A 56,941-nucleotide genomic window follows, 5' to 3' on the forward strand; every position below is an offset into this window, starting at 1 on the left:
CTGCAGCACATGGCCGTCTCGTACATTGGCGCCATCGCCGTGCCGTTGATTGTCGCCAGTGCCCTGAAGATGTCCCACGCCGACACGGTGATACTGATCAGCACCACGCTGTTCTGCTCGGGCATCGCCACGCTGTTGCAGACCGTCGGTTTCTGGAAGTTCGGCGTGCGCCTGCCGATCCTGCAAGGCGTGGCGTTCAGCAGCGTCGGCCCGGTAATCGCCATCGGCAGCAACCCGGAGGTGGGATTTGCCGGGGTCTGCGGGGCGGTGATCGGTGCGGGGATTTTCACCCTGCTGATGGCGCCGTTCGTGGGTCGCTTGCGACGCTTCTTTCCGCCGGTGGTGACTGGATGCATCGTCACGGTGATCGGCTTGCAACTGTTCCCGATTGCCTATGAATGGGTCGGCGGCGGGCGCAACGCGAGCAATTTCGGCGCGCCGGCGTTTCTCGCCGTGGCCGTGGTGGTGCTGCTGACCATCCTGCTGGTCAACCGTTATGGCAGCCCGTTGCTGCGCAACATGGCGGTGCTGGTGGGGATGTTGGTGGGCGCCGGTCTGGCTTACGGTCTGGGCATGGGCAACTTTCACAGCGTCGAAGACGCACCGTGGCTGACCGTGCCCTACCCGTTCTATTTCGGCCTGCCGACCTTCAGCCTGATACCCATCGCCACCATGGTCGTCGTGATGATCGTGCAGATGGTCGAGTCCATGGGGCTGTTTGTAGCCATCGGCGACATCGTCGACAAACCGGTAGACGACAGACAAGTAATCAACGGCCTGCGCGCCAATGGCCTGGCCAGCACCATCGCCGGGATGTTCGCCGCGTTCCCGTTCATCGCCTTCATGGAAAACGTCGGGCTGGTGATCCTGACCGGTGTACGCAGCCGCTGGGTGGTGGCGATCAGCGGTTTGCTGATGTGCTCGATTGCACTGGTGCCGAAAGCCGGGGCGATTATCGCCTCGATGCCGACCGCTGCGCTGGGCGGTGCCGGCATCGCCATGTTCGGCGTGGTCGCGGCGGCCGGCATCCAGACCCTGGCCAAAGTCGACTACGAGCGCAATCGCTACAACGTGCTGATCGTCGGTTTCACCATCGCCGCCGCTCTGGTGCCAGTGCTCGCCCCGACCCTGTTCAAACAACTGCCCGAGTGGTCACAGCCGTTCCTGCACAGCAGCGTGGTCATCGCCTGCCTGGTGTCGGTGCTGCTCAACGCGGCGCTCAACGGCGTCAGCGTGCCAGAAACCACACCCGGCAAATCCGCCTCGCATATCCTCTGACTGGAGCTGCCCATGACTCAACTTCAAAACATCCTGATCAAGCAACCGGTCGCGGTGATGAGCGGCCTGCGCGGCCCCCGTGCCCGGGCCGGCGCAGTGGACATCCGCGTGGTCAACGGCCGCATCGCGCAAATGGCTGCCAACCTTGAGCCGCAACCCGGTGAACGGGTGATCGACGCGCGCAACTCAGTGGTCTATCCGGGCTGGATCAACACCCACCATCACCTGTTCCAGAACCTGCTCAAAGCCGTGCCCGAAGGCTTGAATCAGGACCTGCAAGGCTGGCTGGCGAGCGTGCCCTACCCGCGTCTGAACCGTTTTACCCCGCAACTGGCGCGGATCGCCGCGCGGCTGGGGATGGTCGAACTGCTGCTGTCCGGCGTCACCACCTGCGCCGATCACCACTACCTCTACCACGCCCACGGCAGCACCGAGACCGGCGACTTGCTGTTCGACCTCGCCGAAGAGTTCGGCCTGCGTTTCGTGCTCTGCCGTGGCGGCGCACTGCAGTCCGCCAGCGCGCATCCGGGTTTCTCGAAAACCGCGCTGCAACCGGAATCCCTGGAGCAAATGGTCGGTGATATCGAACGGCTGAAATCACGCTACCACCAGGACACCCCGGATGCTCTGCGCCGGGTGGTCGTGGCGCCAACCACGCCGACCTTCTCGCTGCCGCCAACCCTGCTGCGCGAACTGGCGCATACCGCGCGAGGCATGGGACTGCGTCTGCACACGCACCTGTCGGAAACCCAGAACTACGTGAATTTCTGCCGCGACAAGTACAACTGCCTGCCGGTGGAATTCGTCGCCGAACACGAATGGCTCGGCCCGGACGTCTGGTTCGCCCACGCTGTACACCTGCAACCGGGGGAAATCCGCATGCTTGCCCAGACCGGCACCAGTGTCTCCCACTGCCCGGTGAGCAACGCACGGCTGGGCAGCGGCGTTGCGCCGATTCCGCAAATGTACGAGGCCGGCGTGCCGATCTCCCTCGGAGTCGATGGCGTCGCCTCCAACGAATCCGGAAGCATGGTCGGCGAAGCCAACACCGCATGGCTGATCCACCGCGCCGAGCAAGGCGCCTCGGCCACCACCGCCGAAGACGTGATCCACTGGGGTACGGCCGGCGGCGCACAAGTGCTCGGCCTCGGCGCGGTCGGTTCGCTGGAGGTTGGTCAAGCGGCTGATCTCGTGATCTACAGCCTCGACCATCCGCGCTTCTACGGTTTCCACGACAGCGCCGTCGCACCAGTCGTCGCGGGTGAGCCAATCGCTGTGAAATACAGCCTGGTGGGTGGGCGGATCGTGGTCGATAACGGCGTGATTCCGGGGCTGGATATCGAACGGATGCGGGCCGAGGCCTGGGAGGGTGTGCAGGCGATGATGAAGGCCGACGATTGATGCATGACCGATGGGAGCGGCGGTGCGACGATTCGCCTCGTCAGCTCCCACCGGCGGCATTAGCGCCCTGCGATTTTGTCGACTAAAGTCAGTACCTCATCGGATTGAGCCCCTGCCAGCGACACCGGGCTCTTGATCAAGGAGAGACTGATGACATCCAACCGCCTCATCGAACAGACCTATCGCACCTGGTCCAGCCCCATCCTGCTGGAGCTGAAAAAGCGCGAACACGAGATGGCGCCGGCCGAACGTCAGGCGCTTGAGAATGTGCTGGTGGAAAGACGATTGCTGGACGTTGGCAATCCGAATGGCAGTAACCGTCGCAGAGGTTCGGCAAACAACAACCAAAGGCCCGGGTAATCGTGTACCGAATCTGTGGGAGCAAAATCGCTCCCACAGGTAAAACCTTGCCTGGCTATTGAATGTTGTGCCGATTCATCCAGCGCACTGTGTTTACGCCGCCCGTTGTCCTTTTGCCACCGCCGCCGAAGCCGCCAGCATCGCCCGCAACAACACCGCACAACCGGCTGCCAGATCATCCGGCGCGGCGTTTTCGATTTCGTTGTGGCTGATGCCGCCTTCGCACGGCACGAAGATCATCCCGGCCGGACCGAGTTCGGCGAGGAAAATCGCGTCGTGGCCGGCGCCGCTGACGATGTCCATGTGCGACAGGCCCAGCCCCTTGGCTGCGCCGCGCACGGCTTCGACGCAACCTTTTTCGAAATACAGCGGCGGGAAGTCGGCGGTCGGGGTCAGTTCATAGGTCAGGCCGTGTTCTTCGCAGGTGGTTTCGATGACTTGCTTGACCTCGGCGATCATCGAGTCGAGGCGCGCCGGTTCAAGATGCCGGAAGTCGAGGGTCATGCGCACTTCGCCGGGAATCACGTTGCGTGAGCCGGGATAGGCTTGCAGGCAACCGACCGTTCCGCAGGCGTGGGGTTGATGGCCGAGGGCCGCGCGATTGACCGCGCCGACGATGACCGAGGCGCCGACCAGAGCATCCTTGCGCAGGTGCATCGGGGTCGGACCGGCGTGGGCTTCGACGCCGCGCAGTTTCAGGTCGAACCACTTCTGCCCCAGTGCGCCGAGCACTACGCCGATGGTTTTTTGTTCATCCTCAAGGATCGGACCTTGCTCGATGTGCGCCTCGAAATAGGCACCGACCTTGTGTCCGCTGACCTTGCGTGACCCGGCGTAGCCAATGGCGTTCAGCGCTTCGCCGACCGTAACGCCGTCGGCATCGACTTTGGCCAGGGTTTCTTCGAGGGTGAATTTTTCCGCGAACACCCCGGAGCCCATCATGCACGGGGCGAAACGCGAGCCTTCTTCGTTGGTCCAGACCACCACTTCCAGCGGCGCCTCGGTTTCCACGCCAAGGTCGTTGAGGGTGCGCAACACTTCGACCCCCGCCAGCACGCCGAAGCAACCGTCGAACTTGCCGCCGGTGGGCTGGGTGTCGATGTGACTGCCGGTCATCACCGGCGGCAGGTTCGGATTGCGACCGGGCCGACGGGCGAAGATGTTGCCGACTTCATCGATCGTGACGCTGCAACCGGCGTCCTTGCACCACTGCACGAACAGGTCGCGGGCCTGACGGTCGAGGTCGGTCAGGGCCAGGCGACAGACCCCGCCCTTGACCGTGGCGCCGAGCTTCGCCAGCTCCATGAGCGACGCCCACAGGCGATCGCGGTTGATGTGCTGATGGGTCGATTGCAGAACGTCTACGGCTGCGTTCATGGGGATCTCCTCAGGCAGTTTTCTTATCGATAGTTCCCACGTCCAGGCGTCGAACCGTTTGCGTGGGAATTCATCCATGGACGCTCTGCGTCCGCTTTGGGGACGCAGAGCGTCCCGGGCTGCATTCCCACGCAGAGCGTGGGAACGATCATCTGCTATACCGGTGATTTCACTACCGAAGGCGTCGTACGCATCGCGCACAACCCGTAATAGATCAACCCGCCCAGCGCCGAGCCGGTGAACCAGCCGTAGCTGTAGAACCAGCTGAATGCGCTGCTGCCCAGCGACAGCAGGGTCAGCGCCACCGGCACGCCGAACGCGATGAACCCGGACCAGTTCCACGCCGGGTACACGTCGTCGCGATACAGGCCGGCCAGGTCCAGTTGCTGTTTCTTGATCAGGAAATAGTCGACCACCATGATCCCGGCAATCGGCCCGAGCAGGCTGGAATAGCCCAGCAGCCAGTTCGAATACACGGTTTCCAGGCTGACATCGGAGACGATCCAGCCGAGCTTTTTCAACAGTTCATGCCCCATCAAGGCCAAGCCGACGAACCCGGTGAGGATCACCGCTTTTGTGCGGTTGATCACCTTGGGCGCAATGTTCTGGAAGTCGTTGGTCGGCGAAACGATATTGGCGGCGGTGTTGGTCGACAGCGTGGCGATGATGATCAGCGCCATGGCTACCGCGACCCACACCGGGCTCTGGATATGGCCGATCAGAGTCACCGGATCGGAAACGCTGACGCCCACCAGTTTCACCGATGCCGCAGTCATCACCACGCCCAGCGCGGCGAACAGGAACATGGTCAGCGGCAGGCCGAAAATCTGCCCGAGGATCTGATCCTTCTGGCTGCGGGCATAGCGGCTGAAATCGGGAATATTCAACGACAATGTGGCCCAGAAACCGACCATCGCCGTCAGTCCCGCAGCGAAGTAACTGACCACGCTCGCGCCTTCGGGACGCTTCGGCGGAATTGCCAGCAGTTCAGTCATCGACACATTCGGCATGGCCCACACCAGCAACCCGATACCGACTGCCACCAGCAGCGGCGCCGACAGGGTTTCCAGCCACTTGATCGACTCAGCGCCACGGATCACCACCCACAGGTTCAGCGTCCAGAAGATCATGAAACCGATCACCTCCCCGGTCCCGCCGAGGGATTTCCAGCCCTCGAACACCGAGCCGAGAAACAGATGAATCGCCAGCCCGCCGAACATGGTCTGGATGCCGAACCAGCCGCAGGCCACCAGCGCGCGGATCAGGCACGGCACGTTGGAACCGAGGATCCCGAACGACGAGCGCAGCAGCACCGGAAACGGAATGCCGTATTTGGTGCCGGGAAACGCATTCAGCGTCAGCGGGATGAGAACGATGATGTTGGCGAACAGAATCGCCAGCAGCGCCTCGCCGACGGTCAAACCGAAATAGGCGGTGAGCACGCCGCCCAAAGTGTAGGTCGGCACGCAGATCGACATGCCGACCCACAGCGCGGTGATGTGCCATTTGTTCCAGGTTCGCTCGCGCACCCTGGTCGGTGCCATGTCGTGGTTGTAACGGGGACTGTCGAGGACGTCGCTGCCGGCTTCGAGTTCGAACAAGCCGTCGCGCTCGGTCACTTGCGATCTGTTCTGTTGCATGGCCGCTCCACTGTTCTTCTGATTATTTTTTGCTCATCAGGCGGCTGCACACGCGGGTGCGAGCCGGACGATGGCCGGAGGAACTGACAACTTTCATGCACCGGCCATGGTGTCAGCGGCGGCATCAATAAACGTGCCGGGGGAACCGCCTGGCGCCAGGGCCGTGCTTTCTATTTCCTGCAACTTACTGATGTTTAACAGTTTTAATTATTCACCGGGTGAGGCCGCGAAAACTTGACTGAACACTCAGGCCAAATGCCAGGCAAGTTGTCCGAACTGTCAGGACTCAATCTGGTGCACTGCAATATTTTTCTTCAGAACGCATCACCCGCAGCTCAACTTCAAGCGGCTGATTTCACATAGGAAATCTTGCTCATATTTCCAACCTGTCAAGTGCGTCAAAATGGTGAAGCGCCTCACCATTTTGGTGATTTTTCATTTTTATCGTTATTTTTCAGCAAGTTAAAACATACATAAGCTTATAAAAAATAATCTTGATCAATTGCAGAACTGCGACTAGCGTCTATTCCTGACAGCGCTGACAAGATTACGCATTTGGCGCTGCAAACAATAAAACACTAGAACCGGCACAAGTCGGTCATGCCTGCGAGGAACTCGGAATGTCTCTGTTGATCCGTGGCGCCACCGTTGTTACCCATGATGAAAGTTACCGCGCCGATGTCTATTGCGCTGACGGCGTGATCAAAGCCATTGGTGAAAACCTGGATATTCCCGCCGGCGCCGAAGTGCTCGATGGCAGCGGTCAATTCCTGATGCCCGGCGGCATCGATCCGCACACCCACATGCAACTCCCGTTCATGGGCACCGTGGCCAGCGAAGACTTCTACAGCGGCACTGCCGCAGGACTGGCCGGTGGCACCACCTCAATCATCGATTTCGTGATTCCCAATCCGCAGCAGTCGCTGCTCGAAGCGTTTCACCAGTGGCGCGGCTGGGCGGAAAAGTCCGCGTCCGACTACGGCTTCCACGTCGCGATCACTTGGTGGAGCGAGCAGGTCCGCGAGGAAATGGCCGAGCTGGTCAGCCATCACGGGATCAACAGCTTCAAGCATTTCATGGCTTACAAGAACGCGATCATGGCCGCCGACGACACGCTGGTGGCGAGCTTCGAGCGTTGTCTGGAACTCGGCGCGGTGCCGACCGTGCATGCGGAAAACGGCGAGCTGGTCTATCACCTGCAACGCAAGTTGATGGCCCAGGGCATCACCGGGCCGGAAGCGCACCCACTGTCACGTCCGTCGCAGGTTGAAGGCGAAGCCGCGAGCCGCGCGATCCGAATTGCTGAAACCATCGGCACGCCGCTGTACCTGGTGCACGTCTCGACCAAAGAAGCCCTCGACGAAATCACCTATGCCCGCAGCAAGGGTCAACCGGTCTACGGTGAGGTGCTGGCCGGGCACCTGCTGCTGGACGACAGCGTCTACCAGCACCCGGACTGGCAGACCGCCGCCGGTTACGTGATGAGCCCGCCGTTCCGTCCGCGCGGGCATCAAGAGGCACTGTGGCATGGGCTGCAGAGCGGCAATCTGCACACCACCGCCACCGACCATTGCTGTTTCTGCGCCGAGCAGAAAGCCGCCGGCCGCGACGATTTCAGCAAGATCCCCAACGGTACCGCCGGCATCGAAGACCGCATGGCGGTGTTGTGGGATGAAGGGGTGAACACCGGGCGGTTGTCGATGCAGGACTTCGTCGCCCTCACCTCCACCCACACCGCCAAGATCTTCAACCTCTACCCGCGCAAAGGCGCGATCCGCGTCGGCGCCGATGCCGACCTGGTGCTGTGGGATCCGCAAGGCACCCGCACCATCTCCGCCAAGACCCACCATCAGCAGGTGGACTTCAACATCTTCGAAGGCAAGACCGTAACAGGCGTGCCGAGCCATACCGTCAGCCAGGGGAAAGTGGTCTGGGCCGATGGCGACCTGCGCGCCGAGCGCGGGGCGGGCCGGTATATCGAGCGGCCGGCGTATCCGGCGGTGTTTGATTTGCTGAGCAAGCGGGCTGAGTTGCATAGGCCTGTGGCCGTCAAGCGCTGATTCCCTGATTGCCGATGATCGTTCCCACGCTCTGCGTGGGAATGCCTCAAGGGACGCTCTGCGTCCAGTGACGCGGAGCGTCACGGGCTGCATTCCCACGCGGAGCGTGGGAACGATCAAACACAACACAAAAAACCACTGCCCGACAGAGGCAGAAAACCTCAAATAACCGTGAGGCAAAAACCGTGATCGAGACCCTGAACCATCTCCCGCATCCGCACGAAAGTGCGGCCGCCCTCGCCGGCCATTTCAGCGATCTGGCGCCGCCGCTCAACGACCGTCAGGCGCATCTGGAAGCCTCGCGCTGCCTGTATTGCTACGACGCACCGTGCGTGAATGCATGCCCGAGCGAGATCGACATCCCGTCGTTCATCCGCAATATCCATCAGGACAACGTGCAGGGTGCGGCGCAGAAAATCCTCTCGGCAAACATCCTCGGCGGCAGTTGCGCCCGGGTCTGCCCGACCGAAATCCTCTGCCAGCAAGCCTGCGTGCGCAACAACGCCCACGAATGCGCGCCGGTGCTGATCGGCCTGCTGCAACGCTATGCCGTGGACAACGCGCACTTCACCGAGCACCCGTTCCAGCGCGCCGCTACCACCGGCAAACGCATCGCGGTGGTCGGTGCCGGCCCGGCGGGTTTGTCCTGCGCGCATCGCAGCGCCATGCACGGGCATGACGTGGTGATTTTCGAAGCCAGGGAGAAGGCCGGCGGCCTCAACGAATACGGGATCGCCAAGTACAAACTGGTCGACGACTACGCGCAGAAGGAGCTGGATTTCCTCCTGCAAATCGGCGGCATCGAAATCCGCCATAGCCAGAAACTCGGTGAAAACCTGACCTTGAGCGAACTGCATCAGCAATTCGACGCGGTGTTCCTCGGTCTCGGCCTCAATGCGAGCAAACAACTCGGCCTGGCCCACGAAGACGCCCCCGGCCTGCTCGCCGCCACCGACTACATCCGCGAGCTGCGTCAGGCCGATGACCTGTCGCAACTGCCGCTGGCCGAACATTGCATTGTCCTCGGCGCCGGCAACACCGCCATCGACATGGCCGTGCAAATGGCCCGTCTCGGTGCGCGCGACGTCAATCTGGTCTATCGCCGTGGCGCGGCGGACATGGGCGCCACCGGCCATGAGCAGGACATCGCCAAGGCCAATCAGGTGCGGTTGCTGACCTGGGCGCAACCGGACGAAGTGCTGCTCGATGCTCAAGGCAAGGTGCGCGGCATGCGCTTCGCCCGCACGCATCTGGTGGAAGGTCGCCTGCAAACCACCGGCGAGACTTTCGAACTGGCCGCCGATGCCATCTTCAAAGCCATCGGTCAGGCCTTCGACGGCAGCGCCCTCGCCGACCCGCTGGCCCGCGAACTCAAGCGTCAGGGCGAACGCATCCAGGTCGATGAAAACCTGCGCACCAGCATTCCCGGCGTGTACGCCGGCGGCGACTGCACCAGCCTCGATCAGGACCTGACCGTGCAAGCGGTGCAACACGGCAAGCGCGCCGCCGAGGCGATCAACGCTCAACTGATGCTCAACGTGGAGGCTGCGTAAATGGCCGATCTTTCGATTGTCTTCGCCGGAATCAAAGCCCCCAACCCGTTCTGGCTGGCCTCCGCACCGCCGACCGACAAGGCCTACAACGTGGTGCGCGCCTTCGAGGCGGGCTGGGGCGGCGTGGTCTGGAAAACCCTGGGTGAAGACCCGGCGGCGGTCAACGTGTCCTCGCGCTACTCGGCGCATTACGGCAACAACCGCGAAGTGCTGGGCATCAACAACATCGAACTGATCACCGACCGCTCGCTGGAGATCAACCTGCGGGAAATCACTCAGGTGAAAAAGGACTGGCCGGATCGCGCGCTGATCGTGTCGCTGATGGTGCCCTGCGTCGAAGAGTCGTGGAAACACATCCTGCCACTGGTGGAGGCCACCGGCGCCGACGGCATCGAGCTGAACTTCGGTTGCCCCCACGGCATGCCCGAACGCGGGATGGGCGCGGCGGTCGGTCAGGTGCCGGAGTACGTCGAGCAAGTCACGCGCTGGTGCAAGACCTATTGCTCGCTGCCGGTGATCGTCAAACTCACACCGAACATCACCGACATCCGCGTCGCCGCCCGCGCTGCGCACCGGGGCGGCGCCGATGCGGTGTCGTTGATCAACACCATCAACTCGATTACCAGCGTCGATCTGGAACACATGGTCGCCCTGCCCACCGTCGGCAGCAAAAGCACCCACGGCGGTTATTGCGGCTCGGCGGTCAAACCGATCGCGCTGAATATGGTCGCGGAAATCGCCCGTGATCCTCAGACCCAGGGCTTGCCGATCTGCGGCATCGGCGGCATTGGCAGCTGGCGTGATGCAGCGGAGTTCATCGCCTTGGGCAGCGGCGCGGTGCAGGTGTGCACGGCGGCGATGCTGCATGGTTTCCGGATTGTCGATGAAATGAAGGATGGCTTGTCGCGGTGGATGGACAGTCAGGGTTACGCCAGCATCGCCGAGTTCTCCGGGCGTGCGGTGGGCAACACGACTGATTGGAAGTACCTGGACATCAACTATCAGGTCATCGCGAAGATCGACCAGGAGGCGTGCATCGGTTGCGGGCGTTGCCACATTGCCTGCGAAGACACGTCACATCAGGCGATCAGCAGCCTGAAACAGGCCGATGGCACGCATAAATATGAAGTCATCGATGATGAGTGTGTGGGGTGCAATCTGTGCCAGATCACCTGCCCGGTGGCGAACTGCATCGAGATGGTGCCGATGGAGACGGGCAAACCGTTTCTGGACTGGAATCATGATCCGAGGAACCCGTATCACGTCAGCCCTTGAATGATCGTTCCCACGCTGGAAGATCGTTCCCACGCTCCGCGTGGGAATGCAGCCCGGGACGCTCTGCGTCCCACTGGAACGCGGAGCGTCCCTTGAGGCATTCCCACGCAGAGCGTGGGAACGATCAGTTACGGCTCCAATCCAATCCCCCGCAAAATCACGCTGGTCACCGTCTGTACCGCCCGCTCGAACTGCATGTCCGACAACGGCTGATGCTCATTCAGGATATTCACCTGATGATCAAAGTCGGCATAGTGCTGGGTCGACGCCCAGATCATGTACAGCAGGCTCGACGGTTCCACCGGTAGAATCCGCTTGTCCTCGACCCACTGCCGGATCTTCGCCTCTTTCATCTTTGCCCAGTCATACAGGCTTACATCCAGCGCCTCGCCCAGGGTCGGCGCGCCGTGAATGATTTCGTTGGCCCAGACTTTCGAGCCGTAGGGCCGGCTGCGCGAGTGGTTCATCTTGGCGCGGATGTAGCTGCTGAGCACCACGCGCGGATCGTCGAACATCTCGAAGCACAGCGCGTCCTGCTTCCACACTTCCAGCAGGTCGAACAGCACGGCGCTGTACAACTCGCTCTTGGTTGAAAAGTAGTAATGCAGGTTGGATCGCGGCAGCTGTACTTCAGCAGCGATGTCCGCCATGGCGGTGCCACCGAAACCTTTTTCGGCGAAGACTTTTTCCGCCGCCAGCAGAATCTTGTCGACGTTGGTGCGGCGGATTTCGATCTTGTGATTGCCCATGAGGGCTCCCTGAAGACAACGTTGTTGAAGACTAGCATCCGCTCTGGGCAAGGGGCGACAGCCGAGAACGATTCTTCACACACTTGGGCTTTTTTCTGGTTTAGGATCGCCCTCCTTCTTCCCGTCAGACACTGAAGGATCCTGTCCATGACCATTCGAAAGCGCATCGCTGCGGATGATCCGCAACTCGCCGCGCTATGGGAGCGCTCGGTCCGCGCCACCCACGATTTCCTCCCGGAAGACGACATCCACCGGCTGTTCCCGCTGGTGCGTGACACCTACCTGCCAGCCCTGGACGTGCAGGTTTTCGAGAACCCCGACCACTCCCCGGCAGGCTTCATCGCCACCGACGACGACACCGTGCAGATGCTGTTCATCGACCCGGCTCAGCGTGGTCAGGGGATCGGCCGGCGCTTGCTCGACCATGTCCGCCGCCCGCTGCTGAAGGTCGATGTCAACGAACAGAACCCGCAGGCCCACGGCTTCTACCAGCACTACGGATTCGAAGACATCGGCCGCTCGGCACTCGACGGCGAAGGCCGGCCGTTTCCGGTCATTCACATGCGCCTGAAAGCCCTGTGATCCACGTCCTATACTCAGCCCGCCATTTCACTGAAGGGAATCTTTCCATGTCGATGAAAAACCTGTTCACCGCTGGCGCGCTGCTGGCTTCGCTGGTTGTCACTTCCCAGGCCTTCGCCCACGCCCATCTGAAAAGCCAGACCCCGGCCGCCGACAGCACCGTCGCGGCACCGGCGGATCTGCGTCTGGTGTTTTCCGAAGGCGTCGAAGCCAGCTTCACCAAAGTCACCGTGACCCACGACGGCAAGCCGGTGGCGGTCAAACCGCTGACCACCGAAGGCGACAAGAAAACCCTGATCGTCACCCCCGAAGCACCGCTGACCGCGGGCGAATACAAGGTCGAATGGCACGCGGTGTCGGTCGACACGCACAAGAGCGAAGGCGCCTATCAGTTCAAGGTTGGCCAGTAATTCATGAGTGAAGCGCTGGTGCTGTGCCGGTTCCTGCATTTCATCGTGGTGTTGATGCTGTTCGGGGCTTGGCTGTTCAGGCCGCTGCTGCTCAAGGGTGAAGCGCCGGCACTGGACCGGCATCTGGCGCGGCTGGCTCGTTGGCTGGTGGCGATCGCGCTGGTTAGCGGCGTTGTCTGGGCGTTGCTGATTACCGCCAGCATGGCCGGTTCGGCGGCTGCGGCGTTTGATCCGGCCACTGTCGAGCTGGTCCTCGGTCATACATTTTTCGGCCAGGTCTGGCGCTGGCATCTGTTGGTCAATGCCTTGCTGCTGGCGGTGCTGTTTACGCCGTGGCGTTCGAACCGGCCGTTGCCGCTGGGCCTGAGTGCGCTGCTGCTGATTACGCTGGCACCGGTCGGACACGGGGCGATGCTCGACGGTTTCAGCGGCCAGATGTTGATCCTCAATCAAGTGATCCATCTGACCTGCGTCGGTGCCTGGCTCGGCGGGCTGTTGATGCTGGTGATGATCCTGCGCCAGCCCGGCGAAACGGTGCGCTACGTCTTGCAGCGCTTCAGCGGGGTCGGCTACGTGTTGGTTGCCGGTCTGCTGATCACCGGTTTGATCAACGTGCGCGTCCTCACCGGCCAGTGGTGGCCGACGCCGCTGTTCTCGGGATTTGCCCTGATCCTGCTGATCAAAGCCTTGCTGGTGCTCGGGATGCTGGGGCTGGCGCTGTTCAATCGCTTGCGCATCCGTGACTGCGAACAGCGGATCGACACCCTCAAGCGCAGTGTCATGCTCGAATGGCTGCTGGGGATCGGCGCCGTGGCGGCGGTTTCGGTGCTTGGCACCCTGCCCCCGATGATCGCTGCCTGACGTCAGTGTTTCTGAGTATCACCCTTCGCCGTATCGATGCTGACCACCACCGACATTCCCGGCCGCAAACGCTCGATTTCCTGTTGGTCCGGATCGATGGTCACTCGCACCGGCACCCGCTGGGCGATCTTCACGAAGTTGCCGGTAGCGTTGTCGGCCTGCAATAACGCGAACTCCGAACCGGTGCCGGGCGAGATGTGCTGAACGTGGCCGGTGAATTTGCGGTGGTTCAGCGCATCGACGGTGAAGCTCACCGGTTGCCCGACCCGCACGTTGTCCATCTGGGTCTCTTTCATGTTGGCGATCACCCACTTCTGGTCCGGCACCAGCGCCATCAACTGCGCCCCGGAGTTGACGTAAGCGCCCAGGCGCACGCCAATCTGCCCGAGCTGACCGTCACGCGGAGCGATGATCCGCGTGTTGGACAAGTCGATCCGCGCCAGTTGCACCGCCGCTTCGGCACTGGCCACCGCCGCTTCCAGAGAGCCGCGATTGACGATCACCGTTTGCAGATCCTGCCGGGCGATTTCCAGATTGGCCTTGGCCTGCGCCAGCGCCGCAATGCTCTGCGCGTTGGCGGCCAGCGCCACGTCCATCTCGCGCCTGGACACGGAGCCGTCATTGACCAACGCCTTGTTGCGCCGCAGATCCGCCTCGCTTTTACGCAGCTGCGCCTCGCTATCGGCCACCACCGCCTGCCGCAGCTTGATCGTGGCTTCGGCGCTGTTGCGCTGCTGCACCACGTTGGCCAGCGAGGCCTTTTGCACCGCCAGCTGCGCCAGCGACTGATCCAGACGCTGCTGATAGATCCGGTCATCGAGGCGCACCAGCAAATCGCCCGCCTTCACAAACTGGAAGTCCTGCACCGGCACCTCGAACACGTAACCACTGAGCTGCGGCCCGATGATCGTCACCTGCCCGCGCACCAGGGCGTTTTCGGTGGTCTCGACCGCGCTGCTGAACGGCGGCAACTGCCAGGCATACAGCACGATCAACACACCGACGATGGCAATCGCGGCGAAGCCCAGCGACGAGATGATCCGCACCCGCAACGAGCGCGGCTCGGTGTTCGGTGATGACGGTGGCGCCACGCCTTCAGGGGTGGCAGCGATGGCATTGGTGGTCGTGGTAGTCGGTTCGGTCATGAAGAAGTGGCACCGCTGGAAGGTACGGAAGGTGTCGGGGCGACGGTTCTGGTGGTGCTGATCAGCCACAGCGCACGGATGGAAATCCAGATCATGGTCAGGATCGCGATCACCGCGATCAGCATGAACACATCGTTATAGGCCAGCACGTTGGCTTCGCGGGTGGCCGCGTTGGCCAGGCTGCGAATGCCTTGCAGGTTGCGCAGGCTTGGGTCGGCAATCACGGAGCCGACCGCCGAACCGCCGCTCTGAACCCGGGCGGCGACGCGCGGGTCGGACATCACCAGTTGCTCGACGATGTGGCTGGAATGAAATTTCTCGCGCACGACCTGGAACGTCCCCAGTAACGCTGCGCCGATCAGGCCACCGAGGTTGTTGCAGATCCCGAACAACACCGAAAAACTCACGAGGTTGCGCGGATTGGTCAGCACGTTGCGCGTACCCAGCACCATGGTCGGGCCGAGGAAGAACGTACTGCCGAACGCCAGCAGGAACTGGCTGAAATACAGGTTGCCGGGGCGGGTCAGGTTGTTCGATGAGCTGTCCATGATCGAGCCGGTGGCCATCAACGCCAGCGAGACGATCAGCGGCATCAGCAGGTGTTTCGGGTCGATGGTCAGCGCACTGGTCAGCAGCCCGGCGACGCTGCCGATCAGCATCACCACGTACAGGCTATGAAGCTGCTGGCTGCTCATGTTCAGGTTTTGCATGAAGCCCACGGCGCCGGTGGACTGCTCCGAGATAACCATGCGAATCAGGATCACCGCCAGCGCCAGGCGGATCATCACCCCACTGCCGAGCCAGCGGGTCATCAACATCGGGTTGCTGCGGTTATGTTCGATCGCCAGCCCCGCGAGAATCAGGACAATTGAAGCGGCCAGGGCGATGCCGATCCAGTCGGCTTCCAGCCACCAGTCGATCCTGCCCAGGGACAACACGGCACACAGCAGCGCCACGCCACTGGCAAGGATCGCGAAGGTGAGGAAATCGAGAGGCTCGAAGGTCTTGAACCGGTCACCCGGCGGCAGCTTGAGCATCAACACACAACCCAGCGACAGCAGCGCCATGCCCAATTCGAACAGGTACAGACCACGCCATTCGGCGATCTGCAACAGATCCTCGGAAAACAGTCGTGCCAGCGGCAAAGCCAGTTGCGAAGTGCCAAGCCCCAGCACCAGCGCCTTCATCCGCCATTTGGCCGGGAACGCCTGCACCATGTAATACAGGCCCAGCGAACTGAGCGCCGCACCGACCATGCCGTGGGCCGCACGCACAGCGACCGCCGAATTCAGGTCATTGACGAACAGATGGCCGAAGGTCACCAGCGCGTACAGCACCAGAAACACCTCGGTGAACGCCCGCAAACCGAACTGCTGGCGAAACTTCACCAGCAGCAGGTTCATCGATACGTTGGTCATCACATACGCCGCCGGCAGCCAGGCCATCTCCGCCGTGGTCGCCCCGAGCGCGCCTTGCAGATAAGGCAGGTTGGCGACCACCAGCGAATTGCCCAACCCGCCGGTCAATGCCACCAGCAACCCGACCAGCGCATAGGCCAGGCGCTTGGGGTTGGAGTGCAGCGGCGTCGAAGGGGAACCGGGCAGACTGGGCTTCTCGTGCGGCTGCCAGTTGCGCGGGGCGTATTGATCCATTGAAAGGCCTTGTCTGGTAGTCGCTTAAGTGTGCCGCAAATCCTGGCCAAACACCTATCCACTGTGGGAGCTCGCTGCCACAAAGGGATTTTGGGTGGATTCGTAAATTCTGTTTAAAAGACATCTCGCCCGCAGCCGATTTTTCCCAAGCGTAGCGGATGCCAACCTTGCAGCACTTCTCAACCTGCAAGGTGCCCGATATGACCACTCCCCGCTCGCAACGCTCCCCCGTCTGCTGAAAAACCTGCTGGCCGCCGCGCTGTTACTGCCCGCCCTCGCCTTCGCTCAGGAACGCCCATGGCCGGATGGCTCGCAACTGGTGATTTCGGTGTCGATGCAATTCGAAACCGGCGGCCAGCCCGAAGGCGCTGAAAGTCCGTTCTCCGGCACACCGCTGCCAAAAGGCTACCCGGATCTGCCGGCGCAGACCTGGTTCGATTACGGCTACAAGGAAGGCCTGTGGCGCATGCTCGATCTGTGGGATCGCACCGGTATCAAAGTCACTTCCCACGTGGTCGGCGAAGCGGCGCTCAAGCACCCGGAACTGGCCAAGGCGATCGCCGAGCGCGGTCATGAGCTGGCGGCCCACGGCATGCGCTGGGCCGATTCGTACAACATGAATTACGCCCAGGAAAAACAATTCATCGGCGACGGTGTCGCGGCGGTGGAAAAAATCACCGGCCAGCGCTCGGTCGGCTACAACGCCAACTGGCTACGGCGCAGCCCCAATACGCTGAAGGTATTGCAGGACCTGAACTTCACCTATCACATCGACGATGTCAGCCGTGACGAGCCGTTCGTGACGATGGTACGCGGGCGCAAATTCGCCGTGGTGCCGTACACCCTGCGCAACAACGACATCGTGCTGGTCGAAGGTCGGCACTTCTCCGCCGAGCAGTTCTACCAGCAACTGGTGCTGGAATTCGATCGCCTCTACGCCGAAGGCGCGAGCAAGCGGCGGATGATGTCGGTGAGTCTGCACGACCGGATTGGCGGCACGCCGGCGATGGTCGAGGCCATGGAGCGTTTTATCCGGTACGCCCAATCGCATCCGAAGGTGAGTTTCATGCGCAAGGATCAGATCGCGCAAATCGTACTGACCGAAAAAAACCCACTGATCGATAACACTGAAGCGCTCTACAACCAGTAAAAACGGTCGAAAGCAGCCCTCCTCACAGCGTTTGGAGGGCTGCCCGCTCACGCAAAGTCATCGTACAACGCCCTGTTGACATTTCCGGAAAACCTCGCAAATATCCGCAACCATGTTGTACGACGACGTATAACAAATAATAAAAACAACAAACGAAACAGGGAGCGTCACAGTGAGCACACTCGTCCGCAATTACGTCCGCACGTCCCGTTTTTCTGTCCCCCGCCCGCGTTCCACCCTGAGTTTGATCGGCTGCAGCAGTCTGGCCCTCATCTTGCCGATGAGCGCCGATGCCGAGGGCTTCATCGAAGACAGCAAAGCCACGCTGAACCTGCGTAACGCCTACTTCAATCGCAATTTCGTCAACCCGGACTATCCGCAAGGCAAGGCTGAAGAGTGGACACAGAACTTTATTCTCGACGCCAAATCCGGCTTCACGCAGGGCACTGTCGGCTTTGGCCTGGATGTACTGGGGCTGTACTCGCAGAAACTCGATGGCGGCAAAGGTACCGGAGGTACGCAGTTATTGCCGATCCACGATGATGGCCGCCCGGCGGACAATTTCGGGCGCCTGGGCGTGGCGCTCAAGGCCAAAGTGTCGAAGACCGAATTGAAGGTCGGTGAATGGATGCCGGTGCTGCCCATCCTGCGCTCGGACGATGGCCGCTCCCTGCCGCAGACCTTTCGCGGTGGCCAGGTCACGTCTACCGAAATCAATGGCTTGACCCTTTACGGCGGCCAGTTCCGCGGCAACAGTCCGCGCAACGATGCAAGCACGGAAGACATGTCGATGAACGGCCGAGGCGCATTTACCTCCGACCGCTTCAACTTCGGCGGCGGCGAATACACCTTCAACGACAAACGCACGCTTGTCGGTGTGTGGTACGCCGAACTCAGCGACATCTACCAGCAGCAGTATTTCAACCTCAGCCACAGCCAGCCCCTGGGCGACTGGACACTGGGCGCCAACCTCGGCTTTTTCACCGGCAAGGAAGACGGCAGCGCTCAGGCCGGCGATCTCGACAACAAAACCGCGTTCGCCCTGCTCTCGGCCAGGTACGGCGGCAACACGTTCTACATAGGCCTGCAAAAGCTCAGTGGCGACGATGCCTGGATGCGCGTCAACGGCACCAGTGGCGGCACTCTGGCCAACGACAGCTACAACGCCAGTTACGACAACGCGAAGGAGCGCTCCTGGCAGATTCGCCACGACTACAACTTCGTTGTTCTCGGCGTCCCCGGGCTGACGTTGATGAACCGCTACATCAGCGGTGACAACGTGCACACCGGCACCATCACCGATGGCAAGGAATGGGGTCGCGAGTCGGAACTGGCCTACACCGTTCAGAGCGGTCCGCTGAAGAATCTCAACGTCAAATGGCGCAACGCGACGATTCGCCGGGACTTCAGCACCAATGAATTCGATGAGAACCGGATCTTCATCAGTTACCCGATTTCGTTGTTGTAAACAGCGGCATGGCGTGAACGGAGAGTGCATCCGCCTTCTGTCACTTACACCGAAAGTCGCGTTGACAAGTTCCGGAAACCCTACCGATACTTCAGCGCAGTCATACGACAACCTACAACAACCCTAATAACAACGCGTAAGGGATTGCCATGACGCCCACCTCCACCGCCCCAACTCCGTTCAATCGCCTGCTGCTGACCGGCGCCGCCGGTGGCCTGGGCAAAGTCTTGCGTGAACGCCTGCGCCCGTATGCCAACGTGCTGCGCCTGTCGGACATCGCCGCCCTCGCCCCGGCCATCGATGACCGGGAAGAAATCGTGCTCTGCGACCTCGCCGACAAAACCGCCGTGCATCAACTGGTCGAAGGCGTGGATGCGATCCTGCATTTCGGTGGCGTTTCAGTGGAGCGCCCCTTCGAAGAAATCCTCGGTGCCAATATCTGTGGCGTGTTCCACCTCTATGAAGCGGCACGCCGCCACGGCGTCAAACGGGTGATCTTCGCCAGCTCCAACCATGTCATCGGCTTTTACAAACAGGATGAGCGCCTCGACGCCAGCTCTGCTCGCCGTCCCGACGGCTATTACGGTCTGTCCAAGTCCTACGGCGAAGACATGGCCAGTTTCTACTTCGATCGCTATGGCATCGAAACCGTCAGCATCCGCATCGGCTCGTCGTTTCCCGAACCGCAGAACCGCCGAATGATGCACACCTGGCTGAGCTTCGATGACCTCACCCAATTGCTCGAACGTTCGCTGTACACCCCCGACGTCGGCCACACCGTGGTCTATGGCATGTCCGACAACAAGGAGGTGTGGTGGGACAACCGCTTCGCCAGCCACCTCGGTTTCGCGGCCAAAGACACGTCTGAAGTGTTTCGCGAAAAAGTCGAGGCGCAGCCGATGCCCGCCAACGATGACCCGGCGCGGATCTATCAGGGCGGAGCCTTCGTTGCGGCCGGCCCGTTTGGCGACTGACCGGCGCGATTGACGTCTCCAATAAAACCAAGGGAATGAGTATGCAAGCCGAAATGATCGTCGACGCCCGCAACGCAGTGGGTGAAAGCCCGGTGTGGGTGCCGCAGGAAAATGCGCTCTACTGGGTCGATATCCCCAACGGTGGACTGCAACGCTGGAGCGCCGACACGGGCCACGTCCACGCCTGGAAGGCTCCCGAAATGCTCGCCTGCATCGCGCGACACAGCAGGGGCGGCTGGGTGGCCGGCATGGAGAGCGGGTTCTTCCACTTGCAGCCGCACGGCGATGGCAGCCTCGACAGCGACCTGCTCGCTCCGGTCGAGCACAGCCGCCAGGACATGCGCCTGAACGACGGCCGCTGCGACCGGCAGGGCCGGTTCTGGGCCGGCAGCATGGTGCTGAACATGGGCCTGAATCTGCCCGAGGGCCGGCTCTATCGCTACGCTGCCGGGCAGACGGGCTCGATCAAGGCGCAGCTTAATGGCTTCATCGTGCCCAACGGCCTGGGCTTCAGCCCGGATGGCAAAACCCTGTACCTGTCGGATTCGCACCCGAGCGTGCAACTGATCTGGGCTTTCGATTACGACACCGAGACAGGCACCCCCTCCAATCGACGGGTGTTCGTGGACATGCATCATTATTACGGCCGCCCTGACGGCGCGGCGGTGGATGCCGAGGGTTGTTACTGGATCTGCGCCAACGACGTCGGCCTGATCCACCGGTTCACCCCGAAGGTCGCCTCGACCGCTCGCTGCAGGTGCCGGTGAAAAAACCCACCATGTGCGCCTTTGGCGGAAGCCGGATGGATACCTTGTTCGTGACCTCGATCCGCCCCGGCGACGACCAGGATCCACACTCCCTGGCCGGCGGGGTGTTCGCCCTCAACCCCGGCGTCAAAGGCTTGCCGGAGCCAATCTTCGATGACCTGCTGTAACCGCCCCCGCTGCATCGCTGTGCCTTGAACACAAAAACAACAAGACTGGAGAACCCCTCATGGACTTCAAACGCACGTTGCTCGCCGCCGCCCTCCCCCTCGCGCTCACCTTCGGCAGCGCGGCCCAGGCACTGGAAATCAAATTCGCCGACATCCACCCCGCCGGTTATCCGACCGTGGTCGCCGAAGAACAATTGGGCAAGACCCTGGTCGCCGAAAGTGACGGCAAGCTGACCTTCAAGATGTTCCCTGGCGGCGTGCTCGGCTCGGAAAAGGAAGTGGTCGAACAGGCCCAGGTCGGTGCCATCCAGATGGCCCGCGTCAGCCTCGGCATCGTCGGCCCGGTGGTACCGGACGTAAACGTGTTCAATATGCCGTTCGTGTTCCGTGACCAGGCGCACATGCGCAAGATCATCGACGGTGAAATCGGTGACGAGATCCTCGACAAGATCACTCAATCGGAATTCAACCTCGTCGCCCTGGCGTGGATGGACGGCGGCACGCGCAACATCTACACCAAGAAACCGGTGCGCAGCCTGGCAGACCTCAAGGGCATGAAAATCCGCGTGCAGGGCAATCCGATGTTCATCGAAACCATCAATGCCATGGGCGGCAACGGGATCGCCATGGACACCGGCGAAATCTTCAGTGCCCTGCAGACCGGCGTCATCGATGGCGCGGAAAACAATCCACCCACCCTGCTCGAACACAACCACTACCAGAACGCCAAGTTTTACAGCCTGACCGGGCACCTGATCCTGCCCGAGCCCATCGTGATGTCAAAAATCACCTGGGACAAACTCACCCCCGATCAGCAGACGCTGGTGAAGAAAGCCGCCAAGGCTGCGCAGGCTCAGGAGCGCACGCTGTGGGACGCCAAATCCGTCAGCAGTGAGGAAAAGCTCAAGGCGGCCGGCGTCGAGTTCATCACCGTCGACAAGAAACCCTTCTACGAGGCCACCGCCTCGATCCGCGAGAAATACGGCGCGCCCTACGCCGACCTGATCAAGCGCATCGAAGCCGTTCAGTAACCCTCCCAGCCCTCTGCAAAAGGCCCGGCAGCGCTGACGTCGCCTGATGTCCGCGCGTGCCCGGTTACGGTGGAACCCGATGAAGAATTTGCTGCTGCGCATCAATGACCGGATCTACATGGCCTGCATCTGGGTCGCCGGTCTGTCGGTGCTGACCATTGCTCTGATCATCCCCTGGGGCGTGTTCGCCCGTTACGTGCTCGGCACCGGCTCGAGCTGGCCGGAGCCTGCCGCCATCCTGCTGATGATGGTCTTCACGTTCATCGGCGCGGCCGCCAGCTACCGCGCCGGCGCACACATGGCGGTGGCGATGGTCACCGACCGCCTGCAACCGAATATGCGCCGAACCATGAGCATCGTTTCACAAGTGCTCATGGGCACCATCTGCCTGTTCATGACGATCTGGGGCACGAAGTTGTGCCTGTCGACCTGGAACCAGTTCATGAGCGCCCTGCCGACGTTGCGGGTCGGCATCACCTACATGCCGATCCCGATTGGCGGTGCGCTGACGCTGATTTTCGTACTGGAAAAACTGTTGCTCGGCGATCAAAGCAACCGCCGCGTGCTGCGATTCGACCTGGTTGAAGAAAACGAAGGGGCTGCCTGATGGACGCATTGATTCTGCTGGGCAGTTTTATCGCACTGATCCTGATCGGCATGCCGGTTGCCTACGCGCTCGGGTTGTCGGCGCTGATCGGCGCTTGGTGGATCGACATTCCGTTCCAGGCCTTGATGATTCAGGTGGCGGGCGGGGTGAACAAATTCTCGCTGCTGGCGATTCCGTTCTTCGTGCTCGCCGGAGCGATCATGGCCGAGGGCGGCATGTCGCGGCGGCTGGTGGCGTTTGCCGGGGTCCTGGTGGGTTTCGTGCGTGGTGGCCTGTCGCTGGTCAACATCATGGCCTCGACCTTTTTCGGCGCGATTTCCGGCTCGTCGGTGGCCGACACCGCATCGGTGGGTTCGGTGCTGATCCCGGAAATGGAGCGCAAAGGCTACCCTCGGGAATTCTCTACAGCGGTCACCGTCAGCGGTTCGGTACAGGCTCTGCTGACCCCGCCCAGTCACAACTCGGTGCTCTACTCGCTGGCCGCCGGCGGCACCGTTTCCATTGCTTCGCTGTTCATGGCCGGCGTGGTGCCGGGCCTGCTGATGAGCGCGTGCCTGATGGTGTTGTGCCTGATTTTTGCGCGCAAACGCGAATACCCCAAAGGCGAAGTGATCCCGCTGCGCGAAGCCCTGAAAATTTGCGGCGAAGCGTTGTGGGGCCTGATGGCGATGGTGATCATTCTCGGCGGGATTCTGTCGGGGATCTTCACGGCCACCGAGTCGGCGGCCATTGCCGTGCTGTGGTCGTTTTTCGTCACCATGTTCATCTACCGCGACTACAAATGGAGTGAACTGCCGAAACTGATGCACCGCACGGTACGCACCATTTCCATCGTGATGATTCTGATCGGTTTCGCCGCCAGTTTCGGCTACATCATGACCCTGATGCAGATCCCGGCGAAGATCACCACGCTGTTCCTGACCCTGTCCGATAACCGCTACGTGATCCTGATGTGCATCAACGTCATGCTGCTGTTGCTCGGCACCGTGATGGACATGGCACCGCTGATTCTGATCCTCACACCGATCCTGATGCCGGTGATTCTCGGTATCGGCGTCGACCCGGTGCAGTTCGGCATGATCATGCTGGTCAACCTCGGTATCGGCCTGATAACACCGCCCGTGGGAGCGGTGCTGTTCGTGGGTTCGGCGGTGGGCAAGGTCAGTATCGAAAGCACGGTGAAGGCGCTGCTGCCGTTCTACGCCGTGCTGTTCCTGGTGCTGATGCTGGTGACCTACGTTCCGGCGCTGTCGCTGTGGTTACCGCACCTGGTGTTGTAACGCGATTGCTGTGGCGAGGGCGTTCGTTCCCTCGCCACAGGTTTTGTCTCACGCACGCAGCAACATGTAAGCGGCGACCACCAGACACACGCTGGCGAACCCCACCTGCAACGTCCTTGCCGGCACCCGCGCGCAGAGTTTGCGGCCGACAATCATGCCGACGATGCTGGCGACGATAAACGATGCGCCCAGATGATCGATCCGCACACCGGCATGAAACGCGCCGACCACGCCGATGGCAGAAATCAGGCTGATGACCATCAGTGAAGTGGCGACGATACCGCGCATCTGCACATCCGTCAGTTGCTTGAACGCCGGCACGATCAGAAACCCGCCGCCAACCCCCAGCAACCCGGACACCACACCAGTGACCGCACCCAGTACCGCAAGGGTTGCGGTGCATTTGGCGGTCCAGTCGAAACGGCCGGTCTGCTCATTGAGCATGCAGTTTTTCTGGCCCCAACTGGCGTGACCATGGTCGCTCGGCCCCTCCTGCTGGCGTTCGCGGCGCAGCATGCGCCACGCCACCATCACCATCAGCAGGCTGAACAGGATCATCAGAACCTTTTCCGGCAACTGATGGGCGAAGTAGATGCCCACCGGCGAAAACACCGCGCCAAGCGCCGCAATCAGCAGCGCCGCGCGATAACGCACCAGACCATGACGCAACCCATCAATCGCGCCGACCGCCGCCGCGCTGCCCACCGCGAACAACGCCACCGGCGCTGCTTGCGTCATCGTCCAGCCAAGACCCAGCACCAGCGCCGGCACGGCGAGAATTCCGCCACCGGCTCCGGTCAGACCGAGGATCAACCCCATCACCACACCAAACAGACTTGCCAGCAACATAGAGTGTTCTCAGTCGACCCTGGACAGACTCGTCAGCCATTCGCGCCCCTTGAGCATGCCGTTCCAGTAGAACCATGGCAGCAGCGTCGCCTTCAGCCACCACGCGGAACGGCGCGGTACGGTCGGGTCGAGGGGAAAGGTCGGCAGCAGTTTTCCGGCGTAGCCAAACTCGGCGAGGATCACCTTGCCCTTCTCCACCGTCAGCGGGCAGGAGCCGTAGCCGTCGTACTTCAGCGGCAGCGCCAGTGCCTTGCGCAGGGCCAACAGGTTTTGCGCCACCACCACGACCTGCTTGCGCACTGCCGCCGCAGTTTTCGCATTGGTGGTGCCGCAGATATCGCCCAGGGCAAACACTTCGGGATAGCGCGGGTGTTGCAGTGTGTGCGGGTTGACCTCGCACCATCCGGCAGCGTCGGCCAACGGGCTCTGGGCGACGAAATCCGGCGAAACCTGCGGCGGGACGACGTGCAGCAGATCGAATGTTTTCGCCTGACGGGTGACGTTGCCGTCCGCGTCCTTGACCTCGAACCAGGCGGTTTTCGCTGGGCCGTCGACTTTTACCAGATTGGAATTGAACGCCAGCCGCGCGTTGTATTTTTCGATGTACTTCATCAGCGGCGGCACGAAGGTCGGGACGCCGAACAGCGCGGCGCCGGCAAGATTGAACTCGACGTCGACCTTGCCCAGCACATTGCGCTTGAGCCAGTGATCGCAGGACAGGTACAGCGCCTTTTGCGGCGCGCCGGCGCATTTGATCGGGATCGGCGGCTGTGTGAACAGGGCTTTGCCGCCGCGCAGTTTCTGCACCTGATCCCAGGTGTATTGCGCATGCTGATAGCTGTAGTTGGACGTGACGCCGTGCTGGCCGAGGCTTTCCTGCAGGCCTTCGATCTTCTCCCACGCCAGGCGCAGGCCGGGGCAGACGATCAGGTTCTGATAGGTGACAGTGCGTTGATCGTTGAGGGTGAGGCGGCGCTGATCAGGATCGATGCCGGTCACCGCCGCCTGAATCCAGGTGGCCTGGCGCGGCATCACCTTGTTCATCGGTCGGGCGGTGTCTTTGGCGTCATAGGCGCCGCCGCCGACCAGCGTCCAGGCCGGCTGGTAGTAATGCTGGGTACTCGGCTCGATCACCGTGATGTTCAGGCCGGGATCGCGCTTGAGCAGGCTTGCGACAAAACCGATGCCGGCAGTGCCGCCGCCGATGACCACGATGTCCGCACTGATGGATGGGCCCCAGTGTTGATCGTTCATTGTTTGTTCCTTATGGCTGCACGCAAGGATAGCCGGGTCTATTGCGCCCAGCTTTTGAGCACGGCTCCGCAGTAGAGTCCGGACAGGGTTTTCATCACCTGGATCACTTCGTGACTGGCGAGACCGTAAAAAATGTACTTGCCTTCACGACGGGTCGCGACCAGCCCTTCATCGCGCAGGATGCCCAGTTGCTGGGACAGGGTTGGCTGACGCACGCCGGTCATTTTCTCCAGCTCGCCAACGTTGCGCTCGCCCTGGGTCAACTGGCACAGGATCAACAGCCGATCCTCGTTGGCCAATGCCTTGAGCAGCGAACAGGCCTTGGAGGCCGAGGCGCGCAGTTGGGCGACTTCACATTCGGTCAGACTGGATTGCATTTGCAGGATGCCTTCAACGTCACTTAAGCTGCGGACATTATGTGTTTACATAAAGTGTTGCAACCCTGACTTCCCACCTTCCTGCACAGGACCGTGTTCATGCCCGCGCTGATTGAAGCTTTCCTCGACCCCGCCTCTTCGACCTACAGCTACGTGGTCTACGAGGCCGACGGCGGGCAGTGCGCAATCGTCGATCCGGTGCTCGATTACGACGGCGCCGCCGGTCGCACCTGTACGGCTCAGGCCGACAGGATCATCGCCTTCGTTCGCGCCCATCACCTGCAAGTGCAGTGGCTGCTGGAAACCCATGCCCACGCCGATCACTTGTCCGCCGCTCCGTACCTGCGCCGGGAACTGGGCGGGAAAATCGCGATTGGCGAATCGATCAGCAAAGTGCAGAACGTGTTCAAGGCGCTGTTCAACCTGGAGCCGGAATTTCGCGTCGACGGCTCGCAGTTCGATCACCTGTTCGCACCCAACGAGTCGTTCCGGATCGGCAACCTCAAGGCCACCGCCCTGCACGTTCCCGGCCATACCCCGGCGGACATGGCTTACCTGATCGATGGAGAACAGATCCTGGTCGGCGACACCCTGTTCATGCCTGACGTCGGCACCGCCCGTTGCGACTTCCCTGGTGGCAACGCCCATCAACTGTTCAATTCGATTCACAAGCTGCTGGCCTTCCCCGCCAGCGTGAAGCTCTACGTCTGCCACGACTACCCGCCGCAAGGTCGCGCCGCGCAGTGCCAGACCACCGTGGGTGAACAGCGCAAAAGCAATATCCATGTGCATGACGGCGTCGACGAAGCCGCATTTGTGGAGATGCGCACCAAACGCGATGCCGGGTTGGGCATGCCGACGCTGTTGCTGCCGGCAATTCAGGTCAATGTGCGGGCGGGCAATTTTCCAGCGGCAGAAGATAACGGCGTGGTGTATCTGAAGATTCCGATCAACAAACTGTAATCAATTGATCGGGAGCGCCCGAGGCGGCCCCCCCACGCAGAGCCTGGGAATGATCTTCAAACCCCGAGCGTCAAGCCATTCGCCGGCAACGGCAATGCCGTCTTGTAGCGCACCTGCTTGAGCGCAAAGCTTGAGCGGATATTCGCCACACCAGGGACTTTGGTCAGAAAGTCCATCATGAAGCGTTCAAGCGCCTGAATGGTCGGCACCAGCACCCGGATCAGATAGTCCGGGTCGCCGGCCATCAGGTAGCACTCCATGACTTCCGGCCGGTCGGAAATCGCTTCCTCGAAATGCTGCAGCGCTTCCTCTACCTGCTTCTCGAGGCTCACGTGGATGAACACGTTGACGTGCAGCCCCAGCAGGTCGGCGTCGAGCAGTGTCACCTGCTCGCGGATCAGCCCCAGTTCCTCCATCGCCTTGACCCGGTTGAAGCACGGCGTCGGCGACAGATTGACCGAACGGGCGAGGTCGGCGTTGGTGACGCGCGCGTTCTCCTGAAGGCTGTTGAGAATGCCGATGTCGGTACGGTCCAGTTTGCGCATGAGACAAAACCACCTGTTTTTTATGTTTATGCAGAATTTCTATCTGCAAATGATCGCCAGCGCAACGAAACAGAGAGAAATATTCTTCTTGCCCGGGCCTATGATTGTTGTAGGACAAGATTTCTTTTATCGAAGAATGACTGCCAGCTCACTACAAGAAATTCACAAGATCGAGCGTAGAAGCCATGACCCAAGCGTATGAACCGCTGCGTCTGCACGTCCCTGAACCCTCGGGTCGCCCAGGCTGCAAAACCGATTTCTCCTACCTGCATCTGACCGATGCCGGGACGGTGCGCAAACCCTCCATCGACGTTGAACCGGCCGACACCGCCGACCTTGCCCGTGGCCTGATCCGCGTGCTCGACGACCAGGGCAATGCCCTCGGCCCTTGGGCCGAAAACGTGCCGATCGAGATCCTGCGCAAAGGCATGCGCGCCATGCTCAAGACCCGGATCTACGACAACCGCATGGTGGTCGCCCAACGTCAGAAAAAAATGTCGTTCTACATGCAGAGCCTTGGCGAAGAAGCCATCGGCAGCGCCCAGGCCCTGGCCTTGAACATCGACGACATGTGCTTCCCGACCTACCGCCAGCAAAGCATTCTGATGGCCCGCGACGTACCGCTGGTCGACCTGATCTGCCAACTGCTGTCCAACGAGCGCGATCCGCTCAAGGGCCGTCAGTTACCGATCATGTACTCGGTCAAGGACGCCGGTTTCTTCACCATTTCCGGCAACCTCGCCACTCAATTCATCCAGGGCGTGGGCTGGGGCATGGCCTCGGCGATCAAGGGCGATACCAAAATCGCCTCGGCCTGGATCGGCGACGGCGCCACCGCCGAATCGGACTTCCACACCGCCCTCACCTTCGCTCACGTTTACCGGGCGCCGGTGATCCTCAACGTCGTTAATAACCAGTGGGCGATCTCGACCTTCCAGGCCATCGCCGGTGGTGAAGCCACCACCTTCGCCGGACGCGGCGTCGGTTGCGGCATCGCCTCCCTGCGCGTTGACGGCAACGATTTCTACGCGGTCTACGCCGCCTCCGCCTGGGCCGCCGAACGCGCCCGCCGCAACCTCGGCCCGACCATGATCGAATGGGTCACCTACCGCGCCGGCCCGCACTCGACCTCCGACGATCCGTCCAAATACCGTCCTGCCGACGACTGGAGCCACTTCCCGCTGGGCGACCCGATTGCCCGCCTGAAACAGCACCTGATCAAGGTCGGTCACTGGTCGGAAGAAGAGCACGCCGCCGTCAGCGCCGAACTCGAAGCCGAGGTGATCGCCGCGCAGAAACAGGCCGAGCAGTACGGCACCCTCGCCGGCGGCCAGATTCCGAGCGCCGCGACCATGTTCGAAGACGTCTACAAAGAGATGCCGGAGCACTTGAAGCGCCAGCGTCAGCAGTTGGGGATCTGACATGAACGATCACAACAACAATATTCAGTTGGAAACCGCCATGACCACGACCACCATGACCATGATCCAGGCCCTGCGCTCGGCCATGGATGTGATGCTTGAGCGTGACGACAACGTTGTGGTGTTCGGCCAGGACGTCGGCTACTTCGGCGGCGTGTTCCGTTGCACCGAAGGCCTGCAGGCCAAGTACGGCACCTCGCGGGTGTTCGATGCGCCGATCTCCGAGAGCGGCATCGTCGGCGTCGCCGTGGGCATGGGTGCTTATGGCTTGCGTCCGGTTGCCGAGATTCAGTTCGCCGACTACGTGTACCCGGCGTCCGACCAGATCATTTCCGAAGCCGCCCGTCTGCGTTATCGCTCGGCCGGCGAGTTCACCGCGCCGATGACCCTGCGCATGCCTTGCGGCGGCGGCATCTACGGCGGCCAGACCCACAGCCAGAGCATCGAAGCGATGTTCACTCAGGTCTGCGGTCTGCGCACCGTCATGCCGTCCAACCCGTATGACGCCAAAGGCTTGCTGATCGCCTCCATCGAAAACGATGACCCGGTGATCTTCCTCGAGCCGAAACGCCTGTACAACGGCCCGTTCGACGGCCACCACGATCGCCCGGTAACCCCGTGGTCGAAACACCCGGCCGCGCAAGTGCCGGACGGTTACTACACCGTACCGCTGGATGTCGCCGCGATCACCCGTCCGGGCAAGGACGTGACCGTGCTGACCTACGGCACCACCGTTTACGTGTCGCAAGTTGCCGCCGAAGAATCCGGCGTTGATGCAGAGGTCATCGACCTGCGCAGCCTGTGGCCGCTGGACCTGGAAACCATCGTCAAATCCGTGAAGAAAACCGGCCGTTGCGTGGTGGTGCACGAAGCCACCCGCACCTGCGGTTTCGGCGCCGAACTGGTGTCGCTGGTGCAAGAGCATTGCTTCCACCACCTGGAAGCGCCGATCGAGCGCGTCACCGGTTGGGACACCCCCTACCCGCACGCGCAGGAGTGGGCGTATTTCCCTGGGCCGTCCCGAGTGGGCGCGGCGCTGAAACGGGTCATGGAGGTCTGAATGGGCACGCACGTTATCAAGATGCCGGACATCGGCGAAGGCATCGCAGAAGTAGAACTGTCGCAGTGGCACGTCAAGGTCGGCGATCTGGTCGTTGAAGATCAGGTACTGGCGGATGTGATGACCGACAAGGCGATGGTCGATATTCCCTCGCCGGTACACGGCAAGGTGATTGCGTTGGGCGGTCAGCCGGGTGAAGTGATGGCGGTCGGCAGTATCCTGATCAGCATCGAGGTTGAAGGCGCCGGCAATCTGAAGGAGTCGGACAAGCCGGCGCCTGTTGCGGCGAAAGAAGCACCTGCCGCACCCAAAGTTGAAGCGGTCGTCGAAAGCAAACCTGCTGTCACCGCGCCGCGTCCGGCGGCTGCCGTTTGCCAGGGCCCAATGGTTGCCCGTGAAGCCGATGAGCGTCCGCTGGCCTCGCCGGCCGTGCGCAAACACGCGCTGGATCTGGGTATTCAATTGCGTCTGGTGCGCGGTTCCGGCCCGGCCGGTCGCGTATTGCACGAAGACCTCGACGCCTACCTGGCACAGGGTCAGTCGAACGCTTCGGCACCGGTCGCCGCCGCTTACGCCCAGCGTCACGATGAAGAACAGATTCAAGTGATCGGCATGCGCCGCAAGATTGCCCAGCGCATGCAGGACGCGACCCAACGTGCTGCGCACTTCAGTTATGTCGAGGAAATCGACGTCACCGCGCTTGAAGAACTGCGTTCACACCTGAACGAAAAACATGGCGCCAGCCGTGGCAAGCTGACTTTGCTGCCGTTCCTCGTACGTGCCTTGGTCGTCGCCCTGCGCGACTTCCCGCAGATGAACGCCCGTTACGACGACGAAGCCCAGGTCATCACCCGTCTCGGCGCGGTGCATGTCGGCGTCGCCACCCAAAGCGACGTCGGCCTGATGGTACCGGTGGTGCGTCACGCCGAAGCGCGCAGCCTGTGGGACAGCGCGGCGGAAATTTCTCGCCTTGCCACTGCCGCCCGCAATGGCAAGGCCAGCCGCGATGAGCTGTCCGGCTCGACCATCACCCTGACCAGCCTCGGCGCCCTTGGCGGCATCGTCAGTACCCCGGTGCTGAACCTGCCGGAAGTGGCGATCGTCGGCGTCAACAAAATCGTCGAACGCCCGATGGTCGTCAAAGGCCAGGTGGTGATCCGCAAGATGATGAACCTCTCCAGCTCCTTCGATCACCGCGTGGTCGACGGCATGGACGCGGCGCTCTTCATCCAGGCCATTCGTGGTCTGCTCGAACAACCTGCGACCCTGTTTGTGGAGTGATGGCATGCAAACTCTGAACACCACGCTGCTGATCATCGGCGGCGGCCCCGGCGGTTACGTAACGGCCATTCGTGCCGGGCAACTGGGCGTTCCGACCATTCTGGTCGAGGGCGAATCGCTGGGCGGCACCTGCCTGAACATCGGCTGTATTCCGTCGAAAGCGCTGATTCATGTGGCCGAACAGTTTCACCAGACTCAACACCACAATCAGCATTCGGCACTCGGCATCAGCGTTTCGGCGCCGACCCTCGACATCAGCAAAAGCGTCGAGTGGAAGGACGGCATCGTCGATCGCCTGACCACTGGCGTCGCCGCGTTGCTGAAGAAGAACAAGGTTCAGGTCATCAACGGCTGGGCCAAGGTCATCGATGGCAAGACCGTGGAAGTCGGCGACACCCGCATCCACTGCGAACATCTGGTGCTGGCCACCGGTTCAAAAAGCGTCAATCTGCCGATCCTGCCGATTGGCGGGCCGATCATTTCGTCTACCGAGGCGCTCGCGCCGAAGTCGGTTCCGAAGCGTCTGATCGTGGTGGGTGGCGGTTACATCGGTCTGGAATTGGGCATTGCTTATCGCAAGCTCGGCGCCGAGGTCAGCGTGGTCGAGGCGCAGGATCGCATCCTGCCGGCCTACGACGCAGAACTGACCCAACCGGTGCACGACGCGCTGAAGCAACTGGGCGTGAAGCTGTATCTGAAACACAGCGTTCTGGGCTTCGACGGTACGTTGCAGGTGCGCGATCCGAACGGCGACACCCTGAATCTGGAAACCGATCAGGTGCTGGTGGCCGTCGGCCGTAAACCCAATACCCAAGGCTGGAACCTTGAAGCGCTGAACCTGGACATGAACGGCTCCGCGATCAAGATCAACAACCGTTGCCAGACCAGCATGCGCAACGTCTACGCCATCGGCGACCTGAGCGGCGAGCCGATGCTGGCCCACCGCGCCATGGCTCAGGGCGAGATGGTGGCCGAGCTGATCAGCGGCAAGACCCGCGAATTCAACCCGACCGCCATCGCTGCGGTTTGCTTCACCGACCCGGAACTGGTGGTCGTCGGCAAGACGCCGGACGAAGCGAAAGCTGCGGGACTGGACTGCATCGTGTCGAACTTCCCGTTCGCGGCCAATGGCCGGGCGATGACCCTGGAATCGAAAACCGGCTTCGTGCGGGTGGTCGCTCGTCGGGACAATCATGTGATTGTCGGTTGGCAGGCAGTGGGTGTCGGGGTGTCGGAGCTGTCGACCGCGTTCGCGCAAAGCCTTGAAATGGGCGCACGACTGGAAGACATCGGCGGCACCATTCATGCGCACCCGACCCTGGGCGAAGCGGTGCAGGAAGCGGCGTTGCGTGCGCTCGGGCATGCGTTGCACCTGTAACTCTCGGTCGCAGATCGTTCCCACGCTCCGCGTGGGAATGCCTCCACGGACGCTCCGCGTTCGACTGTCGGGACGCAGAGCGTCCCGGACTGCATTCCCACGCAGAGCGTGGGAACGATCAAAGGCAGAGATTTCGGGCTGCGAAACCGCTCAAGAATGAAGTATTGTTGTGCCCATCCAAAAAAACGTCAGAAGCCTTGAACCGCTTCGGCGGTTGTTCAGTGATAGAGGGTGTCATGGGTAACGAAAGCATCAACTGGGACAAGCTGGGTTTTGACTACATCAAGACCGACAAACGCTATCTGTCGTACTTTCGCAACGGCGAGTGGGACAAAGGCACCCTGACCGAAGACAACGTGCTGCACATCAGCGAAGGCTCCACTGCGCTTCACTATGGTCAGCAATGCTTCGAAGGCCTGAAGGCCTATCGTTGCAAGGACGGCTCGATCAACCTGTTCCGTCCGGACCAGAACGCTGCACGCATGCAACGCAGCTGCGCCCGCCTGCTGATGCCACATGTGTCCACCGAGCAGTTCATTGAAGCGTGCAAGCAAGTGGTTCGTGCCAACGAGCGCTTCATCCCGCCTTACGGCACCGGCGGCGCGCTGTACCTGCGTCCTTTCGTGATCGGCGTGGGTGACAACATCGGCGTGCGTACCGCACCTGAGTTCATCTTCTCGGTGTTCGCGATTCCGGTTGGCGCCTACTTCAAGGGCGGCCTGACGCCGCACAACTTCCAGATCTCCACCTTCGACCGCGCCGCGCCACAAGGCACCGGTGCCGCCAAGGTCGGTGGCAACTATGCCGCCAGCCTGATGCCGGGCTCCCAGGCCAAGAAAGCGCACTTCGCTGATGCCATCTACCTGGATCCGCTGACCCACAAGAAGATCGAGGAAGTCGGTTCGGCCAACTTCTTCGGGATTACCCACGACAACAAGTTCGTGACACCGAACTCGCCGTCGGTACTGCCGGGTATCACCCGTCTGTCGCTGATCGAACTGGCCAAGTCCCGCCTGGGTCTGGAAGTGGTCGAAGGCGACGTGTTCATCGACAAGCTGTCGGACTTCAAGGAAGCCGGTGCCTGCGGTACCGCTGCGGTGATCACCCCGATCGGCGGCATCAGCTACAACGACCACCTGCACGTATTCCACAGCGAAACCGAAGTCGGCCCTGTGACCCAGAAGCTCTACAAAGAGCTGACCGGCGTGCAGACCGGCGACATCGAAGCGCCAGCAGGCTGGATCGTCAAGGTTTGATCTGACAGCCAGATGCACAAAAGCCCCCATCGAGTGATCGATGGGGGCTTTTTCATTCGTCCCGTTCGCTAACCTTCATGGCAATCCGCTTGCCCGCGCGACCGGCAATCCCGCTCGCCTGTCCGTTCTGCTGCTTGCCCATGCGCGCCTGGGTAATCAATCCGGGAATCAGCTCCCCCTCCGGCAGGTTCTTCCAGAACCGCGTCGGCAAATGCCCTTGCATGACTTTCTCGTTCAACCGCGCCGGGTTGAAGATGTGGCTGTAGTACGTCAGCCATAAATCACCGTGGGGATCATCGACGTTCTGCGCCAGTTGCTGCCACTCCACCGGGCATTGCCGTTGATGGATCAGTCGATCGCCATCGTAATAAACGCCGTCGCGGGGCGTAGCTATCAGCCAGCGATGCCGCCCCATGCGCCCGACGAAATGTTCGCTGGCGCTGTGCAGGATGTCGTGGGCCGGTTCGTGCCACGCGACATATTGCGGCCCCGGCAGATCCGCCGAGCGCTCGATGAAACGCACGAACGCATGCAGATGATGGGCTTCGCGCTGCACCTGCTTGATCCGCCGCTGCAACTCGCTGCCCAGTTTGTCACCGGCCATCATTGCGGTGCGATCGCCATGGCTGACGCGCCACAGCACTTCATACAGCAGACTCCAGCGTTGATCGCCCCGGTATCGAGATGCTTGTTCCAGGGTGTCGAGCAATGCACGCGGAATCCGCGCCTGAAACGGCCCCTGCCCTTCGGGCACCGACACGTCACTGGCGAACAGATCGCTCACGCCTTCCGACGCCCAGCTCACCAGACTCGGGTCGATTTCATGGCTGAGCAGCCAGCGCGCCTGCTGGCGCCAGATGTCGAACAGGTCGTCGCAATCGAGATTGATCATCCCCACAGCCCCATCTGTTGCGGCATCGGCCGGTCGCGCAGTTGCTGATAGAGCATCTGGCTGGTGACTTCTGCCTGCTGCGGGTGGTAATCGCTGGTGATGATGAACGGCTTGGCCTTGGCCAGCACGCAACGCATACGCGCCACGTCTTCGTAGCGAATGCGCCGCTGTCGACGCAGCTCCACCAGACGTTCGGTGGTGCGCAGGCCGATGCCGGGAATGCGTGAGATCAACGCCGGTTCGGCGCGGTTGAGGTCCAGCGGAAACACCTCGCGGTTCTGCAGCGCCCAGGCCAGTTTCGGGTCGATGTCCAGCGCCAGATTGCCCGGCCCCTGAAGCAACTCACCGGCGGTATAGCCATAACCGCGCAACAGAAAATCAGCCTGATACAAGCGGTGCTCGCGCATCAGTGGCGGCGCGGCCAGCGGTACGCTTTTCGGGCTGTCGGGAATCGGGCTGAACGCCGAGTAATAGACCCGGCGCAGACGGAAGTTGCCGTAGAGCGCCTGGGCGCTGTGCAGAATTGTGCTGTCGTCGGTGTCATCGGCGCCGACGATCATCTGCGTGCTCTGCCCGGCCGGGGCGAACTTTGGTGCGCGGGGTTCGTTAAGCACGGTCTGCAAGCCGGTGTAGATGGTGTTCATCGCCTGCTTGATCGAACCGATGTGCTTCTCCGGCGCCAGCGTCTGCAAACTGGCATCGGTGGGCAATTCAATGTTGACGCTCAAGCGGTCGGCATAACGCCCGGCCTCTTCGATCAGGGCAGGATCCGCGTCGGGAATGGTCTTGAGATGAATGTAGCCACGAAACTCATGCTCTTCGCGCAACAGCTTCGCGACACGCACCAGTTGCTCCATGGTGTAGTCCGCCGAGCGGATGATCCCTGAACTGAGGAACAACCCGCTGACGCAATTGCGCCGGTAGAAATCCAGGGTCAGCGTCACCACCTCCTCTGGAGTGAACCGCGCGCGGGGTACGTCGCTGGAGCGGCGGTTGACACAGTATTGGCAGTCGTAGAGACAGAAGTTGGTCAGCAGAACCTTGAGCAGCGACACGCAACGCCCGTCCGGCGTGTAGCTGTGGCAGATGCCCATGCCATCGGTCGAACCCAGCCCGCGCTTGCCCTCGGAGCTGCGCTTGGGCGCGCCACTGCTGGCGCAGGAGGCGTCGTACTTGGCGGCATCGGCGAGGATGCTGAGCTTGTCGATGATTTGCATGGCACGCACTCGATACTGTTCGCATATACAGTATAGAGAGCAATTGGCTCATTCAAGGTGCAATGCCGCTCTTCGTCGGATTGTCGCGCCGCAGCAGTCAGGTCAATTTGACTCAATGGCAGTCAGATTGACTCGATATCACGAAGGTCATAATGACTATCAAATCTGCGCAGCCCTTGATATTCAAGGCTGTCCGGCATGGCCCGAAAATTGACTGACTCACGGTAGCCATTTGGCTGAAGACCAAAAACGGGAGTTGAACATGGATCATGTTTTTCAGGGCAAGCTTGCGGTCATCACCGGCGCCAGTTCGGGCATAGGCCTGGCCGCTACCGAGCGCCTGCTCGACCAAGGCGCACGCGTGTTGGCCATGTCGCGAAAGCCCGGAGCACTGGCCGAACTGCTTGAGCGGTATCCACAGCAACTGGTCTGGCATCCCGGCGATGTCACTCAAGCCTCTGACCTTGCCTCCTTGGCCGAGCAGGCTGCGAGTCTGGGCCCGGCAAGCTTCGTGGTGCCCAATGCCGGTATCGCAGAACTCGCCGACGGGCTCGACAGCTCGGCGTTCGATCGCCAATGGGCGGTGAACGGCGCCGGAGCCCTGAACACGTTGGCTGCCCTGCGCCCGCACCTTGCTGACAAGGCGTCAGTTGTGTTCATCGGTACTTTTCTGGCCCAAATCAGTTTCGCGGGGCTGGCCGCCTACATCGCATCAAAAGCAGCGTTGATCGCCCATGCCAGGACCCTCGCGGTCGAGCTGGCGCCCCACGGCGTGCGCATCAACTGCGTCTCCCCCGGCCCGACTGCAACGCCGATCTGGTCGACATTGGGCCTGAGTGACGAAGCGCTCCGGGACGTGGCCCAAGGCGTCAACAACCGGCTTTTGAGCGGGCAGTTTCTCGAACCTGCGGCAGTGGCCGACGTCATTCTGTTCCAACTGGGCAATGGTGCTCGCGGCGTCATCGGTCAGGATTGGGTGGTCGATAGCGGTTATACCCTGAGCTAACGCGCATGCACCGATCCGGGCGTGGAATCCGTCAGCTTGCGACCTGACGAGTCCCGCCCGGCTTCGGGCAAAACCAGACCCCAGCGTGACGCAAATTCTCGGCGCCCTTGCACCGTCAACGTCAGCGCCCGGCAGTCCAGATCCTGCGTCACCCATTTGCGCTTCAACGCAGCCTGCAATAACGCCGCCCCGAGCGAACCGCCTAAGTGCGGCCGGCGCATGCTCCAGTCCAGACACGTCGGCACCAATGTCAGGGGCAAAGGCCGGCGATGACGATTGCCAGCGACGATCAGTGAAATCCTCGCCCATGACATCGACCTGAAGCGGTTCGCCTGGCATTACCGCCCTTCGCTGAACGGGCGAATTCCGCTGTTCAGCGAAGTACGGGCTTAGGCGTTGCGTAATTCGATCGTCAGGTGCGACAACTCATGCACCGGTGCCAGACGCTCGCGAATCGCTTCAGCAGTCACGCCAGCCGCCGCGACTACGCTGACAATCGCCGCCCGCGCCTGCGGGCCGACCTGCCAGACGTGCAAATCGCTGATGCGTACGTCATCGGAGGTTTCCAGCAGTTCGCGGATCTCCTCGGCCACCGGCTCATCGGTGGTATCGAGCAGCACGGCGGCGCTGTCGCGCATCAGGTTCCAGGCCCATTTGGCGATGACGACGGAACCGACAATGCCCATCACCGGATCCATCCACACCCAGCCCAGATAGCGACCGGCCAGCAGCGCGGCAATCGCCAGCACCGAGGTCAACGCGTCTGCCAGTACGTGCATGTAGGCTGATCGCAGGTTGTTGTCGTGATGGTGATGATGACCGTGATCATGGCTGTGGTCGTGACTATGGCCGTGGTCATGATGGCTGTGATGGCCGGCCAGCAAAAACGCGCTGAGCAGGTTGACGCCCAGTCCGACCACGGCGATCAAGGTGGCTTCGCCGAACGCCACGCTGGTCGGCTGGAACAGACGGAAAACCGATTCCCCGGCAATCCCCAGCGACACCAGCCCCAGCACCATCGCCGAGGCAAAACCCGCCAGATCGCCGACCTTGCCGGTGCCGAAACTGTAGCGCCGGTTGTTGGCGTTGCGCCGGGCAAAACCGTAGGCCGCCGCCGCGATGCCCAAGGCGCCGGCGTGAGTCGCCATGTGGAAACCGTCGGCCAGCAATGCCATCGAACCGGTGAGATAACCGGCGGCAATCTCGCCGATCATCATCACGAAGGTCAGAACCACCACCCAGAGCGTGCGGCGGGCGTTTTCATCGTGGGAAGCACCGAGAAACTGGTGGTCGTGGGAAAAGTCATCAACCTTGAGGGTCATGATATCGGCGCTCACTTGGAATATCGGCGGATGGCCAGCAACAACTCTTCCACGCCTTGGGCGCGGGCCTCGTCGCTGAGGTCGGGACGGGCGACATGCTCGCGGGCGTGGGCCTCGATGAACTGCTCCATCAGGCCGTTGATCGCCCCGCGAACCGCCGCCATCAAGTGCAACGTCTTGGCACAATCGGCCTCGGACTCCAGCGCTTTTTCGACAGCCTGAACCTGCCCGGCAATGCGCCGGACGCGGTTAAGCAACTCGCCTTTGTGTTCGTGTGTGTGCGACATACCTATACCCCCTACCCCTATATGGCGAGCATAGTCGCTGTTTAGATCAGAAGGGGCAAGGCCTGCTTTCGACCATCCGTCGCGGCTTGAAATTTTGATGTGAATGAGGCGGCACGTCAGACGGCGCCGCCTCTGGAAGGCTGTTCAGAGGCAGGGCCGTTGGGAACCCTCGTCTGTCAGGCCCATTGCAGTGGCGGGGACGACGAGAAGCAGAGGTCTACGTCCAGTTGCGCGGCGGCCGACAGGTTGACCAGCGCATCGAGAGAGAATTTGTCGATTTTGCCGTTGAGTACGTCGTTGAGGCGCGGCTGGGTGATGCCAAGACGCTTGGCCGCCTCCTTCTGCGGAAGCTCCCAGGCACGAATCGTTTCGCACAGCGTGCGCATCAGCTTGGCCCGCAGGCGCAAGTTGGCCGCTTCCTGCGGCGTGTCTTCCAGTGCATCCCAGACGCTTGAGAAACGCTGGGAAGAGTTTTGATGATCCGTCATGGTTCAACCTATTTCCTGGTATCTGGCCCGTGCCAGTTCTATGTCTCGCGTCTCGGTTTTGCGCGTGGTCTTTTGCAGGGCGTGCAGCACATAAATCGCGTCAGGCCGGTTGACCACATAAAACACTCGAAACGCCCCTGAATCCTCGGTGATTCTGATTTCATTGACGCCCCGCCCGACTGTTTTCATGGGGCGCCAGTCAAAGGGTTCGTCGCCCTGTTGCAACAGATCCAGTTGGAATCCTGCAGCTCTGCGAGCATCGAGGGGAAAAGCTCTCAAATCCTTGAGCGCACTCCCGACAAACACCACGTCCTTGTGTCTTGGCATTGGCTTCTCCTGTGTTGGAAGGAAAAGCGTAATAGCCCGGACGGAATCGTGTCGCGGCGGTGTGTTGCAAGGAATGGCAGCGATCACATACAGCAGACTATATCGAAACCGATATAAATCAAGTTTGAATTGGCTTATCTGACATTTGGTATCACAAAGCAGAAATTGGCGAGTCGGCACACTTGTTAAGCCCACACAGATCCCCTGTGGGAGCGAGCTTGCTCGCGATGGCGGACTGAAAAATGACGCATCATTTTGCCCCCATCCGGGAGGCTACATTGCCTTGCGCCTTTGCCTACAACTACGCCAGAATCCGCCGGCTTGTGCGGTTTTGAGGGCGTCGGTAACTTGATTCGCATCACTGAATGGTCAGTGAACGGGTTTAGTCGCTCGATGATTTCTCAAAACTTTACATGTGCTCCAGACAAGTCAGGTGACCTTCATCTGCACTCTATGGCGGCTGTGTGCAGGGCACCCTCGGGTGCGCCGGTTTTGGGAAGTCGCCGGTCGACTAACCTGCGTACAGCTGCCACCTATTCGTTTAGTCGCGAGGTGGTGTCGGCATCACTTTGAGGCTTTCCCGAATGTTCAAATACGTACCCGATCCACCCGAAAAAGACGCTCCCAACGAGTCCGACCCGACTTCGCCCTACTCGTCCACCGACTCAAAGAAACTCCACGAAGCCGCCGAGCGCGCTCTCGACCACTACCTGAAACCCACCGCCCCGAAACAGCACTGCCCCGGCCGCATGTTCCTCATCGCCCCCCACATCGATCAACATGCCTTGCTGGCCCACGCCTGCGAATCGATGGCCTCGGCCAGCGTGATGCTCAACGACTTCGCCGCGCTGTTGGACCCGCCCTACCGCAGCACCGTGCTGGGCATCGCCCAAGTGGTGATGTGTGGCGAACTGGCGGTCAATCGGGCGCTGGACACTCTCGATGCCACGACCTGAGGAACACCCATGGAAAGCAAATCCGATGCACACATCGTCGCCGCTCTGATCTCCATCGGCCTCAACGAAAAAGACAGCCAGTGGGCCCAGAAAGTCTGTCTGCTACTGCTCGAGAGCGAACGAAAATCCATCGTCACTGCCGCACTCAACGCCCTCACCCAACTCGCCCGTGACCATGGCGAACTGGACCGCAATCGACTGCTGCCCGCACTCACCAGCGTAAAGCGCCGATTTCCAAGCCTGACCAGCACGGTTGCCGCGACGCTGGATGAGATGGCGATTGCCGCGTAACGCCCCAGGTAAAAAGGCAAGAAAAAACCCGCTGGCTCCGTGAAAGGAGACAGCGGGTTTTATGACCTCAGCAGTGAAACGGGCAATCAATCCTCCCGCGTCAAAACCTCCAGCAACTCAATCTCAAACACCAGATTCGAATTAGGCGGAATCTTGCCCATCGTCCGCTCGCCATAACCCAGATGCGCCGGCACCAGCAGCTTGCGCTTGCCGCCCACCTGCATGCCCATGATCCCTTGATCCCAACCCTTGATGACCCGGCCCGTACCGATCACACACTGAAACGGCTTGCCCCGGCTCCAGGACGAATCGAATTCGGTGCCGTCTTCCAGCCAACCGGTGTACTGGGTGGTGATCAACGCGCCTTTGACGGCGGCTTTTCCGTCACCGGGCTGAAGATCGATTATCTGCAGTTCGTCATTCATAACATTCGCTCTATTGTTCCGCTGGCCGCCGTTTTCCCAGAAATGCCGGCCCTTGGCAACCGTTTGACCCCGTGTTGGCCGTGATGGATGATGGCCACCCGCCACCCATCCCGAATCGATACGCCATGTCAGCGATGTTTGAATGACTCAACTCTGGATCGGCTTTGCCATTGTCGTTGTGCTGATGGTCGTGATCGCCGTTCTGATCCGCCGAGTGCACGAACTTCGTCAGCAACTCGCCGAGTATCGCGAACTGCTCACCCGTGCGGCCGAAGGACAGAACATTCACCAGGATGGCGACGCCGACCGCTTCAAGCGCAGCCAGTATTTCGCCCGGATCGGCACCTGGGACTGGGAGGTCGACACCGACCGGCTCTACTGGTCGGATGCGATCTTCGGCATGTTCGGGTTCAAGATCGGCGAGGTGACACCCTCCTACGCCCTGTTTTGCTCGTGCGTGCACCCCGATGATCGCGCCAAGGTGCGCGCCGGAGAATTGCGCTGTCTGGAAACCGGTGAAAACCACGATGAGGAATACCGCGTGGTCTGGCCCGACGGCACGATTCGCTGGCTGCGGGAAACCGGCAACGTGGTACGCAACGATCACGACGCGGTGATCAAGATGATGGGCGTGGTGCGCGACATTACCGAAGAAAAGGCTTCGGCCAGCTATCTCCAGCATCTGGCCCATTTCGATCCGCTGACCGGTCTGCCGAATCGGCTGGTGCTGGAAGAACGGCTATCGGAAGCACTCGAACATGCCCGCGTGACCGAGACGCGGGTGGCGCTGGTGTTCATCGATCTCAACGGCTTCAAAGCAATCAACGACCGCTACGGTCACGCCGCCGGCGACCGCGTTTTGATCACTACCGCCACTCGCCTGAAACGCATCCTGCGAGTCAGCGACACCGTCGCGCGGATCGGCGGCGATGAATTCGTGGTCATCCTGCAAGGCCTCGCCCCCGGCCTGAACCTGCAGGACGAAGCCCGCAGCATCTGCCAGAAAATCTTCATCGAATTGTCCCCACCCATTCCGATCGGCAACGACCAACGCCACATCGGCACCAGCCTCGGCGTCGCCGTATTCCCCGACCACGCGCCGACCATGGATCGCTTGCTGCACATTGCCGATCTGGCGATGTATGAGGCCAAGCGCAGCGGGAACAATCAATATCGGTTGGGTGGCGGACAGTTGCTGAGTCATGGCCGGGTTGATTGAGTCCCCAGGCTATTTCTCGACCGGCTGAATCGCCACAATCGTCCCGTTGGTAATCATCACCATCACGTATTTATCGTTGATCTGCACCCACTGCGCCTGCGGCTCTGGTTGCTTGAGGCCTTTCTGTTTCCAGTTTTTGATGGCTTTTTCGCTGCGCTGGTAGATATCCGGGGCGCGGTCGTTGACGTTCAGTTCGCGTTTGCCGGTCGGTGATTGTTCGACAGTATCGTTCGAGGTTTGCGCCGCTTGAACGAGGGGGCTGATCCCGGCGATGCCGGCGACGAGGGCCAGGCTGGCGATTAGGGTCTTGTTGTTCATCGGTGAACCTCCTTCAGATGTGTGATACCTGAACTCCGACTGCGGGGTTCGGGAATCATTCCGTGTTTTTGGTCTCGGCTGACCGAGAGACTGTAGTCGTCAAAAAGACCGCTATCGCTGGCAGGCTGAATCATTAACTCCATTCTGCGGATTCAGGCTCGCGTTTACGCTTGAACAGTTTGTTGAACATCGACAGTCGCCATTTCTTCGCGGGTGAACAACCAGTACGGCGCCTTGCTCAAGCCGTCCCTGCTCAATGCAGCCCCGCCGCTTTGCAGGCATCGACGAAATTGATGCCTTTTTTGTCCATGGCGTGTTTGACCAGCGCGTTGGCTTTTTGCAGCGCGGGGCTGGGTTTGGCCCATTGCTCGGGAGGCAGGGGTTGCGACCAGGCTTGCACGCTGTCCGGCAGGGTCGGACGACCTTTGCGGTGGGCCCATTCGGCGATCAGGTAGGGCATTTTCCAGAAGGTCAGGACGCGGCGGACGTACCACCAGCGCAGGGGCCATCGGGTGCGTTTACCGTAACCGTAACGGTGGCGCTGTTCGGCGCTCAGGTCTTCGGCGCCATCGTCTAACGAGCCCATGAAGCGCGCTCCTTTACGTTCAATTTCAAACGTATGCAGTCCTTCATAAGGTTTGAGCTCGTCTTCGGTCGGGGTCAGCCCCAGCAGAACGAGCATGGGATTGGGCGTATCCACCAACTCCCCTTCCTCCATGTAATTGCGAATCGACGCCCACATGCCCAGCGCATGCACGTCGCTGGGCTGGGCCATCAGGATAAATTGCACGGTGTCGTGCTCTTCGTCCTCCAGCCCCATGCCGAAGGTGTAATCACGCAGGGCGCCGTAACCGGTGACGCCCTGACTGCGCGCGACCCAGGCCACCACACTTTCCCACGGCACGATCAGTACGCGATGAGTGGTGTCGTCGATGTAGCAGACTTCGCGGCGTTGGCGGTTGAAGCGTACGGGGTAGCTTTTGGCGAGGGTTCGGACGTTGGAGAGCATGCCGTAGACGTAGCCACCAATTGGAATAACGGATAAAAGCGAACCCGTGACGAAAACTTGCAATCCATCCCAAACTATTTCAGAAAACTTCCGACTGAATTCTGATGGGCTGAAAAATACAAGCCAGATAGAGATGAGAACAGGCATTAAAAAAGCGAGGAACAAAACCATCCAAATCCCGGCAGCCAAGATTTTCGCTTGCTCAACTGTGCCCCGATTATTCCCCCCCAACTCCAGAAAGGTCTCATTCATCTCCGAAAAGTTACGCCGGGACACCTGAGCCTGCCCGGTGTAAACCGGCAGCGGCGCCAGAAACAGGGTTTCATTCAGCCCGCGGACCCGCAACTCCCCGGCGCTCGGCCGTTGGCTGCGAATGTCCGGTGCCGGGTCTTTGGTTTCGGGCTTGCTTTTACGCTTGAACAGTTTGCTGAACATCGACAGTCGCCATTTCTTCGCGGGTGAACAACCAGTACGGCGCCTTGCTCAAGCCATCAGGCAAGGTTTCGACGGGGTCGAGGGTGAACCGGCCCTGGGCCGGCAAACGTACACCACGTTCCGTGGCGATGCGCAGATCGCGCAGGACGAAACAGGTGCGGTGTATCAGGTCACGTCCGGCTTCCAGTTGGTAACCGATGTTGAGCGCCAGAGCGAAGTCCGTCGTTTGCAAGGCCTCGGCGATAGGCAACTGCAGGGTCAGTACCTCGTCTCCCTGACTGACGACTACGGCAACCGCGGCCCACGCGGCGCTGCTTTCCTGCCAGCGCCGGGGTGGCAGCTGACTGTTGTAGGGACCGTGAATCGGTACTGCACGGGTCTGTTGATGGGCCAACAGTTGCAATTGACGGCTGTCCATTTCCCGGGTGCGCACGCCGGGCAGTCTGAGCTGCAAACAGGTGCGCTTGCCCTCGCGGATCAGTTCGCAGGTTGGCTGTTGCACCACCCTTGCCAATGCGCTCCAGTCTTCCGGCAGGCTGCGTTGCAGGTCGGCGGCGCCCCAGGCACTCGCTTGCAGCCACTTTTGCAAGGCGTCCAGATTGAAGTAGTTGTACAAGCCCTCGCCCAGCAGTTGCAGAGCCGTACCGATCAAACCCACAAGGTTGGCCTGGGCGGCGATGCCCAGCAGTCGGGGACTGGCTTCAGCCCAGGCAATAGCACGCAGTTCGGCGGGTTTTCTCAGAACCTGAGTGATGATCGACGTCGTGTGTTTGGCGCCCCAGGTATTGGTGCCCACTAGGGTAGCGTCACCGGCAATTTGCAAGGTGGTGGCAGCTAACTCCTGATAATTACCTTCGGCCAACGCTTTACCCCATTGCTGCGAATGTTTGACTGAATCGGTTATGGCAGCCAAACCACCGAATATGAATGCTCCAAACCCCGCCCCCGCCGTCCAGCGCCCTAACCGACTCATGGAGTTGAGCTTGCCAGCGGCACTGTCCATTTGTTCGATATGCGCCTGAAGGATCGTCACCGACAGACCTTGAACTACGGCAAATCCCGCTGCCAGCATGCCAACCGATGATTCGAATAGTGTCCCCCAGTCAGGAAGCGGCGCCGTGCCCTTTTTACCAAATGCACTCAACGCCTCAACAAACTTCTGCCCCTGATAAACAAACAGCAATAACGCAATCCCGTCGCCCTTGGACTTCAACGCACCCGCCATCGGTTTGCCAAACGTTCCCGTCGCGCGGAAATCACGTACGGTGCGCTGCATTTCTTCCCGTAACCCCGGAGCCATGCCGTCGATCACCGTGCCAATCTGGCCCGGCCCGCTTGAACCGACGGTCAGGGCGCGACTTAGGTTGTCTTCCAGCGGCAGGAGCGCGGCCTTGAGCTGGTTGATCCGCTGGTTGTGCACCTGCTCACTGCCTGGGGCGGCGAGGCCGTAGATCTGCCGCGACAATTCGCGATGACGCAGTTTGTAGGTCTCACTGAGCTGGCGACGCAGGTCGAGCGCGGCATCGCGGCTCTTGTTGAAGGCCTGAAACTCGGACGCCGACGCTGCCCGCAAGGTCAAGCCGCTACGGGAAAACTCGCGCAGCAGCTGCAGTCGCGTTGAGATACCGAGACTACGGATGAAGCTGGCTGGGTCGACTGGTTGTTGGCGTTTGAATTCTGAGTGTGCCCGATTCAACTGATCCGCTGCGATCAGTTGATGCGCCGGCACGTAAGCCCCATCCAACAAACTCTGCAGCCCACTAAACCGCCCATTCAGATCCGCAAAGTTGGGTAACCGCTCATTCATCAAGCTTCTGAACTGATTGGTCAGCACGTTAACCGCATCAAGACTTTCCTGCGCCGCCGCGGCCTTGATCGAGAAGCTGCTCAGGTCCATGAGTTTCTTGCTCACGTCCCGCTGATCGGCAAGGGTCAAGGTGTCCAGCCCTGGCACGACGGTCAGCAGGTTGCTTTCCAGATAGGCCGCCAGTTTTTCCGTGGCCTCACTGTTCCAGCACAGGGCTGCGACGCAGAGGAACTCGGTTTCAAGGCGATGGCGGATATGTTCGTCGTTGCGAAAGTCGTAATACCAGGCCGCCCGGTGAAAGTGACCGGCGACGATCATGTCCAGGCGATCTTCGCGAATGGCCTGCAAGCGCGTGTGCCAATGGCTCAGCAGCGTCTGCTGCTGGCTGACGAACGCTTGCATGTCGGCGCGGTTGATCAGGTGATCGATGCCGCGCTGGCCGAGCTCCTTTCCGAACAACGCCTGCCATGTCTGCAAGTGCAGTGCCGCGATAGTGTCTCGGTGTTTTTGCCAAAGCACCTGACCCAGGGCGTCCAGCAGGTTGACGGTCGCGCGCGCATAAGGATCGGTCGCGGCCGCTTTTCGCCAATGGTCTTCATCGCCAAATATTGGCCGCCCGGCGTGGTCGCGTTTGGTACGCAAGTAGTCCTCAATGACTGCCTGTTGCTCAGCGTTGGTTTCGTCCCTCAGGGCTTTGGCGGCGGGGTCGGTGCTGGCCAGTGCATCAAGGCGTGCCGGGGTCACTTCGTACAACGACTGGATGTAGGCGCCGGTGAGGTAGCGACGCTGGGCGGCCTCATCGCTACTCCAATGATCGAGCCAGTCCGCGACCTTCAGTTGGGCGCTGGCCAGGTCGCGCATCACACCAAAGTCGTCACGCAAAACCAGAAACAGGTAATCGTTCTGATGCGCCCCCAGCACTTGGCTGCTGAGGGTTTCAATCGACGTGCTTTTGAACAGTGATGTGTCTTCCCAAGCGTAAGACTGGCGTTGCTGCGGGTTGGCACCCTCGGGCAGATCCATTGGCGCGGTTTTTTCCGCAACCTCGGCCAGCCAGGTATCCGCCTGACGTTGGCTCAGCAGGTGCATGCCGCCCTTGTCCGGACAGGCACTCGCCAGTTCGATGCGTTGCATCCAGTGCTCACGCTCAGCGACGTCCTTGAGCACTTGCGAACATTTGTAGGCCGTCCACTGGATTTCCGAATAGCTGGCGAACAACGTGTGCTGCCGGGAGAACACCAATTGCGGCTCGCCAATCGACGTGGTGCGCATGTCGCTGGCGACTTCCCGACCCTTCCAGACCAGTTTGCTGATCTGGCCTTGCTCAATGCGGTATTCATGCAGGTAACCGGTGCCGTTATCAATGATGTACAGGTAGCCGTCACGCAGCAGACGAATGCCCAACGGTTGGCTGTTCAGCTTGAGCGGTATGCTCAGTTCGGCTGAAGGATCGAGGTTTTCCACCAGACCGTAGCGCAGGGGCAGCAACTGCACTTTTTCGCTCATCAAGAAGCACTGCCCCATAGGTGAGCGGATGTCTTGGGTGCTTTTGGCCAGGGCGGCGATATTGGCGGCTGTCATGACAAATCTCCCGGCAGACGGGTCGAACGTTCATGCGCCAGCTCGGCAGCGCGTTGCACGCGTTTCAGCGGGCACTGCTGTGAAGGCACGGTCAGCAGCTCGACAATGTCCGGGTGACTCTCCAATGGCTGCCCGGCCAGATAGCCCAACACGTTGGCGTAGAGCGTGATTTCCTGTTCTGAGGTGAAGCCTTGTTCATAGGCCTGTTGCGCTGTTTTTTCGGCAAATCGAAGGCGTTCCCGATCTGCGCAGGACGCCATGAATCCGGGGAAATACCGCCGCAAGTGATCGTTGAGGCCAATCACCGACTGATGAAACTGTGCCTCTCCCAGCGCCGTGAGTTCCCCTTCGGTCAACTGATAGATCTCGGGGGTGTCGGGCGCGGCATGATCCACACGTTGATGTTGTAGCCAGGTGGCCCGAAGCCCATCAGGCAGGCACAGATGCTGGACGGGGCCAAACCAGCGTGTGCTGTTGGCCTGCTGCGCAAGGTCGAGCAATTGATGCATGACAGCGGGATCGCCGATGCGCAGCATGACCTCCACCGTGCTCGGATGTTTGACGGCGAGCAGACGACGCCAGTGCTTGCAGAGCGTTGCTGTATCAGCATCGCTGAACAGCAAAAATCCCCATTCCAATGCGGCGCTTTCCTGAAAGTACGTCAGCAACGGATCGTCTGCGCCGTTGAGGGTGATCAGGTACGGCGATATATCTGCCAGTTCCTGCCAGCGCGTGCCTTGATAGAGGCAATACGCCGGGCTGTTCCAACGTTGCAGGCATTGCGGCAGATCGGGGGTGCTCACACCGTCCAGCAGCAAGTAAGCCGGCACGGACCAAGGCAAGTCATGGGGTAACGAAGGGAGTTCAAGCATCGGCCTCTCCACGTGGTTGGGTGGCTTCGCACACCGCGCAGATCGGCCTTCTGGCCATCAGGGCCAAACGCTGTGACTGGAGCAATACGGGGGCCGGAGGTTTTTTTTCGGTTGATGGCGTTGCTGATAACGCCGCGATACCCGCCACCGGCGCACCACCCTCGACAATCGCCACGCTGCTGAAGATCCCGCCCGAATTGATCACGATGTGATGCCCGCCCGCCGTCAGCGTCAGGCTGGTCCCGGCATCGATCACCACCTGGCTGGCGGTGACCCGCGCATGGGGGCCGGCCTGGATGACCAGCGTGCCGTCCGCCGTGGTGCTGCTGTTGCCGCTGATGCTGAGCAGATCGTCGGTGCCGATGACCGTATGGCGCGTTCCGTCGGTGGTGTGTCGTTCATCCGCCTTGATCAGGCTGGTGCTCTGGTTGTCCACCTGCTGGAAACGGTCGCGCCGGATCTGGCTGTGGCTGTCATTGAGGATCAGTTGTTCGAAGTCGCGCTCGGCCCGCAGGTAGATTTTTTCCTGCCCGGCACGGTCTTCGATCATCAGTTCGTTGTAGCCGCCGGTGTGTGGCGAACTGTGGCTGCGCAGCACGGTTTTGCTCTTGTGCTCAGGCAGGGTGTAGGGCACCGAGGTGACTTTGTTGGCCACGCACCCGGTAATCAGCGGCTGATCCGGATCACCCTCCAGAAAGGTCACCAGCACTTCCATGCCGATGCGCGGGATCGTCACCGAGCCGAAGCTTTCACCGGCCCAACTCGACGAAACCCGTAGCCAGCAACTGCTGCGCTCACTGTCGAGTTCGGCGCGGTCCCATGGGAACTCGCACTTCACCCGGCCAAACTCATCGCAATAGATCTCTTCGCCGACCGGCCCGGTGACTCGGGCGGTCTGACTGACCAGCGGACGACGAGGTGCCGGCAGCGGTGGCCGGAACACCACCTCGGCAGGGATGACGCTGAAGGTATTGCGATAACCCTGGGTGAAACCGTCGGTGTCTTTCGCATCGCTGGTGACCGATTCTTCAAGCACCTGGGGCTGACGCCCCTCGTGGGAAACGCTGAGCAACAGCCACAGGTCGTTGCAGTGTTGGCGCGGGTGTTCGGCCAGTTCAAAGAGATGGCCGCTGCGCAGGTTGGCTTGATCGCTCTCTCCTTCACCCAGCTCATAGTCGGCGCGAGAGCGCTCAAGCGCCTGCCGTGCGAGCTGCTTGCCGCGTCTTTCGTTCTCGATCAACAGCGGATAGCGGTAATCCTCCAGCACCGGAGTGAAATCGGCGGTAAAGCGACTCTCGACCAGCAGGCTCGGGCGCTTGAGGTCATAGTCGCGGCGCACGACCGTGCTGGTGCGGGTGCCGGTACGAATGCTGAAACGGCTGACCACCGAGTGCTCGGCCACCATGCCGGAGTCCTGCCGATAGGGCGTGGCGCCAAGCTTGGGTAAAAACACCTGGTCATCGGTGAAGACCAGCAGATGCCCGTCCACCGAGTGCTGGTGATGCCAGGCGATACCGTCCTCGGCGCACAGGCGCTGGATGAACTCCAGATCGGATTCGCCGTACTGGGTGCAGTAATCACGGGGCGGATTCGCCGCGACATGAAAGCTGAAGGCATCCGCTTGAATGCCATGCCCCTTGAGCACCTGCGCGATGATCTGCGGCACCGTACGCTGCTGGAAAATCCGCTGATCACGACCGAACTGCAAGTAGTGCAGCGCCGGCACCAGTGTCAGGTGGTAGCGGGTCAGACGCTTGCCCGACTCACCCGCCAACACATCCTCGATATGCCCGTGAATGCCTTCGCCGTTGTGGCCAAACTGCAGAAACGCGGGCCGGGCAAGCAAGCTTTCCAGATCGAAATCCGAGTGTTCGCTGACCAGTTCAATGTGAATGCCGTAGAGGGTGCTGATCGCTTCGGTGCCGCTGAAGGCCAGGACCTTGAAGTCGTGGCGGATCGCAGGAATCTGCAACACGAAATGCGCCGCATTGGCCGACCGGAACATACGCTTATCCTTAAGCAAAGAGGAAAAGAGCGCGATGTCCAAACCGTCCGTGGTTCGTGCTCGCGAGAATTGGCGGGCACGCTATCAAGGGAAGGCAGTGATTTTATGTAAGGCGCTTCGTCAGTCTTTGTAGGAACAGTCGCTAAATAGGAACAACTGCATTGATCCGCTCCGCACATCAATCCATGCCAACTATGCAATTAACAAATCGATCCCTGCGCGCCACTATCCGCCCCAATAAAAACCGTGCGCCGCCTCCCCGTCGCGCACGTCATAAAAGCGGTGGAGTACTTTTCTATGACAGCCTCAATCCCACACGGCGGCTCGCGGGCCGGCGCCATTTTCCGGGTGACCTCGGGTAACTTCCTCGAACAGTTCGACTTCTTTCTGTTCGGCTTCTACGCCACGCAGATCGCGGCGGTGTTCTTCCCGGCGAGCAGTGAGTTCGCCTCTCTGATGATGACTTTTGCAGTGTTCGGCGCAGGCTTTTTGATGCGTCCGCTGGGGGCTATTGTGCTCGGCGCGTACATCGATGACGTCGGTCGGCGCAAAGGTCTGATCGTCACCCTGTCGATCATGGCCAGCGGCACGATCCTGATTGTGCTGGTGCCCGGATATGAAACCATCGGCCTGTTTGCCCCGGCGCTGGTGTTGATCGGGCGGCTGTTGCAAGGCTTCTCCGCGGGTGCGGAACTGGGCGGGGTTTCGGTGTATCTCTCGGAGATCGCCACGCCCGGTCGCAAAGGCTTTTTTACCGCCTGGCAGTCGGCCAGTCAGCAGGTGGCCATCGTCGTCGCCGCTGCGCTGGGTTATGGCTTGAACCAGTGGATGGCACCGCAAGCGGTTGCCGATTGGGGCTGGCGGATTCCGTTTTTCGTCGGCTGCATGATCGTCCCGTTCATCTTCTTTCTGCGACGAAATCTGGCGGAAACCGAAGAGTTCGCCGCACGTAAACATCGTCCGAGCATGAAGGAAGTGTTCCGCACCCTCGGTCAGAACTGGGGCGTAGTGCTGGGCGGGATGCTGATGGTTGCCCTGACCACCACCGCGTTTTACCTGATCACCGTGTACGCACCGACCTTCGGTAAAACCGTGCTGCACCTGAGCACCTCCGATGCGTTGCTGGTGACTCTGCTGGTGGGCGTTTCCAACTTTTTCTGGCTGCCGATTGGCGGCGCGTTGTCCGATCGTGTCGGGCGCCGTCCGGTGCTGATCGCCATGGCGTTGCTGGCCCTGGCCACCACGTATCCGGCGCTGTCGTATCTGGTGCAGGCGCCAAGCTTCAGCCATATGCTGCTGTCGCTGTTGTGGCTGTCGTTTATCTACGGCCTGTACAACGGCGCGATGATTCCGGCCCTGACCGAAATCATGCCGGTAGAAGTGCGCGTGGCCGGTTTCTCCCTGGCCTATAGCCTCGCCACCGCCGTGTTCGGCGGATTCACGCCAGCGATGTCGACCTTCCTGATCCAGTACACCGGCGACAAAGCCGCTCCGGGTTACTGGATGAGCATCGGCGCGCTCTGCGCACTGGGTGCGACGCTGTATCTGTATCGCCGCGCCGGCGGTCGTCTGCAACCTGCTACTGCCTGAGAACATCACCATGAAAAAACTGTTTACCGTTACAGCCCTGCTCGCCGGTCTTGCGTTCAACTTTGCGGCCCAGGCCGAAGAGTTGCGGGTCATGACCTCCGGCGGTTTTACCGCTGCCTACAAGATCCTCGGGCCGAAATTCGCCGCTGCCACCGGCAACACCCTGGACACCCAACTCGGCCCGTCGATGGGCAAGGCACCGGAGGCAATCCCCAATCGCCTTGCCCGTGGCGAAAAGGCCGACGTGGTGATCATGGTCGGCTACGCCCTCGATGATCTGATCAAGCAAGGCAAGGTCGACCCGGCGTCGCGGGTAGAACTGGCAGATTCGCGAATCGGCCTGGTGGTGCGCGAAGGTGCGCCAAAACCGGACATCAGCAATGTCGATGCCCTGAAGAAAACCCTGCTGGATGCAAAATCGGTGGCCTACTCCGACAGCGCCAGCGGCGTGTACATCGAGCAGCAGTTGTTCAAGAAACTCGGTATCGAAGATCAGCTGAAACCGAAGGCGAAGATGATCCCGAAAATCCCTGTGGGCTCGGTGGTCGCCACGGGCGACTATCAACTGGGCTTCCAGCAGGTCAGCGAGTTGCTGCCGGTGCCAGGGGTGAGTTTTGTGGCGAAGATTCCGGAGTCGGTGCAGTCGGTAACACGATTTGCAGCAGGGATTCCGGTGGGTGCGCAGCATCCAGAGGAAGCGAAAGCCTTGCTCGCTTATCTGGCCGCGCCTGCCGCCCAGCCTGACGTGCAGGCCACCGGGCTGGATTCGGTCAAGCGCTGACCGTCGGCGGCTGGACTTTCATTTCCACCACCAGCCGCTCCAGTTCCAATGCCGCCGGGGTCAGCGTACGGCCCCGGCGTTTGATGATGCCGACGCTGCGCATCACTTGTGGTTCGGTCAGCGGTACCCGCGTCAGGATCGGATGATCCGCCGCCGGCATCGCCATCAACGGCACCGCCGCCACGCCCAACCCCGCTTCCACCAGACCGATCATGGTCGTCACATGCCGCGTCTCGCAGATGCTCGGGCGCTGCGGCACCACTTTGGCCAAAGCCTGATCCAGCAGAAAACGGTTGCCCGAGGTCTTGTCGAGCGAGATGTAATCCTGCCGGTAGAACTCGTCCCAGGTCACGCTGCTGCGCCCGGCCAGCGGATGATCGCGGCGACAGGCGACCACGTAGCTCTCCTGCACCAGCGGCTCGAAATCCACGCCCGCCTCCTGAGTGCCCATGAAACTCAGACCGAAATCCGCCTCGCCATTGACCACCGCGCTCAGCACGTCGTGGGCGCTGGAATCGAGGACTTTGACTTTGATGCGCGGGAACTGCCGGTGATAGCGGGCGACCACGCTCGGCATGAAGTAATACGCCGCCGACGGCACGCAGGCGACAGTCACGTGGCCCTGCCGGTTCGAGGCGACTTCACTGATGCCGAGCAACGCGACGTCCAGATCGTCGAGCAAACGTTCGACGCTGGGCATGAAACCGCGTCCGGCCTGGGTCAGGCTGACCTTTCGCGTGGTGCGTTCGAACAGCTTCACGCCGAGGGCGTCTTCGAGCTTTTCGATGCGTCGGCTCAGGGCCGGTTGCGACAGGCGCACGGTATCGGCGGCCTTGCGGAAACTGCCCTGCTCGACCACCGCGCGAAAGGCTTGCAGGTCGTTGAGGTCGAAGTTGATGGCCATGGAAGACTCTGGAGGATTGATTCGCTGAGGCTATAAATGTAACCAATTGATGCAAATTATTACACAAGCACATCTGCTCAAGCCGGGCATGCGGTAGATCTGCCATTGTTGCAACCTTTATCCTTGTCGCCCCCGCCGTACCGCGTTACTGGAGTTCCGCTCATGCCCCATGAAGGCAATCTGTTACAAGCCGCCGTCGTTTTTCTTCTGGCCGCCGTGCTTACCGTTCCCCTGGCCAAGCGCCTGCAACTGGGCGCAGTGCTCGGCTATCTGTTTGCCGGGGTGATCATCGGCCCGTCGGTGCTGGGCCTGATCGGCAATCCGCAAAGCGTCAGCCATATCTCGGAACTGGGCGTGGTTTTGCTGTTGTTCATCATCGGTCTTGAGCTGTCGCCGCGACGTTTGTGGGTGATGCGCAAATCGGTATTCGGCGTGGGTCTGGCGCAGGTGCTGCTGACCGGTTCGGTGATTGGTGTGCTGGCGTTGCTGGTGTTCGGCCAGCCGCTGAACAGCGCGATTGTCTTGGGCCTGGGTCTGGCGCTGTCGTCCACCGCGTTCGGCTTGCAAAGCCTGGCGGAGCGCAAGGAACTGACCAGCCCGCACGGACGGCTGGCGTTTGCGATTCTGCTGTTCCAGGACATCGCCGCGATCCCGCTGATCGCGCTGGTGCCGATGCTTGCGGGCGTCGATCACCACACCAGCACTGCCGACGATGTGCGCCACAGTTTGCAGGTGCTCGGCAGCATCGCCGTGGTGGTGATCGGCGGGCGCTATCTGTTGCGTCCGGTGTTTCGCGTGGTGGCGAAAACCGGTCTGCCGGAAGTCTCCACCGCCACTGCGTTGCTGGTGGTGATCGGCACAGCGTGGCTGATGGACATGGTCGGCGTGTCGATGGCGTTGGGCGCGTTTCTTGCCGGATTGCTGCTGGCGGATTCGGAATATCGCCATGAGCTGGAAGCGCAGATCGAGCCGTTCAAGGGCCTGCTGCTGGGGCTGTTTTTCATCAGCGTCGGCATGGGCGCCAACCTCGGTCTGCTGCTCAGCGCGCCGATCACGGTGCTGGGGCTGACGCTGCTGCTGATCGCCTTGAAGTTGCCGTTGCTGTTTGTGGTCGGGCGTCTGGCCGGTGGGCTGAACAAGGTCAGCGCGATTCGCCTCGGCATCGTGCTGGCGGCGGGCGGTGAATTCGCCTTTGTGGTGTTCAAGATCGGTCGCGATCAGGGCCTGTTCGAACCGCGTCTGTACGACCTGCTGGTGCTGACCATTACCCTGTCGATGGCGGTCACACCGTTGTTGCTGCTGGTCTGCGCACGGTTGGTCAGCCCGAAAGTGCAGCCGGTAGAGGTGCCGGAGAAATTCCGCCAGATCGAAACCGAAGCCCCACGTGTCGTGATCGCCGGCATGGGCCGGATGGGTCAGATCGTGGCGCGGATCCTGCGGGCGCAGAACATCAAGTTCGTGGCGTTGGATACGTCGGTGGAAACCATCGAACTGTCTCGTAGTTTCGGTGGTGTGCCGGTGTTCTACGGTGACCCGATGCGCCCGGAAATCCTCAACGCGGCCAAGGTTGGTGAGGCGGAATATTTCGTGATTGCCACGGACGATCCGGAAACCAACATCAAGACTGCCGAAATCGTGCGCAAGCTCTACCCGCACATGAAAATCATCGCCCGGGCGCGTAACCGGCAGCATGTTCATCGGTTGGTGGATGTCGGTGCCGATCCGATCCGGGAGACTTATTACTCGAGTCTGGAAATGAGCCGCCGCACGTTGGTTGGCCTTGGCTTGACTCAAGCCCAGGCCGATGCACGGATCAAGCGCTTCAAGCACCATGACGAACAGGTGCTCGAGGCTCAACACGCGGTGTACGACGACGCGGCCAAAGTCCTGCAGACCGCCCAGGAAGCGCGGGCGGAACTGGCCCGGTTGTTCGAGTCGGATCAACTGGAAGAACAATCGGGCAAGCCCTGACGTTTTCAGAGTTGATCGTTCCCACGCTCCGCGTGGGAATGCAGCCCGGGACGCTCCGCGTCCGTTCCGGAGCTGGAACGCGGAGCGTCCCTTGAGGCATTCCCACGCAGAGCGTGGGAACGATCAGGTGGGAAACTCCCACAGGTTCAGGCCATCTCCAGCTCCCTCTCTTCTTTGGCCGGCGCCACTTCAAACCGATCCGCCAGAAACGGCGTGATGTCCAGCGGCAGCGGTTCATCGTTGACCAGTTTGTCCAGCAACACTCCGGTAATCGCCGACGTCAGCACGCCGGTGCGGAAATGCCCGCAGGCATTGAGATAACCCTCCACTCCGGCCATCGGCCCGAGAATCGGCAACTCGTCCGGCGAGCCCGGCCGCAGCCCGGCCCAGGTGCGCTTGAGGTTGATGTCCGCCAGTTCCGGCAGACAACGCACCGCGCCCTGCACCAGCCCGGCGATTTCCGGCCAGGTCGTGGTGACGTCAAAGCCCTTGTCCTCGGTGGTACTGCCGATCAGGATTTCGCCGTTGTCCTTCTGCGCCATGTAGCAATCGCTGGTGGTCAGGCAACCGTTGAGGATTTTCGGCAGGCGTTCGGTCAGCAGGATCTGACCTTTCACCGGTTTCACCGGAATGCGGATGCCGGTCGCCCATTCGCTCAAGTCTGCAGCCCAGGCACCCGCGGCGTTGATCAGGGTCTTGCAGTGGAACACCCCGGCTTCGGCCGTCTGTACGCCAGTCACCCGCCGACCGTGGTGCAGCACGCCGGTGATGTTGGTGTTGACGAACATGGCCACGCCATTCTGCCGGGCGCCTTCGGTGTAGGCGTCGGCCAGGCGGAACGGGCTGACCTGATGGTCGCAGAGAAACTCCAGCGCACCGCGCGCTTCATGGCTGACACTCGGCTCGGACTCGCGCAATGCAGCCTGATCAAGCCAGCGCACCTGATCGGCCAGATGCGGGATGCAGCCGACGATGTGCTCGGCGTACAACCGGTCTTCATCGTCATAAATGACGAATTTGAGCCCGGTCTTTTCGAACTTGAAATCCATTCCGTGATTGTCTTTCAG

Annotated in this window: 51 protein-coding genes and 3 pseudogenes (2 of these 54 cut by a window edge); 30 read left to right on the top strand and 24 right to left on the bottom strand. The window is 61.0% G+C overall.

The window, feature by feature from the left end:
- The 3 genes from I5961_RS16890 to I5961_RS16900 form a co-directional block, all read left to right on the top strand.
- Window positions 1–1,278, top strand: the 3' portion of a protein-coding gene (locus I5961_RS16890) for a nucleobase:cation symporter-2 family protein (RefSeq protein ID WP_227232892.1). 78 nt of this gene lie to the left of the window's left edge; only the last 1,278 of its 1,356 coding nucleotides appear in the window; the start codon falls outside the window, past its left edge; it ends in the stop codon at window positions 1,276–1,278.
- 12 nt (window positions 1,279–1,290) lie between these two features.
- On the top strand, window positions 1,291–2,679 hold the full coding sequence (locus I5961_RS16895) for an amidohydrolase family protein (RefSeq protein WP_227232893.1): 1,389 nt from the start codon (window positions 1,291–1,293) through the stop codon (window positions 2,677–2,679).
- A 150-nt stretch (window positions 2,680–2,829) separates the two neighbouring features.
- Window positions 2,830–3,039, top strand: coding sequence for a hypothetical protein (locus tag I5961_RS16900; RefSeq protein ID WP_085698163.1), 210 nt, complete (start codon window positions 2,830–2,832; stop codon window positions 3,037–3,039).
- Between the two features lie 93 nt (window positions 3,040–3,132).
- Here I5961_RS16900 and I5961_RS16905 read toward each other — a convergent pair whose 3' ends face one another.
- Together I5961_RS16905 and I5961_RS16910 are read right to left on the bottom strand one after the other, a co-directional pair.
- Entirely contained in the window at window positions 3,133–4,416 is a 1,284-nt protein-coding gene (locus I5961_RS16905; protein ID WP_085705042.1) for a Zn-dependent hydrolase, read from the bottom strand.
- 155 nt (window positions 4,417–4,571) lie between these two features.
- Complete coding sequence (locus I5961_RS16910; RefSeq protein WP_227232894.1) at window positions 4,572–6,056, bottom strand: NCS1 family nucleobase:cation symporter-1; 1,485 nt, start codon at window positions 6,054–6,056, stop codon at window positions 4,572–4,574.
- A 620-nt stretch (window positions 6,057–6,676) separates the two neighbouring features.
- Between I5961_RS16910 and hydA the strand changes: the two genes are divergently transcribed.
- The 3 genes from hydA to preA all read left to right on the top strand — a co-directional run bounded on the left by hydA (window position 6,677) and on the right by preA (window position 10,944).
- Entirely contained in the window at window positions 6,677–8,116 is a 1,440-nt protein-coding gene (gene hydA / locus I5961_RS16915) for a dihydropyrimidinase (protein ID WP_085705046.1), read from the top strand.
- Window positions 8,117–8,301: 185 nt separating this feature from the next.
- A complete protein-coding gene (locus I5961_RS16920) occupies window positions 8,302–9,669 on the top strand; it encodes an NAD(P)-dependent oxidoreductase (protein ID WP_227232895.1) in 1,368 nt (455 codons plus the stop codon).
- On the top strand, window positions 9,670–10,944 hold the full coding sequence (gene preA / locus I5961_RS16925) for an NAD-dependent dihydropyrimidine dehydrogenase subunit PreA (RefSeq protein ID WP_085698157.1): 1,275 nt from the start codon (window positions 9,670–9,672) through the stop codon (window positions 10,942–10,944).
- A gap of 128 nt (window positions 10,945–11,072) precedes the next feature.
- On the opposite strand, the gene I5961_RS16930 is transcribed toward preA, so the two are convergent.
- Window positions 11,073–11,693: a TetR/AcrR family transcriptional regulator gene (locus I5961_RS16930; protein WP_007952885.1), complete on the bottom strand. Its 621-nt coding sequence runs from the start codon at window positions 11,691–11,693 to the stop codon at window positions 11,073–11,075.
- 147 nt (window positions 11,694–11,840) lie between these two features.
- Between I5961_RS16930 and I5961_RS16935 the strand changes: the two genes are divergently transcribed.
- From I5961_RS16935 to copD, 3 genes are read left to right on the top strand one after another with little or no spacing between them, the layout of a single operon-like run.
- Window positions 11,841–12,275, top strand: coding sequence for a GNAT family N-acetyltransferase (locus tag I5961_RS16935; protein WP_085698156.1), 435 nt, complete (start codon window positions 11,841–11,843; stop codon window positions 12,273–12,275).
- Between the two features lie 47 nt (window positions 12,276–12,322).
- Window positions 12,323–12,685: a copper homeostasis periplasmic binding protein CopC gene (copC, locus tag I5961_RS16940; RefSeq protein WP_007952888.1), complete on the top strand. Its 363-nt coding sequence runs from the start codon at window positions 12,323–12,325 to the stop codon at window positions 12,683–12,685.
- Window positions 12,686–12,688: 3 nt separating this feature from the next.
- Window positions 12,689–13,546, top strand: coding sequence for a copper homeostasis membrane protein CopD (gene copD / locus I5961_RS16945; RefSeq protein ID WP_227232896.1), 858 nt, complete (start codon window positions 12,689–12,691; stop codon window positions 13,544–13,546).
- A 2-nt stretch (window positions 13,547–13,548) separates the two neighbouring features.
- On the opposite strand, the gene I5961_RS16950 is transcribed toward copD, so the two are convergent.
- Window positions 13,549–14,691 (bottom strand): HlyD family secretion protein, encoded by a 1,143-nt coding sequence (locus I5961_RS16950; protein ID WP_227232897.1) that lies wholly within the window; start codon window positions 14,689–14,691, stop codon window positions 13,549–13,551.
- Complete coding sequence (locus I5961_RS16955; RefSeq protein WP_227232898.1) at window positions 14,688–16,343, bottom strand: MFS transporter; 1,656 nt, start codon at window positions 16,341–16,343, stop codon at window positions 14,688–14,690. The genes I5961_RS16950 and I5961_RS16955 overlap by 4 nt, the downstream gene beginning before the upstream one ends.
- Before the next feature lie 334 nt (window positions 16,344–16,677).
- Between I5961_RS16955 and I5961_RS16960 the strand changes: the two genes are divergently transcribed.
- From I5961_RS16960 to I5961_RS16990, 7 genes and pseudogenes are all read left to right on the top strand, one after another.
- On the top strand, window positions 16,678–17,493 hold the full coding sequence (locus I5961_RS16960) for a polysaccharide deacetylase family protein (RefSeq protein ID WP_227235615.1): 816 nt from the start codon (window positions 16,678–16,680) through the stop codon (window positions 17,491–17,493).
- A gap of 172 nt (window positions 17,494–17,665) precedes the next feature.
- Window positions 17,666–18,961 carry an OprD family porin gene (locus I5961_RS16965; protein WP_227232899.1) on the top strand — a complete coding sequence of 432 codons (1,296 nt, stop codon included), beginning with the start codon at window positions 17,666–17,668 and terminating at the stop codon, window positions 18,959–18,961.
- A gap of 149 nt (window positions 18,962–19,110) precedes the next feature.
- Window positions 19,111–19,935, top strand: coding sequence for an NAD-dependent epimerase/dehydratase family protein (locus I5961_RS16970; RefSeq protein WP_085705057.1), 825 nt, complete (start codon window positions 19,111–19,113; stop codon window positions 19,933–19,935).
- Window positions 19,936–19,976: 41 nt separating this feature from the next.
- Window positions 19,977–20,869: pseudogene (locus tag I5961_RS16975) on the top strand (SMP-30/gluconolactonase/LRE family protein).
- Window positions 20,870–20,928: 59 nt separating this feature from the next.
- Window positions 20,929–21,900 (top strand): TRAP transporter substrate-binding protein, encoded by a 972-nt coding sequence (locus I5961_RS16980; protein ID WP_192561512.1) that lies wholly within the window; start codon window positions 20,929–20,931, stop codon window positions 21,898–21,900.
- Between the two features lie 79 nt (window positions 21,901–21,979).
- A complete protein-coding gene (locus I5961_RS16985; RefSeq protein ID WP_227232900.1) occupies window positions 21,980–22,507 on the top strand; it encodes a TRAP transporter small permease in 528 nt (175 codons plus the stop codon).
- Window positions 22,507–23,787, top strand: coding sequence for a TRAP transporter large permease (locus I5961_RS16990; protein ID WP_085687555.1), 1,281 nt, complete (start codon window positions 22,507–22,509; stop codon window positions 23,785–23,787). The genes I5961_RS16985 and I5961_RS16990 overlap by 1 nt, the downstream gene beginning before the upstream one ends.
- A 48-nt stretch (window positions 23,788–23,835) precedes the next feature.
- Here the strand turns inward: I5961_RS16990 and I5961_RS16995 are convergent, their stop codons facing one another.
- Genes I5961_RS16995 through I5961_RS17005 form a run of 3 tightly spaced genes read right to left on the bottom strand, consistent with a single transcriptional unit; the run spans window position 23,836 to window position 26,267 of the window.
- Window positions 23,836–24,636, bottom strand: coding sequence for a sulfite exporter TauE/SafE family protein (locus I5961_RS16995; protein WP_085705063.1), 801 nt, complete (start codon window positions 24,634–24,636; stop codon window positions 23,836–23,838).
- Between the two features lie 9 nt (window positions 24,637–24,645).
- Window positions 24,646–25,890: an FAD/NAD(P)-binding oxidoreductase gene (locus I5961_RS17000; RefSeq protein WP_227232901.1), complete on the bottom strand. Its 1,245-nt coding sequence runs from the start codon at window positions 25,888–25,890 to the stop codon at window positions 24,646–24,648.
- A gap of 38 nt (window positions 25,891–25,928) precedes the next feature.
- Window positions 25,929–26,267 (bottom strand): ArsR/SmtB family transcription factor, encoded by a 339-nt coding sequence (locus I5961_RS17005; RefSeq protein WP_007952897.1) that lies wholly within the window; start codon window positions 26,265–26,267, stop codon window positions 25,929–25,931.
- A gap of 99 nt (window positions 26,268–26,366) precedes the next feature.
- On the opposite strand from I5961_RS17005, the gene I5961_RS17010 reads away from it, so the two are divergent.
- Window positions 26,367–27,230, top strand: a complete 864-nt coding sequence (locus I5961_RS17010; protein ID WP_227232902.1) for an MBL fold metallo-hydrolase — start codon at window positions 26,367–26,369, stop codon at window positions 27,228–27,230.
- Between the two features lie 56 nt (window positions 27,231–27,286).
- On the opposite strand, the gene bkdR is transcribed toward I5961_RS17010, so the two are convergent.
- Window positions 27,287–27,775 carry a Bkd operon transcriptional regulator BkdR gene (bkdR, locus tag I5961_RS17015; RefSeq protein WP_227232903.1) on the bottom strand — a complete coding sequence of 163 codons (489 nt, stop codon included), beginning with the start codon at window positions 27,773–27,775 and terminating at the stop codon, window positions 27,287–27,289.
- Window positions 27,776–27,960: 185 nt separating this feature from the next.
- Between bkdR and I5961_RS17020 the strand changes: the two genes are divergently transcribed.
- The 5 genes from I5961_RS17020 (at window position 27,961) to I5961_RS17040 (ending at window position 34,171) form a co-directional block, all read left to right on the top strand.
- Window positions 27,961–29,196 (top strand): 3-methyl-2-oxobutanoate dehydrogenase (2-methylpropanoyl-transferring) subunit alpha, encoded by a 1,236-nt coding sequence (locus tag I5961_RS17020; RefSeq protein WP_227232904.1) that lies wholly within the window; start codon window positions 27,961–27,963, stop codon window positions 29,194–29,196.
- A 1-nt stretch (window position 29,197) separates the two neighbouring features.
- Window positions 29,198–30,256, top strand: a complete 1,059-nt coding sequence (locus tag I5961_RS17025) for an alpha-ketoacid dehydrogenase subunit beta (protein WP_085698142.1) — start codon at window positions 29,198–29,200, stop codon at window positions 30,254–30,256.
- Window positions 30,257–31,537 (top strand): dihydrolipoamide acetyltransferase family protein, encoded by a 1,281-nt coding sequence (locus tag I5961_RS17030; RefSeq protein WP_227232905.1) that lies wholly within the window; start codon window positions 30,257–30,259, stop codon window positions 31,535–31,537.
- Window positions 31,538–31,541: 4 nt separating this feature from the next.
- A complete protein-coding gene (gene lpdA, locus I5961_RS17035; RefSeq protein ID WP_085705069.1) occupies window positions 31,542–32,915 on the top strand; it encodes a dihydrolipoyl dehydrogenase in 1,374 nt (457 codons plus the stop codon).
- 236 nt (window positions 32,916–33,151) lie between these two features.
- Window positions 33,152–34,171 (top strand): branched-chain amino acid aminotransferase, encoded by a 1,020-nt coding sequence (locus I5961_RS17040; RefSeq protein WP_085698139.1) that lies wholly within the window; start codon window positions 33,152–33,154, stop codon window positions 34,169–34,171.
- Between the two features lie 52 nt (window positions 34,172–34,223).
- Here I5961_RS17040 and I5961_RS17045 read toward each other — a convergent pair whose 3' ends face one another.
- Window positions 34,224–35,063, bottom strand: coding sequence for a TIGR03915 family putative DNA repair protein (locus tag I5961_RS17045; RefSeq protein ID WP_227232906.1), 840 nt, complete (start codon window positions 35,061–35,063; stop codon window positions 34,224–34,226).
- Entirely contained in the window at window positions 35,060–36,280 is a 1,221-nt protein-coding gene (locus tag I5961_RS17050) for a putative DNA modification/repair radical SAM protein (RefSeq protein ID WP_227232907.1), read from the bottom strand. Before I5961_RS17050 ends, I5961_RS17045 begins: the two co-directional genes overlap by 4 nt.
- A gap of 262 nt (window positions 36,281–36,542) precedes the next feature.
- Between I5961_RS17050 and I5961_RS17055 the strand changes: the two genes are divergently transcribed.
- Window positions 36,543–37,286 carry an SDR family NAD(P)-dependent oxidoreductase gene (locus tag I5961_RS17055; protein ID WP_085705075.1) on the top strand — a complete coding sequence of 248 codons (744 nt, stop codon included), beginning with the start codon at window positions 36,543–36,545 and terminating at the stop codon, window positions 37,284–37,286.
- On the opposite strand, the pseudogene I5961_RS17060 reads toward I5961_RS17055, so the two are convergent.
- A pseudogene (locus I5961_RS17060) lies at window positions 37,283–37,522 on the bottom strand (transcriptional regulator); the annotation flags it as partial. The gene I5961_RS17055 and the pseudogene I5961_RS17060 overlap by 4 nt on opposite strands.
- 3 nt (window positions 37,523–37,525) lie before the next feature.
- Between I5961_RS17060 and I5961_RS17065 the strand changes: the two are divergent.
- Window positions 37,526–37,679, top strand: a pseudogene (locus I5961_RS17065) (cytochrome P450); the annotation flags it as partial.
- On the opposite strand, the gene dmeF reads toward I5961_RS17065, so the two are convergent.
- From dmeF to I5961_RS17085, 4 genes are all read right to left on the bottom strand, one after another.
- The gene (gene dmeF, locus I5961_RS17070; protein ID WP_227235616.1) at window positions 37,676–38,608 is read right to left on the bottom strand and encodes a CDF family Co(II)/Ni(II) efflux transporter DmeF; all 933 of its coding nucleotides are present in this window, start codon (window positions 38,606–38,608) and stop codon (window positions 37,676–37,678) included. The pseudogene I5961_RS17065 and the gene dmeF sit on opposite strands and share 4 nt — an antisense overlap.
- Window positions 38,609–38,619: 11 nt before the next feature.
- The gene (locus tag I5961_RS17075) at window positions 38,620–38,895 is read right to left on the bottom strand and encodes a metal/formaldehyde-sensitive transcriptional repressor (RefSeq protein WP_085698135.1); all 276 of its coding nucleotides are present in this window, start codon (window positions 38,893–38,895) and stop codon (window positions 38,620–38,622) included.
- 176 nt (window positions 38,896–39,071) lie between these two features.
- Window positions 39,072–39,383 carry a helix-turn-helix domain-containing protein gene (locus I5961_RS17080; RefSeq protein ID WP_227232908.1) on the bottom strand — a complete coding sequence of 104 codons (312 nt, stop codon included), beginning with the start codon at window positions 39,381–39,383 and terminating at the stop codon, window positions 39,072–39,074.
- Window positions 39,384–39,386: 3 nt separating this feature from the next.
- Window positions 39,387–39,710 carry a type II toxin-antitoxin system RelE/ParE family toxin gene (locus I5961_RS17085; protein WP_065258430.1) on the bottom strand — a complete coding sequence of 108 codons (324 nt, stop codon included), beginning with the start codon at window positions 39,708–39,710 and terminating at the stop codon, window positions 39,387–39,389.
- A 584-nt stretch (window positions 39,711–40,294) separates the two neighbouring features.
- Between I5961_RS17085 and I5961_RS17090 the strand changes: the two genes are divergently transcribed.
- On the top strand, window positions 40,295–40,666 hold the full coding sequence (locus tag I5961_RS17090) for a DUF6124 family protein (protein WP_085705081.1): 372 nt from the start codon (window positions 40,295–40,297) through the stop codon (window positions 40,664–40,666).
- Between the two features lie 9 nt (window positions 40,667–40,675).
- Complete coding sequence (locus tag I5961_RS17095) at window positions 40,676–40,957, top strand: hypothetical protein (protein ID WP_085698132.1); 282 nt, start codon at window positions 40,676–40,678, stop codon at window positions 40,955–40,957.
- Between the two features lie 86 nt (window positions 40,958–41,043).
- Here I5961_RS17095 and I5961_RS17100 read toward each other — a convergent pair whose 3' ends face one another.
- Window positions 41,044–41,382 (bottom strand): FKBP-type peptidyl-prolyl cis-trans isomerase, encoded by a 339-nt coding sequence (locus I5961_RS17100; RefSeq protein WP_007952931.1) that lies wholly within the window; start codon window positions 41,380–41,382, stop codon window positions 41,044–41,046.
- A gap of 142 nt (window positions 41,383–41,524) precedes the next feature.
- Here I5961_RS17100 and I5961_RS17105 point away from each other — a divergent pair, with 142 nt between their 5' ends.
- Window positions 41,525–42,601 carry a sensor domain-containing diguanylate cyclase gene (locus I5961_RS17105; RefSeq protein ID WP_227232909.1) on the top strand — a complete coding sequence of 359 codons (1,077 nt, stop codon included), beginning with the start codon at window positions 41,525–41,527 and terminating at the stop codon, window positions 42,599–42,601.
- 9 nt (window positions 42,602–42,610) lie between these two features.
- On the opposite strand, the gene I5961_RS17110 is transcribed toward I5961_RS17105, so the two are convergent.
- The 5 genes from I5961_RS17110 to tssI form a co-directional block, all read right to left on the bottom strand.
- A complete protein-coding gene (locus I5961_RS17110) occupies window positions 42,611–42,919 on the bottom strand; it encodes an RcnB family protein (RefSeq protein WP_227232910.1) in 309 nt (102 codons plus the stop codon).
- A 253-nt stretch (window positions 42,920–43,172) separates the two neighbouring features.
- The gene (locus I5961_RS17115) at window positions 43,173–44,363 is read right to left on the bottom strand and encodes a DUF6708 domain-containing protein (RefSeq protein ID WP_227232911.1); all 1,191 of its coding nucleotides are present in this window, start codon (window positions 44,361–44,363) and stop codon (window positions 43,173–43,175) included.
- Window positions 44,338–47,751, bottom strand: coding sequence for a toxin VasX (locus tag I5961_RS17120; RefSeq protein WP_227232912.1), 3,414 nt, complete (start codon window positions 47,749–47,751; stop codon window positions 44,338–44,340). The genes I5961_RS17115 and I5961_RS17120 overlap by 26 nt, the downstream gene beginning before the upstream one ends.
- Window positions 47,748–48,569: a DUF4123 domain-containing protein gene (locus I5961_RS17125; protein ID WP_264373524.1), complete on the bottom strand. Its 822-nt coding sequence runs from the start codon at window positions 48,567–48,569 to the stop codon at window positions 47,748–47,750. Before I5961_RS17125 ends, I5961_RS17120 begins: the two co-directional genes overlap by 4 nt.
- A gap of 46 nt (window positions 48,570–48,615) precedes the next feature.
- The gene (tssI, locus tag I5961_RS17130; protein ID WP_227232914.1) at window positions 48,616–50,628 is read right to left on the bottom strand and encodes a type VI secretion system tip protein TssI/VgrG; all 2,013 of its coding nucleotides are present in this window, start codon (window positions 50,626–50,628) and stop codon (window positions 48,616–48,618) included.
- Window positions 50,629–50,925: 297 nt separating this feature from the next.
- Here tssI and I5961_RS17135 point away from each other — a divergent pair, with 297 nt between their 5' ends.
- Both I5961_RS17135 and I5961_RS17140 read left to right on the top strand, forming a co-directional pair.
- Window positions 50,926–52,218, top strand: a complete 1,293-nt coding sequence (locus I5961_RS17135) for an MFS transporter (protein ID WP_085687499.1) — start codon at window positions 50,926–50,928, stop codon at window positions 52,216–52,218.
- Window positions 52,219–52,228: 10 nt separating this feature from the next.
- Window positions 52,229–52,999, top strand: coding sequence for a substrate-binding domain-containing protein (locus tag I5961_RS17140; RefSeq protein ID WP_227232915.1), 771 nt, complete (start codon window positions 52,229–52,231; stop codon window positions 52,997–52,999).
- On the opposite strand, the gene I5961_RS17145 is transcribed toward I5961_RS17140, so the two are convergent.
- Window positions 52,989–53,903 (bottom strand): LysR family transcriptional regulator, encoded by a 915-nt coding sequence (locus I5961_RS17145; protein WP_064597602.1) that lies wholly within the window; start codon window positions 53,901–53,903, stop codon window positions 52,989–52,991. The two genes, I5961_RS17140 and I5961_RS17145, sit on opposite strands and share 11 nt — an antisense overlap.
- A 162-nt stretch (window positions 53,904–54,065) precedes the next feature.
- Between I5961_RS17145 and I5961_RS17150 the strand changes: the two genes are divergently transcribed.
- Window positions 54,066–55,874, top strand: coding sequence for a monovalent cation:proton antiporter-2 (CPA2) family protein (locus tag I5961_RS17150; RefSeq protein ID WP_085699248.1), 1,809 nt, complete (start codon window positions 54,066–54,068; stop codon window positions 55,872–55,874).
- A 146-nt stretch (window positions 55,875–56,020) separates the two neighbouring features.
- Here I5961_RS17150 and hcnC read toward each other — a convergent pair whose 3' ends face one another.
- Window positions 56,021–56,941, bottom strand: the 3' portion of a protein-coding gene (gene hcnC, locus I5961_RS17155; RefSeq protein ID WP_227232916.1) for a cyanide-forming glycine dehydrogenase subunit HcnC. The gene runs 339 nt beyond the window's last position; the window shows 921 of its 1,260 coding nt (coding positions 340–1,260); its start codon lies off the right edge, out of view; it ends in the stop codon at window positions 56,021–56,023.

This window comes from Pseudomonas sp. IAC-BECa141, from assembly GCF_020544405.1.
GTDB lineage: Bacteria > Pseudomonadota > Gammaproteobacteria > Pseudomonadales > Pseudomonadaceae > Aquipseudomonas.

Coding starts and splice junctions, on each gene's coding strand:
- I5961_RS16930 (WP_007952885.1), bottom strand. CDS start 11,693: ATGGGCAATCACAAGATCGAAATCCGCCGCACCAACGTCGACAAGATT.
- I5961_RS17005 (WP_007952897.1), bottom strand. CDS start 26,267: ATGCAATCCAGTCTGACCGAATGTGAAGTCGCCCAACTGCGCGCCTCG.
- I5961_RS17115 (WP_227232911.1), bottom strand. CDS start 44,363: ATGTTCAGCAAACTGTTCAAGCGTAAAAGCAAGCCCGAAACCAAAGAC.
- I5961_RS17020 (WP_227232904.1), top strand. CDS start 27,961: ATGACCCAAGCGTATGAACCGCTGCGTCTGCACGTCCCTGAACCCTCG.
- I5961_RS17025 (WP_085698142.1), top strand. CDS start 29,198: ATGAACGATCACAACAACAATATTCAGTTGGAAACCGCCATGACCACG.
- I5961_RS16985 (WP_227232900.1), top strand. CDS start 21,980: ATGAAGAATTTGCTGCTGCGCATCAATGACCGGATCTACATGGCCTGC.
- I5961_RS17075 (WP_085698135.1), bottom strand. CDS start 38,895: ATGTCGCACACACACGAACACAAAGGCGAGTTGCTTAACCGCGTCCGG.
- hydA (WP_085705046.1), top strand. CDS start 6,677: ATGTCTCTGTTGATCCGTGGCGCCACCGTTGTTACCCATGATGAAAGT.
- tssI (WP_227232914.1), bottom strand. CDS start 50,628: ATGTTCCGGTCGGCCAATGCGGCGCATTTCGTGTTGCAGATTCCTGCG.
- I5961_RS17095 (WP_085698132.1), top strand. CDS start 40,676: ATGGAAAGCAAATCCGATGCACACATCGTCGCCGCTCTGATCTCCATC.
- bkdR (WP_227232903.1), bottom strand. CDS start 27,775: ATGCGCAAACTGGACCGTACCGACATCGGCATTCTCAACAGCCTTCAG.
- I5961_RS17080 (WP_227232908.1), bottom strand. CDS start 39,383: ATGACGGATCATCAAAACTCTTCCCAGCGTTTCTCAAGCGTCTGGGAT.
- I5961_RS17000 (WP_227232901.1), bottom strand. CDS start 25,890: ATGAACGATCAACACTGGGGCCCATCCATCAGTGCGGACATCGTGGTC.
- I5961_RS17090 (WP_085705081.1), top strand. CDS start 40,295: ATGTTCAAATACGTACCCGATCCACCCGAAAAAGACGCTCCCAACGAG.
- lpdA (WP_085705069.1), top strand. CDS start 31,542: ATGCAAACTCTGAACACCACGCTGCTGATCATCGGCGGCGGCCCCGGC.
- I5961_RS17150 (WP_085699248.1), top strand. CDS start 54,066: ATGCCCCATGAAGGCAATCTGTTACAAGCCGCCGTCGTTTTTCTTCTG.
- I5961_RS16955 (WP_227232898.1), bottom strand. CDS start 16,343: ATGGATCAATACGCCCCGCGCAACTGGCAGCCGCACGAGAAGCCCAGT.
- I5961_RS17045 (WP_227232906.1), bottom strand. CDS start 35,063: ATGATCAATCTCGATTGCGACGACCTGTTCGACATCTGGCGCCAGCAG.
- copD (WP_227232896.1), top strand. CDS start 12,689: ATGAGTGAAGCGCTGGTGCTGTGCCGGTTCCTGCATTTCATCGTGGTG.
- I5961_RS17030 (WP_227232905.1), top strand. CDS start 30,257: ATGGGCACGCACGTTATCAAGATGCCGGACATCGGCGAAGGCATCGCA.
- I5961_RS17110 (WP_227232910.1), bottom strand. CDS start 42,919: ATGAACAACAAGACCCTAATCGCCAGCCTGGCCCTCGTCGCCGGCATC.
- I5961_RS17010 (WP_227232902.1), top strand. CDS start 26,367: ATGCCCGCGCTGATTGAAGCTTTCCTCGACCCCGCCTCTTCGACCTAC.
- I5961_RS16910 (WP_227232894.1), bottom strand. CDS start 6,056: ATGCAACAGAACAGATCGCAAGTGACCGAGCGCGACGGCTTGTTCGAA.
- I5961_RS17050 (WP_227232907.1), bottom strand. CDS start 36,280: ATGCAAATCATCGACAAGCTCAGCATCCTCGCCGATGCCGCCAAGTAC.
- I5961_RS16990 (WP_085687555.1), top strand. CDS start 22,507: ATGGACGCATTGATTCTGCTGGGCAGTTTTATCGCACTGATCCTGATC.
- I5961_RS17145 (WP_064597602.1), bottom strand. CDS start 53,903: ATGGCCATCAACTTCGACCTCAACGACCTGCAAGCCTTTCGCGCGGTG.
- I5961_RS16950 (WP_227232897.1), bottom strand. CDS start 14,691: ATGACCGAACCGACTACCACGACCACCAATGCCATCGCTGCCACCCCT.
- I5961_RS17055 (WP_085705075.1), top strand. CDS start 36,543: ATGGATCATGTTTTTCAGGGCAAGCTTGCGGTCATCACCGGCGCCAGT.
- I5961_RS17100 (WP_007952931.1), bottom strand. CDS start 41,382: ATGAATGACGAACTGCAGATAATCGATCTTCAGCCCGGTGACGGAAAA.
- I5961_RS17135 (WP_085687499.1), top strand. CDS start 50,926: ATGACAGCCTCAATCCCACACGGCGGCTCGCGGGCCGGCGCCATTTTC.
- I5961_RS17040 (WP_085698139.1), top strand. CDS start 33,152: ATGGGTAACGAAAGCATCAACTGGGACAAGCTGGGTTTTGACTACATC.
- I5961_RS16995 (WP_085705063.1), bottom strand. CDS start 24,636: ATGTTGCTGGCAAGTCTGTTTGGTGTGGTGATGGGGTTGATCCTCGGT.
- copC (WP_007952888.1), top strand. CDS start 12,323: ATGTCGATGAAAAACCTGTTCACCGCTGGCGCGCTGCTGGCTTCGCTG.
- I5961_RS17140 (WP_227232915.1), top strand. CDS start 52,229: ATGAAAAAACTGTTTACCGTTACAGCCCTGCTCGCCGGTCTTGCGTTC.
- dmeF (WP_227235616.1), bottom strand. CDS start 38,608: ATGACCCTCAAGGTTGATGACTTTTCCCACGACCACCAGTTTCTCGGT.
- I5961_RS16895 (WP_227232893.1), top strand. CDS start 1,291: ATGACTCAACTTCAAAACATCCTGATCAAGCAACCGGTCGCGGTGATG.
- I5961_RS16970 (WP_085705057.1), top strand. CDS start 19,111: ATGACGCCCACCTCCACCGCCCCAACTCCGTTCAATCGCCTGCTGCTG.
- I5961_RS16935 (WP_085698156.1), top strand. CDS start 11,841: ATGACCATTCGAAAGCGCATCGCTGCGGATGATCCGCAACTCGCCGCG.
- I5961_RS17120 (WP_227232912.1), bottom strand. CDS start 47,751: ATGACAGCCGCCAATATCGCCGCCCTGGCCAAAAGCACCCAAGACATC.
- I5961_RS16960 (WP_227235615.1), top strand. CDS start 16,678: ATGCAATTCGAAACCGGCGGCCAGCCCGAAGGCGCTGAAAGTCCGTTC.
- I5961_RS16980 (WP_192561512.1), top strand. CDS start 20,929: ATGGACTTCAAACGCACGTTGCTCGCCGCCGCCCTCCCCCTCGCGCTC.
- preA (WP_085698157.1), top strand. CDS start 9,670: ATGGCCGATCTTTCGATTGTCTTCGCCGGAATCAAAGCCCCCAACCCG.
- I5961_RS16900 (WP_085698163.1), top strand. CDS start 2,830: ATGACATCCAACCGCCTCATCGAACAGACCTATCGCACCTGGTCCAGC.
- I5961_RS17105 (WP_227232909.1), top strand. CDS start 41,525: ATGACTCAACTCTGGATCGGCTTTGCCATTGTCGTTGTGCTGATGGTC.
- I5961_RS17085 (WP_065258430.1), bottom strand. CDS start 39,710: ATGCCAAGACACAAGGACGTGGTGTTTGTCGGGAGTGCGCTCAAGGAT.
- I5961_RS16905 (WP_085705042.1), bottom strand. CDS start 4,416: ATGAACGCAGCCGTAGACGTTCTGCAATCGACCCATCAGCACATCAAC.